Origin of the sequence: Streptomyces sp. NPDC006339 (genome assembly GCF_040612775.1) — a bacterium.
Classification (GTDB): domain Bacteria; phylum Actinomycetota; class Actinomycetes; order Streptomycetales; family Streptomycetaceae; genus Streptomyces.
On sequence record NZ_JBEXQW010000029.1, the window covers coordinates 1 to 55536 of the forward strand.

Genomic DNA, 55536 nt, shown 5'->3' on the forward strand with positions numbered 1-55536 from the left:
ACGATGTTCAGTCCGGCGTTGAGCGTGCGGGTGTAGCGGCCGAAGCGTTCCACGATGGCGGCGCTGGCCTGCGGGATATGCCCCGGCAAGCCGGGGCATAGAGCGCGCAGCGCGCAAGCGCACTGCGAATTCCCCGCGCAAGCGCGGGGAATTGAATTCCGCAAGCGGAATTCGAAAAGCGATTCAATTCGCGCAAGCGCGAATTGAGAGCACCCGCGCAAGCGCGGGTGCCGAGGCTGGCAGCAAGGGAAGCGCATCACCCTCACGCCTGTGTAGGGCTTGGGAATCCCAGGCACCAACCCAGCAACAAAGCTGACGGCCCATCGGCCTGACGGGGTGGCGGCCTCACCAAAGAGACGGGGTCCGCTGTGCTCCCACCCGAACCTCTGTGTGACTGTAGAAACCGGCCCCGCCATGTTCCCTGACATCTCGCCAGTGTGCAGAATGCCCAACGTCAGAAGGCGAAATTAGGAAGGGCGCGATACGGAAGAGAGACCGTATGGATCGGTTGATGCATCACGACACTTGGTTGTGTAGAGCTTGGGTCGGTCCGCCACCCCCTGATCGTATCGTGCGGGCGGGGAAGGTTCGTTACCCTTCCCCGCCCGCCTTTTCTCTTAGGCGCCCGGGAAGAAGATTCGGGCGGCCTCAGCGTGCTGCGGAATCCCGTTCAGGTATTCGACCTGGAAGGCATCCCGGGCCGCAATATCGGCGGGCATAAGCGTGCTCACCCCCTTCTTGGTCTTGACGATCACTCCGTCGATGATGCTGATTCCGGCGCCGCCGAGGTCAGAGAACAGATTGACCCGAAGGTGCAGGTACACCTTCCCGGCCTGCTCCGCGATCGTGACCGCGTACGCGAGGTCGGCGAGCGGGTAGACGTGGGTGTCGCGGGCCCGGTCCTTCCCCCGGCCCTGTGTCAGCGCTTCCGGCCGCAGGGCGCGCAGGTAGTGCGCGAGGACGGCGCGGGTCTGCGAGCGCAGGGGAACGCTGATGTCGTCGGCGTCGAACTCGCGGACCCTGGGTCGCTGCCAGTGACCGGTGGTGCCGGTGGTGGCGACGCGAACGATCTCGTCGTATGTCCGGCGCAGCTTGCGGTGGACGTACGTGATGTCGTCGTACAGGCCGGGGTGGGTGAGGCTGGCCCAGCCGTCGGGAAGTTCGAACTGGGCGGTCACGGTGGCCGTGGGGCTCGACAGGGCCGGGACGGGGGCGAGTACGCGCAGGGCGTCCGGGTCTACGACGTCGGCGCTGATGAGGGAGCCGAGAACGGATGCCTCTTCCACGATCCGGCGGGCGCGGATCGCGGAGAGCTGTCCGGCGGGAACTGCCTTCGCGGCGACCGTTGCTCGCTCGGCCAGGGTGCGGCCGACGAGGTGGGCGTGGAACCGCTTCTCGCCCTGGATGGATTCGCGGTCGAGGGTGGCGGGGTCGTAGCTCCACGACACCACGGGGGTGAGGTCGTAGGGGCGGCAGTGCGCGGCGAACGCGTCGGCCATGATGCCCAGTCCTCGGACGAAGGCGGCGGAGTGGTCGTGCAGGCCGGGTCGCTGCGAGTTTCCGCCGGAGATGACCATGAGTTCGTACAGGGCGTGGGGACTGCGCTTGTTGGTGAGGGCGTACGCCTCGTCGGGGGAGAGGGTGATGCGGCCGAACACCTTGGTGCGGTCGTAGAGCTGGCCGATGCTGCGCAGGCGGCCGGTGCCGCCGGTGTAGCCGGGGTAGCCCTTGGCGGGCAGGGAGTCCAGGACGGGGACGGCCGCGCGGGCGTCCTCGATGTGCTGGGGCAGGAGAGTGTGAGCCACGAGGGGCTTCCTTTCGCTGATCTGACAGTGAGTCGGTGGGGTGTGCCGCCCCTTCCGACAGTCATAACTATACTGCAATCCATGCCGAGAGTCGATGGAAAAGCCCAGATCAGAAGGGATTTCCGCAGCCCTCGCCCTCACGCCGGAAGCGCAGCGCCCGGCGCCGACGCGCAGCGGCGGTCACCCGTGGAGCGCAGCGGAACGGGCGCGCAGCGCACGCGGCCGCGCAGCGGCCGGGCCTCCCTGCCGGGCGCGCAGCGCCGCGGACACCCGCTGCGCGGGGGGGAGGAGGGGAACAGCGGCCCCGCAGGGTGCGCGCCCTGGCTGCGCGGCGCAGCGGGCCCGTGCAGCCAGGGCGGGCGCTGCTGAGCCCTGGCGCGCCGTCAGGTGCGGGCCGGGGCCGCACGTCGTCAGACGTGCGTCGGGTCGTCAGGCCCGACTTCGAGGCGTCAGGCTCCCGCCCCTGAGATGCCTTGAGGTGCGCCCTGCTGCTCCCGCTCGCCGGGGACGGCGGGGAGGACGGGTGCGTGGGGGTGGGGGCGGTGGAGCGCGGGCAGGGGTGCGGGCGCGGCCCTGGGACGGCGGGGCCGGCGCCCGCGCTGCGCCGGTCCCACCCCCACGCACCCGTCCGGCGAGGCTGCCCGCTGCGGCCCCGCCGTGCGCCGCGCCCTGGCCCCGCTCCCGGAAGCGCCGGCCCGGCGCTCCGCTGCGCCCTGGCTCGCCCGTTGTGCGGCACGAAGCCGGTAACGGTGTACCAGGCTGGGCGGCGTGTTCGGGGAAGGTGATGAATTCGGCTCCGGGGAAACTGTCTGATGGCCGCTCCGTTACGTTGATAATGGCTTCTGTTAATGATCGGCGTGGCGGGCGCATCGGAGGGGTGATCAGTGAAGAGGGTTGCGTTCTTTGGCCCTCCCGCGAGCGGGAAAACGACGATCGCGGGAAAGCTTGCCGCACACATGGGAGTTACGCACACAAATCTTGACGAGATCCTTTTCACCGGCGCTGGGGCGCTCCCCCTGGACGAGTTCCGTGCGGCGGCGGACCGGATCACGCGCGGGGATTCATGGGTGGTCGAGGGGAACTTTTCGAAACTCGCGGATGTGGTGTGGTACCGGGCAGATGTTCTGGTGTGGCTCGACCTGCCTTTGCGGCTGGTCGTGTGGCGGATCACGGTCCGGAGCCTGCGGCAGATCTCCGGGCTCGACACGAGCGCGCAGGCCCGGCGGCTGACCTGGAAGCGCGCCTTCTTCGGCCGGCGTTCTCTGCTGCGCACTGCCGTACGCAAGTACCGGCACAACCGGCCCCGCTACGCCCGGCAGGTCGCCGAGACAGCCGCCCTGGGCGTGCGGGTCGTCCGCCTCCGCAGCGGTCGGGAGGCAGATGCGTGGCTGGCGGAGCAGCTCGGCCGGCGGTGAGCCGGTGGTACTCCCCTCCAAGTCAGCACAGGGTGTTGTAATGTTGAGTGCGTCTTCGCCGGGGCCCGGATACGCGCGAAGCCGGCGGAGGGCCGCCCGAGGGCGACCCGGCACACCGCCGGCTTCTCACTGCCAGAGCCGAAAGACCCTGCCGGGTCACCCTACCCGCACTCTCCCAGGAGACGATCGTGATCCCGCAGGGACGACCCGCCGTCAGCGAGTCCGACATCGCCCGGCTCGCCGGCGTATCGCTCACCACCTGGCGCCGCCAGCACGCCGAGGCCTTCCGCGCACACGTCCCCGACCTGCTCCCCGACAGCCGGAGCCGGCTCTATGACCGGGCACAGGTCGAGGCCTACCTGGCGGGCCGCCCGATCCCCGCCCTGCCCCAGGACGAGCACCCCGAAGACCTCCTGTCCGCCCGCGAGGTCGCCGACCTGCTCGGGATCAGCACCGGCACCATCCGTGCCTACGCCGCCACCGGCCACATCTCGCCCGGCACCACCGTCCACGGCTCTCGACTGTGGTCCCGACGGGAGGTCCTGGACCGCCGGGACAACGCCCCCGGGCGCGGCGTGGGCGGCGGCCGCCGCGCCGGCGAGCCCCAGGGCCCCCGCAAGAGCCACGCCTACGAGGGAGACCCCCGCCTCGACGTCGCGCGAGAAGCGCTGGCCACGGCCGGCGGTGCTCCCAAGGGACGGGTGGCCGCCGAGCTCGCCGCCGTCCACGGCTCCACCCCCCGCACCTGGGAGCGCCTCCTCACCACGGCCGCAGCGCTACAAGACAACGACCCCGACGGCGGTTGAGGGCCCGTCGGCCCGCCGCGCCGTCCGTCGTCGTCTCCGGGTCCGGACGGGACCCGGAGACGACGACGGGCACCCGGCCAAGCACCACCAGTGTCCTCCGACAGGTGATCTTGACCGATTGGCAAGATCTTGATCGCCTCCGGCCCCGGGAGACAGCCGGATCTTCCTGCTGGCTGGGGTCCAGGTGAGGGACGGGTGAGTTGTCTGCCATGGGCGTGAGCGCCATGATCGTCAGATGGCTGAGGAGACGGTTGTCGAGAAGACCTGGCGGCTGATGCTGGCGGGCGATCCCAACGTGCGGCGGGGCGATCCGGCGGTGATGGAGGCCGCCTACGCTGAACCACGCCTGCGGGTCCTGTTCCCGTTCCCGAGTCACGGATGCCTCACCTTCCACCGGAACTCGCAGTACCCGTGGAGCAACGATCTACCGTTCATCGCAGGCAGCGCCCCGTGCACGGTGTACGGGCCGCTGTACTCGTCGGTCCTAGGTGAGGGGCTCACGCCGCAGGAGGCGGCCGCGTTGGTCGTGGCCAACCTGCCCGCCGACTGTGGGCCGGCCTTCGACGGACCATGGCCCCCGCCGGGCAGCCACACCGACTGAGCCAATAGGCCATCCCGCAGCGGAGCCGATCAAAGTCACTTGGCAATCGGTCAAGATCACCTGTCAGAGGGCAACCAGGGCCACGGGAGGGCGCCCCGGTGGTGAGTCCCTCACAGTCACACAGCACGCTCGCCCCCAGGGAAAACACCCTGTGAGCCTCACATATGCGGCTCACCACCGGGACGCACCGGTCCCCACTCACCACGGTGCGCAGCGCCACACGGACCGTGCCCGGTCCGGGCCGGGCACGCGGGCTGTCTCGCGTGGGGCCCACACCGCCAGGGGCGCGGCTGCCGCGGCAGGCCCCGGCGCGGAGGGGCCCGGGATGGCCTGGAGCCGGTGCCTCCACGCCCTCCACGTCATCACCCGCTCTGCGGCGGCATTGCGGACGTGTCGCGGGGAGTCAGAACTCGCGGGCCAGAGGCGGGCCGCCCCTCGTGCGTGGGCATGAGGTCGGTCCAGCGGCCGCCGATACGGCACAGCTCGACCTCGTGCGCCCTGCCTGGACGACGTCTTCGAGACGGTCCTCGACGTCCTCACGAGCGCCCGCCGGCCCGGGGGCACGGACGCCCCGCAGGCTGAGACCGACGGACCTGAGGCGCATCGGTCACGGCGCCCGGCGGATCGGCCGCGTCGGTCACGGTGGTGACCGATCGGTCGTCCGGATCGGTCACCGCGTACGGGGGATCGGTCACGGCTTGCTGTGACCGGCCAGCGTGACGGCCAGAGGGGGCATTCTGCCCCCGCGGCATGCTCCAGGGCAGCGGGTCGGCGCGCGGGGCAGGTCGGTCACGGCGCCCCGGCGGATCGGTCAGATGCTCGGTCAGATGCCTGGTCACAGCGCCTGGTGAGTGCGGTGGTGAGTGCCGGGCGAGGCGTGGTGAGTGGGACTGCAGGACGGCTCACCACGTCCCTCACGAGGCGGTGCGCCCGTGCTCGCAGGGCGCGGCGCTGTGGGCGTCTCCGGGGCCCACGTGCGGCGCCCCGCCCAAAGGGGAGACCGGGGCGGGGAGATAGGAGCTCAGAGCGCCGCTCAGGGCGGCCCAGGCGGTGCTACGGGGTCGGGGCGGCCGGGTCGGTGCCGAGAGTGCGGGGCTCTCTTCGGGCCGGTGCCGGGTGCGGGTCGAGAACTCCGCGGGCGCGAAGCTCGGCGACGTCGGGCAGGTCGAGGCCGGGGAGGCCCGCGAGGAGGTCGGCCTGGGCAGCCTGGATCGGAGCGGTCTGGGGGCCGGGGCCGAGGCCGAGGGTGCGGCGGGTGGTCACGGCGGACATCGTACGGGGGCCGGCCGTTGTGTCGTTCCGCTGCCATCGGTGGGACAAGTCGCAGACCCGGCCTCACGGACCGTAACTCGAGGGTACGCCCCACCACTGAACCGCCGTCGAGGCCAGACGGGCGGGTCGGCCTGCCTTCGTGCCTTCGGCAACCGCTTCCAGGTGGTAGCAAATCCATGCCCCAGCTTCAGTCGCTTCAGTCGCTTGGGTCGCTGTGCGGCGGCTGGGTTCAGAGAGGAAGACTTATGCCGAGCTCGCGCATGGCGTTGGACGGAGGGCCACCTTCGCTGCGCTCGGTTTTGCGCCCTTTGACGGTGGGCTGGAGGGTGTCGGGGTCGACTGCTTCGGCCGGGGCGGAGCTGGCGTAGAGGCCTTCGGGCTCTGTGTCGCGGTCGTGTGGGAGCAGCCAGAAGACACGGCGTCGGAACGTTCCGGAAGCTCGGGACGCCTTGGCGCTGGTCGCGAGAACGGCATAGCCGACCATTCGCCCGTCGCGGTGGTAGGCGGGCTTGCCCCCTCGGGTGGGGAGGCGGTCGAGGCTCTGGCGGACGTAGTCGAGGCGGGAGATGTCCTCGAGCCAAACGAGGTCGGTCTCGTGCTGGAGATCGTTCTCGCTGATCAGGGAACTCATGCCGTCTCCTCCTGGGCGAGCAGTCCGATGCCAGGGTAGTACTTCCTCGAATTCGACAAGATCATCTCTTTCGGGGAGGCCAGGCCGAGAAGTTCGCGGGCGCGGGCGGCGAAGGTGCGGTTGCTCATGGGGATGCAGCCTTCGCTCAGGCACCAGCCGCGGTAGGCGTCGTAGAGGGTCTTCTGTTCGGTGCGGCAGTCGGGGTGGATGAGGCAGGCCTCGTCGAAGAAGCGGCCGGTGTGGTCCTCGGTCTCGGCGTAGGCGTTGGTGGCGATGCGGACCTTGTCGGGGCCGGTGAGGTCTTTCTCGCCGGCGAGGTAGCGGCGGGCGCCGTCGATGAGCCAGTTGAGGATGCCGGGGCCTTCCTCTGCGACGAGGATGTCGGCGAGGTTGTCGATGCGGCGGTCGTCGGCGACGGTGCGCTCGAAGGGGATCAGGCGCATGCGGCGCCAGAAGGCGAAGCCTCCGGTTCCGACTTCGGGGCGGTGGTTGCCCAGGAGCCAGAGCTTGTGGGTGGGGTTGAAGGAGAAGAAGTCCTGGCGCATGCGGCGGGCCTTGATGCGGTCGCCGCCGGTGAGGTGCTTGACGCGGGCTTCGTCGAACTTGTCGCCGGGCTTGACCTCGGAGCAGACGACGACGCGTCGGCCGTGGAGTTCGGCGAGGTCGGTGGGGTGGCCTTCGTAGAGGCGGGCCATGAGGAAGCCGGGCGGTGCGGCGTCGGCGTAGTCGCCGAGGAGTTTCATGGAGACGTCGAGGAGGACGGACTTGCCGTTCTTGCCGGCGCCGAAGAGGAAGGGCATGACCTGGCCGCCGACGTCGCCGGTGATGGAGTAGCCAAGGAGCAACTGCAGGAAGCTGATCATCTCGGTGCCTTCGGCGTCGTCGCCGAAGGTGTCGGTGAGGAAGCGCTGGAACCTGGGGATGGGCATCGCGGCGGGGCCGACGGTGGTCGAGCGGGAGTGGAAGTCCTTGTTGGGGTCGGGGGTGCGTACGAGGCCGCTGCGGAGGTCGACGATGCCGGCCGGGGTGCACAGGGCGTAGGGGTCGGCGTCGAGGTACTCGGCCTTGAGCACCATGCCGGGCGCTGATTTGGCCTGGGCGAGCATCGCGTTGATGCCGGCCGTGCTGAGAGCTCGGCGGCGGTGCTTCTTCAGGGCGTCGGCGGAGTGCTCGCCGGTGGGGTCGGTGGTGGCGAGGTGTTCGCCGATCTCACCAGCGGCCCACAGGACGGAGTCGTCTTCATCGACCTGCCAGCGGGTGGTGTCCCACCGGTACCAGCCAAGGCCTGGAACGTGGCGGAAGTCGGCCTGGTAGAGCTTGACGAAGAGCTTGGCGTTGCCGCGGTCGGTGAGGGAGTCGGGCCTCAGGCCGTGGGCGGTCGCGCCGGAGGCGGCCTGGGCGGCCTGCGGCGTCTCAACGGGGTGTGAGGCGTGCTGAGGCGGCAGGACAGGGCCGGCCTTGGCCATGATCTGTTCTGCCAGGGCCTGGGGGTCGAAGTCGAAGAGCATGTTCGTCTCGCCGCCGGCGGGGCTGGTCACGGGCGGCTCCCGGGGTGGAGGGGACGGCGTGCTCCGGCGGTCATGCCGCTGCGGATGATCGCTTTGGCACGTGATTCCTGCCCGGGGCGGGCGAGGAGGGCAGTTTCCATGAGGGCGTCCTCCGCATCCTGGGCAGTGAGGTGCCCTGCGGCTACGAGGCCGCCGACGGTGTACGCGGCGCGGTTGAGCTTCTCGGAGAACCCGGTGCCTTCGGGGGCGTGGGCGCAGTCGGCGACCTCGGCGAGCACAGTGGTGAGTGCGGCGACGGTGGGGTGGGTGGCGCCGCGGGCGGCGAGGACGGCCTGGCGGGCGCGGCTAGGGACGGGGCGCGGGGCCGGAACGTGGGCAGCGGGCAGGTGGTGGGTGCGCTGGAGTTCTTGCGCCAGCCAGTCTGGGAGCGGTGCAGGAGTTCGTGCCGTGCCGACCGGCGTGTAGGTGCCGGCCTCGGTGGTGGTTCCGGGCGCGACGATGTAGCCGCCGTCGGCACGGACATCGACCTGCCAGGCCAGGGCGCGGGTCGTGCTGGAGCCGGAGGAGCACTGCCAGCGGCGGGAGTCCGCCTGCCGGTACCAGACGTGCAGGCCACCGGACGGGGTGCGGACCCTCAGGGTGGTGGCGTCGTCGGCCGGGCTGGTCTGACCGCGGAGGGCGGCAAGGACGGCGAGCGTGTGGAAGCCTGTGGTCATCGCGGATACGTCGATGTCCTCGGCGATATCGATGCCGGGCAGCAGCCGGTTGCGTGCCGGTGGCGGCGCTGGGTGCGCGTCGATGTCGATGACCACGAGGTTGGCCGGGCCGCAGGCCACTGCCACGCCCATCTGCGGGCGAGCGCCCCACCACTCCTGGATGCGGGTGCTGTCCAGGGTTGCGGCGTGGAAACCGTGGCACCAGCGCCCCGCTGCCCGGCAGGGGCAGGTTCGGCGGTCGTGTCCGGGCGCGCGGCAGTCCGGGCAGTTTCCGGCAGGGGTCTTCCTGCCAGGGGCAAGGGGATGGACCGGCCAGCCGTGGCTTGCGCACCAGCGAGCGAGCGCCAGCGGGGCTGGCGGAGCGACGGCGCTTCTTGAGTCGCTGGAGGAAACCCGCAGGTCAGCAGGCATTCGATCTCCCAACAGCGACTGAAGCGACTCAACGACGGAGACAGCCTAGCGAAGACGTCTGTTCGGGTGGACCACCCTCACCCCCGGGCGTGCCGCTCACCTGCTGCGGCAGCGACCGAGCGACTGACGCGAGCGACTCAACTGGCTGGTCAGCAGTTTCGGTCGCTTCTGTAAAGCTGCAGGTCAGACAGCGTCTGCAACACCAATCAGCGACTGAAGCGACTCAAGACGCCTATATATGACACGCACACGCGCGATCTGCATAGCTGATATGTATAACTTCGGTCGCTTCAGTCGCTGCGGACTTCCTTGTTGGGCGTCTGACCTGCACGTTTCTTCCAGCGACTGAAGCTTCGCACGGTCGCTGAGCTTCAGTCGCTGATCACCCACCGAGTGCCGCCGAAGCGACCCAAGCGACCGAAGCTTCGCTGCCGCTCCTGGATCGAGTTCGTCATGTGGCGGATGGGCGAGCTGGCTCAAGTACGAACGGTGACGTTGCTCATCACGTCCCGGGCCCGGGTGAGCGCCGAGCTCAGGAGCCACGACGCGGCGGCAGCATCTTGGATAGCGGCGCGCAGCTCGTTCCGGATGGTCTTGACCGTGGCACCGTTCGGCCCGGCGACGAGCTCTCCGTCGCTGGCGAGGTCGACGATGTAGGTGGGGAGGTCCTCGATTGCCTTCGGCACCGAGAGAGCAAGGTCGGAGAGGTGACCGAGGACATCGCCGATGCTGCCGATGTCGTGGCTCTCAGGTGCACCTGGCAGTGCTCGTACGGCATCGGCAGCGTGGCGGGCGAGGTCGGCTGCGGGCGTCAGTTCAGTCGCCATCAGGTTCTCCTTGTCGGTTCAGGCGAGGTCGTTGCGGGCGTTGCACACCGATGGGTGGTGTGGGCGTTCGCGAGTAGGAGGTCGATGCATCACAGTGGGCGGAGATCAGCCCTGTGGTGGATGGGGCAGCCGAACGAGAAGCGTGCCGGGTTCTCGAACTTGTCGGCGTTGAGCTGGTACACGTGCTCCCAGCCGTGTTCGTCGTACTCGCTCACATGGAACGGCTGCTCTGAGGCCATGCCCTTCTCGTCCGCCGTGATGTAGGGGAAGCGGTGCCGGGCGGCGGCGACCCGTGGATCTGTCGTTCGGGGCAGGAACGCGACGGCCGGGTTGATCCAGAGCCTGGCGACGCCGTCGACCTGGCCGTCCAGAGCGAGGTAGCGGCGATCGACCAGCCACTGGATCAACTCTCGCAGGGTGCTCTCCTCGATTTCGAGGTTCTCCGCTTCAGCCGCGAAGTCCAGGACGACCGGAGCGTCACCCTGCAGCTTCGTCGCCAGGATGATCAGCAGCCGCAACACGCTCGCTTCTCCCGGCGAGCGACGCCGTCGCCGCCGAGGCGGCCCTGGCCGCTGAGCTGCGTTCTGTTCGAGTACGTACTGGTGGTCGGCGGCCAGGAGCGCCGGCCCGTGGCAGACCGTCTCATCGCATGTGCAAGGGTCCATGGCGTGAGAACGAGCAGCACGTCAAGACCGCCTCCGGGAGTGTCCGTTAGGGGGAAGCCTTCGTCACCGCGCTGGAGGCCCGCAGGACCGGTTTGTTCATCAGGTGACCGTCAGGCGGTCACAGCACGGTTCCGTGGAGGGCGCGACGGTCGTAGGTGAGGGCGTAGCGGTGGGCAGCGAGGCCGTGCTCGAGGGGGCTCGGCGATCTGCTCGAACAGCAGCCCCAGGACGTCGGCGGCCTCGGCGTCGGAGAGGTAGGCCGGCGCGACTTCCAGCCTCAGCTCCCCGATCGTGTGGCTGCTGGCGAAGAGGTCGGCGACGTCGCGACGCAGCGCGGCGACGGCCGGGTCCGCCGACGGATCGGCGGGCGGCACCGGCGGGACGGTGCGGACGTCGTAGACGGCGGACCACGACGCCCACCGTGGCCTTATCGAGGGCCTGGAGGCCGCTGTGGACAGCGTGGAGAGGATGCGGGTGATCAGAGCTCCGCGAAGTCGTTCGTACGGCCGGAGACCGCGATCAGGGGGCGCTGGGACAGGCCGAAATCGAGCGCGGCCGCGGCGGCCGGGCCGGTGTCTTGCGTGCGAGACGTCTCGGTGCCCGCCGCGACTGCGCCGTGGATCTCGGAAAGGACGTGGGCGACGGTCATGCGCCGGTACGCCTGCGCGCGGCTGACGCCGAACCCCGCGGCGCAGTACGCCCCCGAGGAAGACGATGCGCGCCAAGGGATCGCCGTTGAGCTCCGCGACATGCTGGCCGGTCTCGTCGTGCCTCATAGTCGCTTCGATGCTGAACGTGGCGAGCAGGATGCGGTGGAGCGTGCGCTTCCCGTACTTGGCGAGCAGGGCTGCCAGTGGGCGCTCGTGAGCGCCGCCCGCCAGGATTCCCAGGGCGCCGTCGTTGTTCTGGACGCCCCCTCCAGGGCGGCCAGAGCCCAGCTCACCCCGCCTACCTGCGGAAACGGACTGCGAAGCTCATAGCCGACGCGTCGCCGGGGAGGTCGGTGCGGGGAGCTCGAGGGCCGGGGATCAGGGGGCGTGGGCCGCCGGGCATCAGTCCGCGGTTGCGCAAGACGTGGGCCCGCTCGCGGCATCGGGCGGTGCAGAACTTCCGGGGGTGGCGGGTGGTCTCGGGCAGGGGCTGGAGGCAGACCGGGCAGCAGCCGGGAGCAGCGACGGGGGCCAGGCGCTCCAGGAGCTGGCGAACGTGGTCGACCTCTTCCTGGGTGGTGAAGTAGGGGGCGTCGGCGTGGCCGTGACAGCCGGTGAGGAGTTCACGGAAGACGGCGCGCAGCTCGGTGAGGTCGCGGCGGCAGGTGCCGAGCAGGTCGAGGAAGTCTTCGACGGGCCAGGTGGCGAGGACGCCGGTGCGGGTGAGGTAGAGGCCGACGGTGTCGATCCGGTAGACGTCGGCGGTGTCGAGGAGGAGGTAGCCGGCGAGCTGCCAGGCGGTGCGCTGGGACATCTCCTTGAGCGGGTGGCGGGTGCTCTTGAAGTCGAGCAGCAGGCCCTCGACGGCGAGGTCGGCATCCGCCGTGATGCGGGCGCCGGCGAACGTCGGGCCGCCGTGGCAATCCTCGGGCCGGGTCCGGGCGAGCACGTCCTGAAGGGGGCTGTGGGCGGCTTTGTGGAGCTGGTTGATGACGTCGCTGACCATGTCGGGGTGTGGGAGCTGAAGCAGGCGCGTGAGGGTGAAGCCTCCGGGGTCTTCCAAGGCGGCTCCGGCGAGCGGGGTGAAGGCGAAGCCGATGGAGGTGCGGGCTAGGACCTGGTACCAGGCCGCGACGATGAGCATGCGGGCCAGGTCTTCTTCTTCGTCCTGGGCGCGGTCGAGGGGCAGGTGGCGGTTGTCGAGGTCGAGGTCCTGGACGGTCTTGGTCAGGCGTGCGGCGAGCTCGTTGCCGACCGCGCGCATCCGCAGTCCCTGGCCGTGGCTGCCGAACCGGCCGGTGCGCTCGATGCCGATGAGGGCGGCGTCGTCGACTGGCGCGGCGGAGGTGAAGGCAAGGCGCAGCCGCTGGTCGATCGCCGTGCCGACGGTGCCGGCCTCGGTGCCGACGCCGGGCGGCGGGAGCAGGACGTGGTCGGTGCGGTGCTGGGCGCGGTAGTTCTGCCGCAGCGGGCCCGGGCCGGCGGACAGCTCGCGGTCCAGGAACCGGCGCAGGGGGGAGTGGGGGCTACGCAGCCCGTCGACCAGGGACATGGAGGGATCACCACCGTTCATCGAGCGCCGCCAGGGCGCGCAGGGGGAACGGTTCGGACGGTAGGGAGCGGCACTGACGCGGTGTCACCTGCAAGAAGTAGGAACGGGGAGCTGTGGGCGCGGGATTCACCCGGGAGAGTGGCGGCGTGACGTCTCCGGGCGGGGGCGTCCGGGCCAGCCAGGGCGGGCACTGCCCGTGTCACGCAGTCCGTCACAGCCTCATAGCTCACAGCTCACCGCGTCTATCTGGGGAAACGGGGTGTGAGGCTCACAGGATGTTCGTCGGGACGGTGGTGAACTGCGTGGTGTGGTGAGTGTGCAGCGCCGTGGCACCACCAAAAGAGTGAAGTCGATTGTGTAGCCACTTGTGGAATCACTCCACAAGTGGCTACAGTCTTTCTTGTCGGACCTAACCCGACACCACCGCCGGACCTAACCCGGCACCCCGACATCCAAGGGAGCAACCCCCATGGCCAGCACCAAGATCGAGATGCAGCGCGCCGAGTCCATGATCGAGGAGCTGCGCAGCGACAAGCGTCGCTACGCGGCCTGGAACGACATGGACCGGTACACCTGGGCCTGCCAGGAGCTCGGGTGGTGGGAGCGCCACCTCAAGAGGCTGAAGGCCAGCTAGGCCACCCGGCCCGCCCCTGCCGGGGCGGGCCTTTCCCTCCCGCAGTCTCTTGTCTCAACCCGCCCTCCAGGGCGATCTCGCCCACGAAGGAGCCGAACCAATGAGCACCGACGCCACCAGCAAGCAATCGACCTCCGCCACGACAAGGAGCGCCGCCGAGAAGTTCCGTCAGGGAGTGATCGCCCTGCTCGCCGAGTTCGAGCATGAGCGCCAGGAGGCCGGCGAGGGAGGAACCGACCCGTTCTATGAGGTCAAGGCGATCGCCGCCGGGTTCGAGCAGTCCCAGGACGATGAGCAGGCCAGGCAGTCCTTCCTCACCGCACTGGCCGAGAAGCTCACCCTCGACAACGTCCGAACCTTGCGTCTCGCCGGAGAGGCGGCCGTCGCCGCGACCCCCCAGGTGATCAAAGCCGAAGCCAGCCACAAGAAGCCCAAGCGGATCGCCGACGAGGTCGGCCTCAGCCTGTCGCGGATCTACCAGATCCTCCGCAGCGAGTGACACCCCACACGAAACGGGCCCGCACCGGCGACCTAACCGCCGTACGGGCCCTCACCGCGGCAGGAGCAACCCCTGTCGCGGCTGGGCCCACCCTACCGGGCCCTGGCATGCACCTGTGTCCGCAGGTTTCGCCAGCCAGCCGTGCGACCACGAGACGTCGAGCAGGCCCCCCGGGTGGCAGTTGGACAAGAGCCTGCGGGCGCCGGTGCCTACGGCCGATACTCGCGGCCATGACGATGAGCGTGGGCCTGCATCCCGAGACGCAGAAGTTGGCGCTGGAAGGCGTGATGCCGTGGTTGGTGCCGACCGGTGTGGCAGCGGAGGCGGTATCGATGCTGGACCGACCGCTGCTGGCCTGGATGATGGATCCCGAGTTCCACATGTTTGACTCGGCGGCGCACTACGCCGAGTACGAGGGCGAGCCGGGCGGCCTGTCCAAGCTGGAGCGGAAGATCGCAAAGCTGCCGCCGCGCCCGGAATGGGCCATGGAACGGGTCTGGACACCGGACGAAGAGACCGATGAGAAGTACGACGCCGCGTATGAGAAGGGGTGCGTGACGATCGCGGGCCGCCGGCTGCATCCCCGCGATCTCGATGCCTACACCACCATCGCTTACGAAATGGCCGACCTCGCTGACCAAGACGACGAGTTCGACCCCGACGACGTGGAGAGCCCGGACGATCTCGTCCGCGGTGACCTGGAGGCGGGACTCGCGTGGGCGGCTGCTGGGGTCTGCGTCTTGCAGCAGTCGCTGCCTTACCCCTTCAGGGATGTGCTGCCCTACGGGGAGACGGACAACCGGCCCGCCCACCGCGTCGTGTACGCCTACGCGAGCCTGCTGCAGCTCAAGCACCCACGCAAGGCGGCCGCCTGGTTCACGGCGATGGTCTACCTCAACCCCATGGACAACATGGGCGCCCGATTCCAAGCCCCTGGAGGCCCCTCCACCCACCTGCCGTTCGGCCTCTGAACCCTGTGAGCCGTGGGGTCGCCGGGGTTCGCGTACGCGGCGGTGAAGTGCGGGCTGCGGCGCAGCCCGCCGGGGATACGGACGTTGTCGTAGTCCGCGCGGATCAGGTGGTCCTTGTCCCGGTCGATGCCGGAGACGTCGACGGCGTCGAGGCTGGTGTCGGTCACAGTGTTCCCCGCTTTCCTGTGGGCTGTTCGGGGATTTCCTGTTTGAGCCGAAGCGCGATAGTTGTCACCATCGGCTTCCACTGACCTGCGGCTTCAACCAGGCAAAGCACGATGTTTGTCACCAGGGCGGCGCGCTATCTGTCACCAGCAGCGCCCGGAACGACGAAGCAGGCTGGCGGCGGGCACCGGGTACTTACTGATCATTTCAGAATGAGTTCGGCTCAGGCGCTTGGCAGTTGGGGTCGCAGGCCGGCAGTGTGCCGTCTACGCGGGATCTTGTGTCTGACGACCTGTGGGAGCGGAGCGGGTAGCTCCGTTGTTGCCGCCGCTTCTGCTGAGGCGCCGCCGCTTCCCTGACCGGCTTGCTATGGATGCCCCGGGCGGTGCTTCGCGGGAACGTGAGCCGGCGGAACCTATCCGCGGAGCGGACAAGCTGCAGTGGCGTGACCGCGCCGCGGCGGCTGCGAGCCTGGCCGCCATCCCCTGTAGTGGCTGGACGGGTGACCGGCGCTCTCTGGGCTGGCTGCTGCAAGCATCGGCGCCGCACGGACTCTTCGCCCCCGTGCCTGGAGGTAATTTCCCCCCGGCTATTCAAGAAAAAGGGCAGGACTGCGGGTCATTACACTGTGCACCGAATCGCTGAACTGTGCCCGTAGGGGCGCTATCCAGGTATTCCACGTCTCTTCGCGCTCATCGCTGGTTACGCCCAGGCCGGGCATTCTTGTGACGCTTGAGCAGCGGCGGACGATATCACGGGCCAGCCCTCCAGCTTCGGACGGTCCGATTCCTCTGACCTCGTGAGCGATGCTGTGCATGTCGTAGATGATGGCGTCCACCTCCGCCGCCCCCACGCCACGCAAGAGGGCCGTTCGGAAGCGGCCAAGGCACTCCTGGAAGCGATCGTAGGAGGCTCTGCGAGCGTCGAGCAGCCACCGTTCGTGGTCGGCGCGGGCTTGGGCGGCTTGGAGTTCGAGGGCAGCGCGGTGATTGGCCTCGGCCTGTGCCATCGCACTGCGGTGTGCGGCTTCGGCCTGCTCGAGAGCCAGTCGGTGACTGGCCTGTGCTTGCTCCAAGGCATTCCGGTGAGCGGCCTGGGCTTGTTCGAGAGCGGCTTCCCTGACGGCTCGATGGTCGGCTTCGGCCTGCTCGAGAGCCAGTCGGTGACTGGCCTGTGCTTGCTCCAAGGCATTCCGGTGAGCGGCCTGGGCTTGTTCGAGAGCGGCTTCCCTGACGGCTCGATGGTCGGCTTCGGCCTGGGCGAGGGCTGCGCGGTGGTTGGCTTCGGCGGCGTCGAGGGCTGCCTGGTTCAGTGCATGAGTCTGTTGCAGAGCTGTGCGTTTCTGCCAGTGCGCGACCAGCACGCTTACCGGAATGCCTGCGAGGGCTGCGAGGGCTGCTATGCCTGCGAGGTCCATGACAGACATGATGCCCAGTCAGGCACGGTTCCGAGGCTCCAGGGTGGGCTGAGGCAGCCGGAGCGCGGGCAGCAGGGCGTCTATTGTGCGTCAGGTGCGCAACGAGCCCGCCCCCTAGAGGCCGATGCGCGGACGGACAAGACGCTGGCGCGGGCTGCAGCGCCTGACTGCTCGGGCTAGGCCCGTCTCATTCTGTGTCGCCAGAGACCGATCGCTGCTGCCGCACGGGCGCAGGTAGTGTCCTTGGAGGGAACGACCGACGGTTGCCCGGGCCCAGCGCGTGTACCGCTTTCTCAATCTTGACCAGCTTGTCTTCCAGATGCTTGGTGGGCCGGTCTTCGAGCATGACCCACTTCACCGCGTCGAGGTCGGCGGTGTACTGGGCCGTCTCCACCTTCCCTTCAGGACCGTTTGCGTCCACCGTGAAGGTGTAGACGCGGGGCAGGTGAGCGTTCTGGGACCGCTCCTGGTTGTCCAAGAGGAAGGTCAGGCGGCGGCGCGGCGGCAGGATGGGGATGGGCCGGGCCAGAATCTCCTGCATGACCTGGGTGAGATCCGGCTCTCCTGGTCTGGGCTCCCACCCTGACTCGAGGGGCGGGTTGCAGGAGATGCGGACGTTGCGGGCTACGGTCGGACCGGTGTTCTCGATGACCAACAGAAGCGACCCGTGGTTGGCATCGGGTTGGATGTCGACGATGACGTACGGCTCGTTCTGCTCCCGGTGAATGCGTTTTGACAGGGCCAGTTGCTCTCTGGCGGCCATGCGGGCGATAGAAGCCTGCCAGGCGGCGATGAGGGCGGCGACGACGGCAACGATGATCGTCCACTGGTCGGTGGTTAGGGCTCTGAGGTGATCCATGACCTGACGCTACCGACAGGGTCCGACAGGCACGGCCGGCAGGCCCCTGCAAGAACCAAAGACCACGCCCTGTCCTGCAGCCCTTGTGGCGATACGTCTGCCTTTGTGTCAACTATCGTGCTTCGGCTCACTGTTCAACGAATTTCAGGCCGGGAAGTTTTGTAACTAATACTCGATATCAAGGTAGTCGATATCTGAAAGTGATACGTCGGAAAGTCCCATGGCGCGGGCTCCGTTGTCCTGGAAATAGACTTCCTTGAATCCTTCGGCGACGATTTCGCGCATCTTCTGGTCGCTGGCGCCCTCATCGCGGGCGTCGAACAGACGCTGGGCGTAGGTGGCCGGGAGGTGGACGGTGAGGCGGCGGAAGCGGCCGTCGTCGGTGGAGCCGACGGCGGCGGTGTAGCCGAAGCGGGCGCGGGTCTCCACCGTGATCCCGGTAGCGGCGGCCTGCTTACGCCGGCGCTTTCGCACGCCCGGCTGCCAGCGGGCCTTCACGGCCGCCTCGATCTTCGCGGCGATGTCCTTGGGCGGGTTCTTGCGAGCACCGCGGCGGTAGCGGTTGACGGAGTCGGCGGTGACGCCGATCTCCTCGGCGACCGCCTTCGACGTGCCCATCTGCCTGAGCAGGTAGTTGATCCGGGCCTGGAGGCCCTTGGGCGGCTCCTTGGTGAAGTGCTCCTGGTCGGCGCGCTCCAAGGCGTCGTCGATCTCTCCTGCCATGGGTCAGCTCCCTTCGGGGATGGGGTGCGGGTGGGTGCCGGCCGGCGGGCCTACTCGCCGCCGTCGAGGACGGCGTCGTGGCCGTCGCCCTTGATGTAGCTGGCCGGGTTGTAGCCCTGCTCCATCAGGTCGACCGCCCAGGCCATCGGCTGGACACCTTCGAGCTTGGCGAGCCCGGGGGTGGGGCCGAGGCGGAAGGCGCCGGGGATCGGCTTGCCGGAGGCGGCATACGGGAGGAAGTCGACCGGGCTGGCGCTCGGCGTGGGGTAGACGACGCAGTCGGACAGCACCGCGAGCGGGTACATGCCCGTCATCTTCGCCATGTTGAGCATCTTGCGGTGCATGTTCACTCGCGCCTTGGAGATGACCGCGTTGCGGATCCACGGCGCCCACGTCGGGCGCTTCATCGCCGGCCACGGTTCGCCGTCCTTGTAGCTCTTGCCCTGCGGGCCCTCGAACAGCTTGCCGATGCCGCCCTTGACCGTTCCCTTGATCGCCGAGAGGACGGCCGCCATCGCCGGGTCGGACTGCTTGTGGACCTCCATCGCCGCGAGGAACTCGGCGTCGGTGAGGTCCTTGGTGACGCCGAGGTCGGCGAGGGTGTCGACGTAGGCGGTCTTGAGCCGGTCGTGCCACGGATCCAGGTACGCGCCGGTCTCACGCCGCAGGTACGCCTCCAGGATCTCGACGTTGTAGCCGAGCTCCTGGGCGTAGGCGACAGTGTGGGTCTGGTACCAGGCCGGCCCGGTCGGACGGCTTCCGTCCGGCGTGAACGGCGAGGGCAGGCGCGGGTCGAGCTCGACGTGGCTCAGGTCGACCAGCCAGCAGCCGGGGACCTTCGGGTAGAACTTCGGGGCCACGAAGTGCTCTGGCTCGGACAGGCCGACCGTGAGCCGGGCCGAGGCGGCGAGGAAGGCCGTGTTCAGGTCGAGGCCGACCGCGAACGGCAGCGCCGCCTCCTCGCCCGTGAGGAGGTCGACATCGCGGGTCCACCGGTACGCCTCCTCGTTGAGAAAGCCGCCCGTCCAGCCGGAGCTGACGACGACGGGATGCTCAGGCCGGGCCTCAGGAGGCGCCGGGGGGAGGGGCTCGGTCCCGAGCGAGCCGGGGTTGTGGCCGGACACCCAGTTCCCGGTTGCCTCGTCGCGGACCGCCTTCGTCGGCGGGCGCAGCGCGGTCATCAGCTCCAAGCCGTTGACAGCCGTGCCGCCGCGCGGGGTGATCACCCGCTGGGCGTAGGTCCCGAGAACGCGGGCGATGTCGGCCGGATCCATCTCCGTGACGCCGGGCCAGGACCGGGGGTCGAGGGCGTCCCAGGGCAGGATCGCGAGCTGCACGCACTGCCGCTCGCGACCCTGGGCCTTGCGGTAGACGCGCGGCCACGGGCCGAAACCGCGCTGGGTGAGCTCCCACTTCGCCTTGAGGATCTGCTTGACGACCGGGTGATCCTCCGGGAGGCGCAGCCCGCGCCGATCCTCCAGGCGCTCGGGAAGCCCGAACTTCGCGGCCGCAGACGCGGTGAGGACGATCAGCGGGTCCTGGTCCTTACCGTTGCGGTGCAGCTTCGGCGCGCCGAGACCGGACTCCTTCAACGTCCACTCCACCAGCTCCACGATCGTGGTCGCCGGGCAGTCCAGCACGATGCCGCCGACCCCGTAGGCGGAGCCGTCGCCGTCCAACACGGCGAGCGGGCCGTGCGGGAAGCGCGGGTCCAGCGCGGGCGCGGCGGCCGTCCTCGCCGCCGGGCGCCGCGGCGTCGAAACGGGACGCGAGGCCGGCCGGGCGGGACGCGCGGGCGCGGCCTTCTCCGTCTGCGCTTCGGGGGCCGCCGGGCTGGTGATCTTCTCAGGCGCCGCCGGTTGCGGGGTGGCCGCCGGGGACGGAGGCGTCGGGATGGCGGCGGGGGTGCCGGGCGCGGGGTACTTCGCCGCCCAGCCTTTCAGCAGCCGCTGATACGCCTCCAGGCGCGGCGACTTCGGCTCGGAGCGGCCGTTCTCGTAGTTCTTCACCGTCTGCACGGTCGACTTCAGGGCCTGTGCGAGGCGGGCCTGGGTGATGCCGGCGGCCTCGCGCAGTCGGGCGCGCTCCGCCGGGGGCGGGAGCTGCGGCTCCTCCGCCAGCAGGGCCTCGATGTTCGCGAACAGCTCTTCCTCGGATGCCATGCGTCTACCTCCACCCTGAATGCTAGCACAATTTAGCCCCGCATTTAACTCAAACATTAACCATATCCCGCGTCTGGTAGCGTGACGTCAGAAGATCGGTGTCGGGACGAACATCCCGGCAGCGCAGGCGAGTTGGGCCCCACCCCGACAGTGGCAGCACTGGGCGACGCAGAGCGCCCGCTCGCTGACAGGCGGCTGCCGGGGCGGCGCACTGACCGGAAGGGGAAGTGCAGTGACGGACGCGGACGTGGTCCCGGTCGTGCTGTCCGAGCGCGAGCACGACGAGATCCTGGCCTCGCAGATCCTGCCCGCCTGGACCAGCGACGCCGTACCCCAGGACCAGCCCGTGACCGTGTTGGTCGCAGGGCCTCCCGGCAGCGGAAAGTCCACCGCCTGCCAGGTACTCAAGAGCGCCCTGGACCGTCGGGGCGGTTCGGTGCTGATTGGCCGCGACCTCTACAAGACCGCACACCCCGCCTACCAACGGCTCCTGCAGAGCGATGACCGCACGGCCGGCGTTCGGGTGCGGCCGGACGTTCTGCGCTGGCAGACCGAGGTCGAACAGTTCGCGCTGACCGGCCGATTCGACGCCTTGGTCGAGAGCCCGGTCGTCGACCCCGAGCAGGTGAGGGCCCACCGAGCCGCGGGGCGCCGGGTCGAGGTGGTAGTCGTCGTCGAGTCGGAGGCCGTCACCCAACTGAGCGTGCTGCAGCGCTACCTGGCCCAGGACCGGTATGTGTCCTGGGAGAACCACGACCAGTGCACGCTCCGGCTGCTGGAGTCGCTGGAGGTCATCGAGCGCGAGGGGCTCGCCGACCGGGTGATGCTGGTGCGACGCGACTTCGAGGTCCTCTACGACAACCAACCGGCCGGCCCGTCCCCGACCGCGGGCGCGCATCGGGCACTGCAGGCGGCCCGGAGGAGGCCGTGGACGGCGCCGGAGACGTGGCGGTTCCGCCGCCAGGTCCAGCGCGTGGAGCAGCAGCTCCACCCCTCGGTGTGCACCGAGGAGCGGCGGCTGCTGGTGGCTGGCGGTCTGGAGCGGGCCGTGGCGCTGGCCGAGCCGGTGCGCCGGATCGCCCAGCCGCTCACGGTGCCGCCGGGCGTCAACTACCACCGGCTGTCCGCCGACGAGCACGCCTTCATCTTCGACGAGCTGATCGTCCCGATGTATCTGAGCGACATCACGCCGCACGAGCAGCCGGTGACGCTGTACGTGATGGGGCCGCAGGGCGCCGGAAAGTCGCACACGGCCCGCACGCTGCGCCGCGTGCTGCGCGCCCGCCGGCCTGTCCGGATTGAGGGCGGGCTGTTCAAGTCGATGCACCCCGACTACCGCCGCTTGCTGGAGGAGGATCCGCGGACGGCGTCGGCCCGGATCCGGCCGGACTACCGGGCCTGGCAGCACAAGGCGGAGCAGCGGGTGCGTGACCAGCGCGGCGACCTGCTGATCGAGATCGCCCCGGACGACGTCGACCACTTCCTTGCCTCCGCGCGCCGGGACCGTGCGGCGGGGCGACGGGTGGAGCTGATCGTGCTGGGGGTGCGGGCCGCCGACAGCCGGCTGGGGATCGCGGCCCGGTGCGCGGGCGTGGCCCGCATCGGCGGCACGCCCCGCTTCACCCAGGCCGCCGCGCACACCCGTACGGTCGCCGTGCTCCCGGACGTCGTGCGCGCGGCCGAGCAGGTCCCGGACCTGGTCGACTCCGTCGCCGTCATCCGTCGGGACCTGACCGCGGTCTACCGCAACGCGCGCCTCGCGGACGGGACCTGGGCGCGGCCGGTGAGGGGCGGGGACGTGGTGGAGGCGGAGCAGCACCGCCCCTACACCCCCGCAGAGGCGGCGGCGTTCTGGGCGGCGCTGCGGCAGGTGCAGGGCGAGCTGCCGCAGTACCGGCGCGAGCTGGTCGCCATCGCCGCGCTGGCCTGGCCGCTGATGCCCACCGCCCTGCAGCCCCGCGCACTGGCGTTCACCGTCCCCACCGCGGCGCTGCCCGTCCCCCACCGCGAGGGCTACTCCTCGCGCAGTTCCTTCACCCGGGCCGCGTAGCGGGCCGCGATCTCGGCGACCTCTTCCTCGGAGGCGTCCTGGAGGGCCTGGCGGTCGGCGGCACACGCCGCCAGGCTCTCCTTCAAGACCTTGAGCCGCTCGGGGTCGAGTGTGCCGGCGCGCCGTGCGGCGAGGATCCGCTCGGTGTAGAAGGCGCTGACCTCGTCGATCAGATGCTCGATGGCTTCGGGAGTGACGGGTTCGGACAAGACAGGGTCCTCCAGGGGTATCGATCCGGTGATGAGGCGTCATTGTCCCTGGTCATGACCATGTGATCGTGGACGCGGAAGGAGCGCGGGCGTGGGAGGCCGGGCCGTGGCGGGCCTGTGGGTCTGCCGCCCGGGGCGTGCCCGGGCATAGGCTTTGTCCGACTGGTGATCTTTCGGCGGGGGACCTAAGTGACCGACTTGCGTGCGCTGTTCAGCTCCAACGACCCCATCGACGCGAGCGAGGCGTTCACCAACCGCGAGCGCCAGTGGGAGCTCGTCGCCACCGCGGTCGCCGAACACCTGCGGCGCACCACCGCATCCGGCTTCGACCCCGCCGACCTCGAGGCGCCCCGCACCAATGTGATCGTCTTCCACGGTGTCGGCGGCGTGGGCAAGACCACGCTTCAGCGCCAGCTCGAGGCTGCGCTCGGCGGCACCCGGCCGGCGCAGTGGGGCGAGCAGATTTGGGCCGGACCGAAGATCCTGCCCGTCCGGATCGACTTGTCCCGCTCGGCCGGCACCACCTTCGAGGACGTCGTCCTGACCATCCGGGCCGCGCTCGCCACGGCCGTCGCCCGGCCGCTGCCGGCCTTCGACCTCGCGTTGCGCCGCTACTGGGAGGCCCAGCACCCCGGCGATCCGCTCGACGCCTATCTCGAACGCGGCGGCCTCGCCTCGCGATTCGGCAAGGCCCTGCCGCAGCAGACGCAGGCCGCCCTCAGTGACGTCGCCCAGGCCCTGCTGCTGCCCGGCGCCGTCGGCTCGGCCGTCGGGCAGGTCACCGGCGCCCTGGTCGGCGCTCTCCGCGAGCGGCGCCAGACCGTACGGGCGCTGGCCGCCTGCGCACGCCTCGCACCCCTGCTGGAGACCGAACCCAGCCTGGAGGCGCTGTCCTTCTACCCGCACCTGCTCGCCTTCGAGCTTCACCGGCTTCCCGAGGAGAAGAAGGTCACGCCGGTGATCCTGCTGGACACCTTCGAGGACACCGCCGACCGCCACCGTGACCTCGAACGCCTCCTGCAGCGCCTGGTGTGGCTGATGCCGAACGCCTTCTTCGTCATCAGCGGCCGCTCCCGCCTGCAGTGGGCCGACCCCGCCCTGTACGGACAGCTCGACCACACCGGCCCCACCGCTTGGCCGGGCCTGGCCACCACGACCGGCCCGGTGCCGGCGCCCCGCCACGGGACGCCAGGCGGGCGGCAGCACTTGATCGGCGACCTCTCCCCCGAGGACTGCGACGACCATCTCGCCCGCCGACTGGTCAAGGACGGCCGCCCCCTCATCAGCCCCGCGATCCGGGCCGTGATCACCGCCCGCTCCCACGGTCTGCCCCTCCACCTCGACCTGGCCGCCTCCAGTTTCCTGGAGATCCGCCGCACCCGCGAGCCGCAGCCCGCCGACTTCGACCACACCTTCCCCGCGCTCCTGGCCCGCGCCCTGTCCGACCTCACCCCCGACGAGAAGAACGTCCTGCGCTCGGTGGCCGTCCTGGACGCCTTCGACCTCGATCTCGCCACCCGCGCAGCCGGTCTCACCCACCAGGCACCCGCCCGGCGCCTGACCGAGCGTCCCCTCGTCACCGAGAACCCCTACGCCCTGTGGCCCTACCACCTGCACGGCGCGATCCGCACCGCGCTCACCGAGGCCGACGAGCACACCGACGACCGCTGGACACCCGCCGACTGGCACCAGGCCGCCACCCGCGCCCTGGCCGCCCTCGGCGACCAGTGGACCGCGAACGCATCCCTCACCCCCAGCCGGCTACTCCTCGTGGCCTGCCTGCGCCAGGGCCTGCGTCTGGCCCGCGATCACCGTCTGACCGGCCTGGGCTGGCTCGTCGACGCCGCCTTCGTCTACACCGACGACTCTGTGTGGGAACCCCTCACCCCACCATCCAGCACCTCGGAACAGGGACTGGACACCCCGGCCGACGCCCTGGCCGAGCTCCTCACCGCGATCGCCCGCCGCCAGCACGAACACCGCCAGCACACCGCCGACCGCCTAACCGCCGTCCTGGACAGCGGCCTGCTGCCCGGCGAGCTGACCGAGATGGCCCTGTACTACCGGGCCAAGGCCCACAAGGACCTCAGCCAGAACGACGCCGCCCGCGCCGGGATGCAGCAGGTCGCCGACATCGGCGGCCGCCTCGCCACCAAGGCCCGGCGCGGACTGGCCAACCTGGCCCGCCTCGCCGGCGACTTCCCCACCGCCCTGGCCGCCGTCCCCACTCTGGGCTGGAAGGGCCGCCACCACCGCGTTCTCGGTGACATCCACTGGTCTCAAGCCGACACCGCTCAGGCCGTCGCCGCCTTCGAAGCCGGCCGTGCCGAGGCCGAACAGCACGCCGCCGCCGGCGAGCGCGCCATGATGCAGGTCCGCCTCGCCCTCGCCGTGTCCTTCGCCGATCCCGTCCGCGCCGACGACGAACTCGCCCTTGCCCACCAGCTCCTCGACGGCCTTGATCAACGCTCCAACGCCCTCCTCGCCCAGGTCGCCGCCCTGATCAAGGACGCCGGAACCGACGGCGTCACCGACCGCGCCCAGGCCCTGCACACCGACATCGACGCCGCCGGGCTGCCCTTCCTCCACCGCTTCGTGGAGCTCGCCCTCGCCTTCCACCACGCCGTCCGCGGCGAGGAGCAGGACCTGGCCGCCATCATCCGCCGACTGCGCCAGCTCACCGCGACCGGCGACTTCGCCTACTTCACCGACATCGCCCACTTCATGGCCGACCTGCCCCTGCCCGGCCCGTCAGCCACCCGCTGGACCACGAACGAGAACGTCGTCCGCACCCGCTGGTGCGCCCTGGTCCAGGCCCGTCAGGAACACCTTCGCACCGCCATCTGACCCCAACGCTGCCGGGCCCTGCAGACGGCGGTCTACGGCCCCGCCTGCAGCTCCGCGGCCGAGCGAGGGTGCGCGATCATCGGCATGATGGCTGGCTGGTCATGTCGCCGCATCCTGCCGGGTGCACAAGTGGCCGGTCGGACACGCTTCGCAGCCCTTGTGATCAACAAATCCTGAGGCCCAGGCCGCATCCCACAAGCGCCGGGCCTCATCGACGGAAACGTCTTGGTGGTGCTCGACAAAGTCGGCGAAGGCAGGTTGCTCCAGCCGGGCGAGGCACCCTCGCAGGTAGGCGACTGCCGCGGCCACGTCGGGATCCAGCTCGAACCAGATGGCGTTCGGAAGGCACGTGGTGGCCGCGGCTGTGTCGTTGTCACCGACGAACGCCCACGGTTCGCCCGGCTTCCCCGGCCGCTTCAGCACGAACCGCACGAAGGGGATGTCGTGCTCCTCGTCGACATCGACGAGCAGGGCGCCCGTCGCGTGCAGCCGGTGCGTGGACTGCCTGATGCCGTCCATGCCCTCCTCGATACGGCCCACCAGCCCCTCGAAGTCGACAAGCCTGGGCTCCTCGCCGTCAAGCACGGCGATCTTGCCCGAGTCCAGACACATGTCCAGATGCAGCGCCGCCATCGGCACCTCATTGCCGTAAAGAGGGCCGAGGCGCTGGATGCGGTCAAGGAAGTCGGTGCACTGCGCGTCGAGCTCGCCGGGGAGTGATCCCACGTTCTGCGCAGGGATGAACCACTCCTCGTACGCGGCGCCCGGCGGGTCCAACTCCCTCAGGGAGTACTCCTTCCGGTCCCTTCCCGGACGGCGCTGCTTCCCGGGCTTCCGTCGCCCCATCGGTCTTCCTCGTCTCCTCAATCGACCCTTGACACTCCCGATATCGGCCGCCCGCCGCCTTGTGGAGAGCCCCAGCCGGGGGCGCACAGGCGCACACCCCGGGCGCCCGCCGTGTCCGCCACATCAGCCGACTGCGCGAGCTGGGAGCGTACGGTCGCGGCACCAACGAGAAGGCGAGGACCATGTCGACCGAGAACTGCGGCCCCGGCCCGTACCGGGCGTACGACGATCTGCCCGTCCTGCGGGCGAGCGAGGCGCTCCTGCCGAAGATCCACCCCTATGCAGATGTCCGGCTCGGCCAGCACATCACCCCGGGCGGAGGGCGGCTGACCCTCGAACAGAGGGCCACCCACTTCACAATCACGCTCGACCACTTCGGATGCCCAGCCCAGTCCACCCTGGACAAGGACGCAGCCTTCAAGACTCTCGCCCTGGCCGCCGAAGGACTGTGCCACGCGGCCGGCTGCCGGCACCGTGCCGCCTACCGCGGGGGCGTCCTGCGGAAGTTCGAGATCCTCAAGGGCACCGCCCTTGAAATCCCCGCCTTTGTCCGCGCCCTACTTGCCATCGAACTTGGCGACATGCGGCCCGCGACCGTTCTGGCGCGCCGCACGCAGGACATCGCCGGACCACCGAAGCGTCCCGCCGGCACGGGAAACCAGCGAAGCGCGAGCCTCTGAGCGGGGGCGCCGCTGCGCTCCGGCAAGAGCGGATCATGCCAGTGCGGTGTCGGCATCCATGTGGTCGGAAATCGTCTCGTCCTCGTCCGGCTCGGCCTGCTCGTTGGCCTTGTGGAGGTAGAACGGGCCGCCAAGTTCCGACAGGAACGTCGTCCTGGGGGCGAGGCGGAGCACCTCCTGCCGGTAGCGGACACCGGTTCCGAACCGCCGGTGGTCGATGCCGCAGGGGTTGGTGTCCCAGTCGGCCACGTGCTGGAGGATGTCCTCAAGGAGATCGGCATCCGCAGGGTCGTTGCCCGCGGCCCGCAGCGTTCGCAGGATCGTGATGCTCGTGGGAAGGGCGATCCAGGTATTGGGCTTGTCCTCCTGGACGCTGGTGGCCAGGCGGACGAGTGTGGCGTCCAGCGGGTCCTGCTTCCATGCCTCGGACTGCTGTGTGCCGCTGTCGGTCAGCCACGTGAGCAGGGCGCCGCACTCGGGCGCGTTCAGACCGACCGCGCTCGCGTTTAGCAGGTGGTGGAAGAACCGGAGCAGCACGTCCCTCCGGCGGGGTGCGTGGCGGCGGTCGAAGAGACAGTGCCGGCACAGCCAGCCCATCGCGACGAACTCCCGGGCCAGCGGTGGTTTCGGCGGGCGGAAGCGGCCCATGTCGTCGCCGGCCTTGATCGGGTCGTTGCACAGCCCGCACACGTCGGCCGTCAGCGCCGTTTTGACGCACCGGGGCCCGATCAGGCGCCCGACGCCCTTGGGCCTGCTGTAGCGGGAGCGCTGGGCAGGCTCCGGTGCCTGGTCTGGGTTGCGGAGCCAGCCAACGAGGACTCGGACGGCCTCCCGCAGATCGTGTTCGTCTGCCTTCTGCAGGTGGGGCAGCCCGACCGCGCGGGCGATCCTGGGCTCGGGCGCGGGCCTTTTGCGGACCCTGAGGCGCGCGCGGATTCCGGAATCCAGGAGCTGGCGGAGCCGGCCCCGGCTCAGCAGCGTGAGGTCCACTTCCTCCAGGAGGCGGAGGTACTGCTCTGGGCTGAGGCTGTCCAGATCGGCCCCGCTGAGAAGGTCGATGCCCAGGTCGAGGGTGCCCTGCCCGTCGTCGTCCACATGCGTCTCCTGCCGTTCACCGGTTCCGGGAACACGATGCAGCTCTCGTAGGTGGTCAGCAGGTGCGGTTCACTCTCCAAGGTGGACGCTGTCGCCCGATCGTGGCCGGCCCCGGGGTCGTGTGCTGACAGCGCAGGTCAGGCGGCGTCCTGATACACGTGCGAGCTGGGGCCCCGGACCAGAAGCAGGACCGGGGCCTCGATCTACGGGCGTGCCGGCTCACCCGCGCTTGCCGAGACGGAGCCGCTGCGGAAGGGGGCTGCACCGAGATAGCACGCTCACGCCGCCCTGACCTGCGATGGTGAGCGCAGACGTGAGCGTCGCTCCGCCCGCCTGGCGGCACGAGAATGCCGCCCCGGGAGACCCGGGGCGGCATCAGGAGATGGTCGAGGAGATCCTCCTCAGCCCGATACGAAGGTTCCCTGCGGGACCTGCCGCTCGGCGTCCTCAGCCGCCCTGGCCGCCTCGGCGGCGATCCGGCAGCGCCCGCACAGGCCGTCGGTCTGTACCGGCCGACCGCACGAGCCTTCATGGCCCCGGCACACGTCCGTCTCGTCCTCCGTCTCGCAGGCGATGCACCGCATCCCGGCCATGACGACGCCCCGGCCGCAACCGTTCGCGCACAACGGGCGCTCACCGCCGAGACAGACCGCGCACAGGTCCTCTCCGGGCAGCGCGAGGCGCGGGCACATGCCCTCGTCTCCGGCGCACGGACGGTGCCGCCCGGCGCCCGCGACCTCGGCCTCGAGCTGCGCGTGCCTCTTGGCCCAGGTCGCCGGCACCGGCGTCTCGCCCCGGTCCCCTCGCATGTCGGACCCCTGGACCAGGTCCTGCTGTGCCGGGATCGGCGGGACGGCGGAGGCCGGACCGACAGCGAGCAGATCCCGCAGGCGCCGGGCGACGATCGCACCGACCGTGGAGAGCAGCGGCTGTGGCAGCGGCCGGGCGAGCAGGGCGTGGCGGATCTCCTGCGCGGTGAACCCGCTCGCCAGCATGCCGGTCACGGCCAGGCCCTGGTCCCGCAGCGTCTCGGCGTGGGTGATCGTCCACGCCGGCGCCTCGGCCGCGATCGCCCGCAACACCCGCACACCAGGGGTCAGGTCCACCGGCCGCACGCCGAACACCGGGCCGGGAGTACCACCGTCCCCGCGGGCGCTGTTGTCCGGCGTCGCGCTCCCCTCCGGCTCCCCAGCCGGCGTGGGCATCTCCTCCTGCTGCACCGCTGCGGCGTCGCCTCCGTCTGTCCTTCCGTCCCTCCCGCGCGCGTCCTCTACCGGTACAGAGGGACGGACGGACGGTGCAGCGGGTTCTCGATCAGGGTTCTCGACCTCAGGGATATAGACATGAGCGTCATCGGTGACGCCACCCCTAGCTTCACCGGTGACGCCAGGGGTGGCGTCATGGGTGAAGCCACCCCTCTTCGGCACGGTGGCTTCACCGGTGACGCCACCCCCGTCCTCAACGGGGGCGGTGCGCCGGCGCCCGCCCTTCGGCAGGATCCCGGCCGCCTTCTTCTCCGCCCGCCGCTTCGCGAGCCTCGCCTTCGCCACCTCGGCCGCCGACTCCCCGGGCGCCAGCGGGTCCACCCACTCGCCCCGCCAGAACAGGGCGTCGTGCAGGTGATAGATGTTCGCGTCGTGGATCTTCGCCCCGGTCGGTGCAGGGTGGGTCACCTCCTCGACGTGCCACAGCCCCGCGCACTCCCCTTCGAACAACGTCCGGTCGAGCGTGGACAGCGAACACCCGAGCTGCGCCGCCAGCTCCGAGCGCCACGGTTTGCCGCGGCTCGTGTCACGGGCGCCGACATCGGCGTAGGTCACCAGCACCCCGTACAGCGTGCGGGCGTTCGTCGAGTACCGCGGATCACACATCCACTGTGAGACGAACTGACCGAACGGCAGACCTCCGCCGCGGCGGACCTGCGGCCCGTAGCGCTGCGGGTCGTATCCGCCGCTCATCGGCTGGCCCCCGAACAGACTGCGCGCGGTGAGAGGGACTTCGTGGACATCGGCACCCCAGGGACAGAGTTCGTGATCAACTACCTCCCTGAGCTTTCGACCACGTCCTAACCAAGCCCCTCACCAGCAGGAGCAGCCGGCCTCACAAGGCCATAACGCCGCCTGGTGAGTGGGCGGGGCGGTCACGCCCCCTACCTGCGACGACCCCAATTCGGAAATCGCACGCTTGTGGGTTAGAGCGGCTGAGATCATGGATGACCACGGCACAGCAGCGGAGGCGGCGATGGACGAGACGAACACGGTGCGCGCGGTCGCGATCGACTACAAGGCGGTTCTGCGCTCGCCGGGACGCCCCCACGACGGGATCGCCGACTTCCTGCAGTGGCTCGACGAACACGACATCTCCTTCGTGCTGCTCACGACCGACTCCCTCGACGCCGAAGCCGCCATGAGGGCCGCTGGTCTGCCCGCGCCCGCCCTCCACCTGTGCCGTGATGACATACCTGGCCAGCCGGCCCGCGGCGGCGCAGCCTGGCTGCTGACGGTCGCCGAACGCCTCAAGCTGCGCCCTAATCAGCTCGTCATCGTGGGCACCTCGGAGCTGGACTGGCGCACCGGCATCAACGCCGGCGTCGTCCACGTCTTCGCCCGCTGGGCCAACCACGTGCGGAACGCGAAGGGCATGATCACCCTGTCGGCGGACCAGCCGGCCGATGTGGGTGAGCTTCTGGACCACTTTCTCCTGGACGAGCCTCGCTGGGCCTTCAGCCACGACGATGACGCCCGCTCCTTCAAGATCCGCTCGCTGCTGCCTCCCAACGTGCGCTTCCCGCAGGCCCCGGGCCGGACCTTCGAGCTTCAGGACGTCTTCACCCGCGGCCGCACGATCACTGTCGGCACCCAGGATGCCCGCGACATCCTGATGCTGCGGCTGCTCTCTTCCGCCTACCTCGACGGCACCCTGCCCCACCGCAGCCTCTTCTGCGTCTACCCCAGCAGCTCCCCGGGCCAGGTCAGCCAGCAGCTCGCCGGCTTCCTCACCAAGGCCAAGGTCATGGTCGGCTCCTACTACCGCGAGGACCTCCTCGAGCGTACCGGCCAGGCCCCCGACACCAGCCTGGAACGATGGAGGAGGAGCCAGGGCAAGGAGAGCACGGCAGACATCTCGATCGGCGCCCAGGCCCGCACCGTCCGGATCAACCCCAAGTACAAGGGCAAGCTCAAAGGCAAGAGCGTGATCGTCTTCGACGACTTCACCACCGAAGGCAAGTCCATCGAATGGGCCCGCACCCTCCTGACCAGCGCCAAGGCCGAGCAGGTCATCGCCCTGACCATCGGCAAGTACGGCGCCTCCCGCCACACCGCCTACCATCTGCGCCCCGGCACGACGATCGACCCCTTCCAGGTCAGTTACCACTTGGCCGCCACGAACTTCGTGACGACGCCCGTCACCGGAGCGGCAAGCCCGGGCCCCGACGACGCTCTGAGAGCCACGATGTCCCACTTCATCGCCGCCGCGCAGAGCACCGAATGATCTTGCCCGCCGTTCGGCCTCCGGAGCCGGCGCGGCCCGGGCGCCCGGCACCGAGGATCGAGTCGACCGTGCCCTTGCCTCCCGTACGCGGACCACGTACGCCATGATGGAAGTGGCCCGAGTACCTCGCTTCATCCTTCGAACATCCCGGGGCCACGAGTAGAAGGACACCCTGATGGACCTCGATATCACCGCTGAGCAGCACGATCTGCTGACCCTGTGCGCGCTGCGCGCCGGCGACGCCACCCTCGACTGGAGCCTGCTCGCCCGCGGCGCCCACAGCCCCGAGGGCCTGGCCGCGCTCATGGACGGACAGGTGCACGAGGACTCGCGTGCCGCGACCAAGAACCGGCCCCTGCTGCAGCAGGCCCTGATCGACGGCCTGGACGACGCGCGCGCCCGCGTCGACGACGAGCTGGCCGCGGCCGGAAAGATCGGCGCACGCCTGGTCACGGTCCTCGACAAGGACTACCCGGCCAACCTGCGCGTGATCGGCAACCTGCCGCCGTTCCTCTTCTACCGCGGCGAGCTCGATCAGCGTGACGCCCGCTCCATCGCGATCGTCGGCACCCGACAGGCCTCCGAGGCCGGGCTGCGTCGGGCGGCCCGGATGGCCCGCGAGCTCGTCGAGCACGACGTTGTGATCGCCAGCGGTCTCGCGAAGGGCGTCGACGCCGCCGCCCACCAGGCCACGCTCGCGGCCGAAGGCCGCACGTTCGCGGTCATGGGCACGGGCATCGCCGCCCCGATCTACCCGGCCGAGAACCGTCCGCTCGCAAAGGCGATCCTCGCCTCTGGCGGAGCGCTGCTGAGCCAGTTCTGGCCCACCCAACCACCAGCTCGGCACACCTTCCCGCGCCGCAACGTCGTCACATCGGGTACCACCCTGGGCAGCGTCGTCATCGAGGCCTCAAGCACGTCGGGCGCCAAGATGCAGGCCCGCCTGGCCGCCGAGCACGGCAAGCTCGTCTTCCTGATCCGCTCCCTCGCCGACACCCAGCCCTGGGCCAAGAAAATGCTGGACGAGAACCGGGCGATCCTGGTCACCGCTTCCAGCGACATCACCGACCGGCTCGGCCAGGCCGTGGACATCCACGCCGCCGGCCAGCAGCGCCAGCAGCTCGCCCTGGCCGGCCTGTGACGGCAGGTCTCCCGAATCCAGCAGGCTTCCCCGACTGCCCGGTGTGCGCATACCGCATCACCGGCACCGCACGCCTGTGCTCCGACTGCGCCGGCCACACCCTCCAGCCCGTCGCCGAGCCCCACTGCCCAGTCTGCTCCCAGACCGTCACGCCCGGCAGACCGTGCGGCAACCGGGTGTGCGCGCTGCCGGAAGCCGAGCGGGGCTTCTCCCGCGTCGATGCTGTGGCCATGTACTCCGGCGCCCTGCGCCACAAGATCCATAAACTGAAGTACGACGGCGCGTACGGCTGGGCGCTCATATTCGGCCGGCTCCTCGTCGGCTGGATGGAAAGCCACCCCGAGCAGATGCAGGGCGTCGACTTCGTCGTGGGCAACCCCTCCCACGCCGGCCGCCAGCCTCTCCAGCACATCGAGTCGATCATGGATGCCGCCTACACGGAGGACGTGACCCGGTCCTTCCCGCTCAGCCCGCCAGGTGCTCACCGGCTGGTGAAGCAGGTCGAGACAGCCCGGTCCGCGAACCGCACGCTGGATGAGAAGCGCCTGGCCGCGACCGCGCATGCTGACGCTCTGACCTGGACCGGAGACACCAGCGACATCAAGGGAGCCACCATCCTCCTCGTCGACGACGTGTTCACCAGCGGGTCGCAGCTCCAGCACGTCGCGCTCAGGCTCCGGGCGACCGGGGCCGCTGACGTCCGGGGGCTCGTTCTTGCCCGAGTCCCCTGGAACGGGTGAACTTGCCCCGGAGAAAGTGCCAGCTCGCACATTCTCCGAGCAGGTGACGAGCGCGCCGCGCTGGCGCGGTCCGACAACGGCGGCCGCCAAGTGGGCGGAGGCTGAACTGGGGGCCTAGCCTCAGCCGTTCTGCTGGCCCTTAGACAGCATCCACGCCAACAACTGCACCAGTGCGCCGCAGCCTCCCTCCAGTTATGGCAGGCTGGCCGCATCGAAGGCCCGTGCCCACATCCGCCAGCTCTTGGCGTAGGAGTCGACGGTGCTGAACGGGGTGACCGCATCGGCCAGATCCTCGGCCTCGGCCAGCCGATGGGCGGCGTCGAAACCCCCGCTCGGCACCGCTCAGTGAAGTCGTTCGGTTCAACTACGCCGAGGACGAGAGGTACCGGCGCCGTTTCGCAGCACCGTGCGGCGGCCCGCACGGTGCTCTGCGACTGATCGTTTCCCCGGTGAATCTGTTCCTCCAGAAGACTGACTCACCGCCGGATCGCCCAGGCCTGCGGCTCGACGACCGCTACCCCTGCGGTCGTGATCAAGAACATGCTGCGCGGCCTTGCCGCGCTCTCCGTTGCCCTGACCCCGCTCGCCCTTCCCCAGGCCGCGCTCGCAGCCCAGGGGCCGACTGCCGCGGAGGTGTTGACCCTCGCGGCCGCGGTCAAGCAGATCCCGATTGCCGACGAATCCAGGGAGGGCTATACCCGCGACCAGTTCCGCCACTGGAACACCGGCCTGGACCCGGCAGACGGCTGCAACACCAGGGCCGAGGTGCTTCTCGACGAGGCCGTCGAATCGCCGACGGTCAGCGCCGGATGCAAGCTCGCCGACGGCCGGTGGATCTCGTACTACGACGGCCAGGAGGTCACCGACCCGGGCAAGCTCGACATCGACCACATGGTGCCGCTCGCTGAGGCCTGGGACTCCGGGGCGTCGACCTGGGACGCGGAGCGGCGCGAGGCGTACGCCAACGACCAGGGCGTCGCGACGTCGCTCGTCGCGGTGTCGGCCCGGTCGAACCGGCAGAAGGCCGACCAGGACCCGCGGGAATGGATGCCGCCGGCTCCGGAGGCGACGTGTCGCTACGTCTCGGAGTGGGTCGCCACCAAGCTGCGCTGGGGCCTGTCCGCTGACCTGGGCGAGGCCGACGCTCTGGTGCTGTACGCCGAAGGCCCGTGCGAGGACGAGATCGTCCACTACACGCTCGCTCCCTAGTTCGCCCCCCACTCCCCCGGTATCAAAGGAACCGAACGTGATCCTTCGTAGGGACCTCGTCGCTGCCCTCTCCGCCACAGCGCTCGCCGCCGGGCTCACCTTGACCGCAGCCAGCCCGGCCAGCGCGGCATCCTGCCCCTCCTCCGCCTCCCCCGTCATCCCCGGCGCCAAGGCCCACTGGAGGCTGAGCTGCTCCGGCAACACCCTCAAGGTCTACGGCTGGGTCGAAGACACCCGCGCCGACGGGGACTGCGCCTTCGTCTTCGCGCACGCAGGCAACGGAGGTCACGACAGCGCCGATGCATGCGGCTGGGGAGCACGCACCAACTTCGACATGGTCTTCACCCGCACCAAGACCGCTGAGGTACGCCTCCAACTCGAAAACTGAGATCACCAAGAAGGCGGCGCTCAAACTCGATTCGCCCAGCTCCAAGAGCTGGGCGACCTGGCAGGGCCGCGTCGGGCACGGGAAGCGCTCATGCTTTGCCTAGCGGATCAAGAGAGGCCTCAGTGGAGGCGTCTGCGATCCCGTACCCGTCCCGCAGCAGTGTGAGGGCCCCTTGGCGCAGCTCGCTGGCGTTCGTTTGGCCAATGCCAAGACGTTCCATGATCACGGCAAGCGGAACGGCCTCCGCGCGGATCTCAGAAGGGGGAACGTCGGGGCACGCGGCCAGCAGCAGGCGCGCTACGCGGCGCGCGGATCGTTGGCGAGGCGTGAGCTCGGCGTAGTCCTCTGCAGCCTGAGCTGCTGCCTCAGCACGGGCAGTACGCGCTCGCAACTCGGCGGTGACAAGGTCCAGGCGCACGGTAGTGAGGTCTGCTGGCACAGAGAGACGGGCGTAGACGTGCGCGACTTCGGCGAGTGCTTCCGCCGTATCGCGGGCCCCGTAGGCGAGCACTGTCAGGGCCTGTTGGGCCAAGTCGCGCGCCTTGGCGGCGTGATCGGAGTCGGGGCTCACAGGGCTAGGGGTCGTGGCGGGGTGCGCGTTCATGCCGCTCGCCGCCTGAGCTGGAATCGAGCCTGCTTCGGACGCCTCGGAAGAGTTCACATCGTGCTCAACGACTCAGAGGAACCGGCGTACTGCTCTCGGCAGCACGGACCGCTCAGCGTCGTTTCCGGCACCAGGCGCTCCTTCTCCTGCCCGGGCGCCCCGGGGCCAAGACCTGGCTGACCAGCCGTCACGAACGGCAGATGGTCCTCACGAACCCATGGCCGATCCGCGAGAAAACTCGGTCACCGTCGCCCTCGTTCCGGCCCACGTTCCGCACGCAGCGCCCGGCGGACTACGGCGGCAGTTTCTGCTCCCTCCCCGACGGACCCGGTCGACGGCGGCCGTGCGGCGATTCTTGCTCAGCAGCCGGTCACGGACCTGTACAAGTTCGCGAAGCGGCCAGCGGGGCGGGACTGCGGTTGGGCAGGATGGGAGTTCTCCCCTTGCTGGAGGTCAATGGTGACCGAGCACGCCGTAGGCCGGTCCGTCCGTTCCATACCCCGAAGTGGATCTTTAGAGCCCGTGACGCGAACCACCCGCAGCATCATTCCCCGGCAGGCACCGGCGCCTGCCGCTGAACCATCAGCTCCACTGGCTTTCCAGAGCGTCTTCCGCGTTCCAGCCGGCGCCGGCATCATCCCGGAAGTCTGCAGGATCACGGCCCAATGGCTCAGCGACAAGTTCCGACAGCCCGCCCCGTTGGAGACCGGCACCCACTTCCTGCGTGATCATGTCGTACTGACCACGCAGGCGGCGTACCACGCTGACGGTGCCGAGCACGGGCTGCGGATCCAGCTTCGTGAGGACAACCCGGAAGCGACGTGGCGCGTTACGGTCACCGCTGTCACCCCGGCTGCTGGCGAGCAGGCGGTGTGCGTGACGCTGGAGTGCTTCGACAACGGCCTCGCGGCGCTGCGGCCGGCGAGGCCTGCGCTGGTTGAGAAGCTCGTGGGAGCGTTACGGCCCCGTGATGGACTCGCTCATCTCACGCTGCACGCCCAGGTCGTGAACACTGGCGGAGTCGACACGCTCGTCGACATCCTGTGCGACCCCGATCGACGCCTCCCGGTCGTCGTCGCCGCCTGCCCGCTCCAGCCCGGATCCCTGTGGTCACAGCGGCTGCAGAAGATGATGCCGAAGTGCGCCGGTGACGCCTCCCTCTACCTCCTGGACGACATCGAGGCGGTCGACGCCTTCCGGCGGGTGATCGGAGAGCATCACCGGGTCGCTCCCGGCGCGGTGCGCACCTTCCTGCCCGATGTTGATCCGGCCTGGCCGCCCGACGGTCCCCGGCACCGCCTGCTCACCGGTGCGCGGATCAGTGATCCGAAGGATCTCGCTTTCCTGTTCGTCGCCCGGCAGGTCCAGCGGCACGCGCGGGAGGCGGAGCTCCCGGGGGCGCTGCTGACGGTGTCTTTCCCGGATGAGCAGCAGCGCAAGCAGGAAGAGCGTCGTGCCGTGCAGGATGCGGCCCGCGCACACGCCCAGGCGGTCCCGGCCCATGCTCTGGAGAAGGAGGTCACGGTGCTCCGGGAGGAGAACGGGATCTTGGCGCAGCTTCTGTCCGAGGGTGACCGGGATCTGTCCGAGGCCCGCCGCCGGGAAACGCTCGCCGAGCGGACGGTGCAGCACCTTCGCCAGCAGCTCCAGCAGTTGACCGAGAGCTACCACCGGGAGCTCGAGGACCATCTGCTGACGCTGGAGGACGTCGAGCGTGCGCAGAACGAGGCTCGGGTGCTGCGCCAGCGGTTGCACGCGCAGGGCCGGCACGCGGACACGGTCGTCCTGGAGCAGGCCGCGGCTCAGCCGGCGACGTTCGAAGAGCTGACGCAGCGCCTGGACGAGCTGGAGCACGTGCTGTTCACAGCCGACACGGCAATCGTCGTGTCGCTTGACGACCACGAGCTGGCGCGGACGTGGGCGGCGAAGGCGTGGCAGGGCCTGCGGTCGCTCGACTCCTACGCGCAGGCGCAGAAGGAGGGACTCGTGAACGGCGGATACTTCGAGTTCTGCAAGACCGTCCCCGTACCGGGCGCCCGCATATTCCCTGTAAAGCAGATCGCTATGGGCGAGACGGAGGCCACCAGGACTGCCTGGGGCGGCGAGCGGATCTTCCCCGCCCCGACGGAACTGGAACCGAGCGGACGGATGCCGATGTTCGCGCATCTGAAGCTCGGCTCGAAAGGAACCATTTCCCCGCGGATCTACTTCTACGACGACAGCCGCGGGGTCACCGGCAAGGTCGTGATCGGGTACCTGGGTCCCCACCTCACCAACCGCAAGACCAGTTGACCCGAGCCCTGTCCGCGACAAGCCCGGACCCCCTCGTCCTCGCCGAGGTCCAGGCTTGCCCACCAGCCGGGGAGCAAAGTGACGCGGGGAAGGGTCGCCCCGGGCTCACTGGCCGTAGGTGCTGCGGCAGAGGTCGGGGACGCCGTACGGGACCCCGATGCGGACAGCCTCCCGGCACAGCGCACGCATGTCGGCGGGGCGGCCGGCGGGGACCGGCTGCGGCACCCTGCTCTTGGACGGCTTGCTGCGCTTCTTCCTCGGTGCCTTCGCGGCCGGCGCCTTGGCCTTCTCTCGCAGTGGAGCCGCGCGAGGACGCTCGGGGGCGGCCGGCGGGGGCGCAGGCGGCGAGCTCGGGCGGGCCTTGGCATCTCGGGTCCGGCGCGGCGCTGCCGGGGTGGTGTCTTCGAGCGCTTCACGGGGTGCGGCCTGGGTGGGCGAAGACCACTCGCTGGGCAGCGGCGCGGGCGGCCGGTCGTCGGCGGGCGCGAGGCCCGCGGGTGGCCGTACGGGGTGGGTCGGCGGTGCTGCGGGGACCGCTACGCAGCCGGTGAGCGCGAGAAGGACACCGAGGAAGAGCGGGGCGGTGTGGCGGGGGTGCATGGGCCCACGATCGCGGAGCGGCACTCCGGCGGGGGTGAGACCTGCGGGTGATCCATCACGACGGGTGACATGGTCGGGGTCACCGGGCCTGCTGCTCGTCCCCCCGTGGGGGCCAGCGTTTCACCAGACGCTCGGTGCCGTCGGGCGTCTGCTCGACGAGCGAGACCAGCGCGCCGGGCGCACTGCCGTACAGGCCCACCCAGGACGTCCACCGGCGCTCCGCCGGCTCCTGCTCGTCCCAGGTGCCGGTCACCCGCGGGCCCCCCTCGCGGAACTGGATCACGGCAACGTACGGCATCGGGCTTCCTGGTCGGGCGGTGCGGGCGGCGGCCTGGCCGTGGTGAACGCCGACGAGCACCACGACCAGGCCCCCGCAAGTGTCTCCCGCGCCGCCGGGAAAAGCGCCGTACGGTCAGTCGAGTTGCATGCAGACGTGCTTCTTCACGTACTTCTTGGCCACCCAGCCGGTGGCGCCCTCCCGGATGCCCGAGGCGGAGCGCTCGTCCAGGCGCACCTTGTACCAGGTGCCGCGCTCGCTGAGGAGCGCGACGTCGTCGCCCTCGCGCAGGTGCCCGAGCGAGCGGTAGTTGGTGCCGGGTCCGCTGCGCAGGTTCACCGAGCCGCCGCCGGTGATGTGGAAGCCGCACGGGTTGGTCGGCAGGGCCCTCGTGGAGGCGGGCGCGGTGTGCGGCTGGGCGGCGGCCGGAGCCGCGGGCGCGAGGAGCGCGGCGGCCACCGCCGCGTAGATGAGTGTGGATCGCATGATCGTCCAACCGGTGCCGGCCGGTCGCGCGTCACGGCCCGCCGCGCGGCGCCACCCCCACGAGGGACGCCCCCCCCCCGCCCTCGACGGGCTCGCCGGTACGCCGCCCACCGCCCCTCGTTGGGCAGTGCATGGTCTGGGACATGGGATGGGACACGCGGGGGACGGGGCGGCACCGACGGCCGGACGGCGAGCCGCGACCGCCCCGACCCTGCACGTGCGGTCGCTGCGAAGAGCAGGCGTACTGCGCCCCGCGCACCGGACCCGCCCGGCACGCCAAGCCCGACGGCACGACGTGGCCCGCGACGAAGCCGCCGGCCCCGCTCGAAGACGAGGACCAGGAGCACACCGACACCGGCGCAGCGAACAGCGGGGGCGGCGCGGTCGTGCTGCCCTTCCGGCAGACACGACCCCGCCGACGACGGCGAGGCTGACCGCGTGCCCGGTTGCCCGGTACGACGCACCTCGTTGGCCCGGCATGAACAACACCCTCCAGGAGATGCCACGCCGTGAATAACCTCTCCGCCGTACGCGCGCAGGAGTACGCCAAGGTGTACGACGAACTCCTCCAAGCTGCTGCCCGCCTCGACATGCTGCGGCGCCTGGAGGGCGGCGACCACGACCCCCGTGCCAGCGCCGCCATGTACGGGCTCCAGTTCGCCGCCGTCATGCTGTGGCCCGCGGTCCCCGGGAGCCCGCCGCCCGGCTACCGCCACGACAGCGAGAAGCTGCTCCACCTCGCCGTCGACTGGCGCGAGGTCGCGCTCGGCCTCGGCAGGTTCCAGCCGGAGCGCCCCTCCTTGCGGCTGGTGGCACGCCCCGCTCCTCAGCCGCGGCCAGGGCATGGCCAGGGCTGACTCCTTGGCTTCCGCTCACTCGCTGGCCGGGGCGGGAAGACCAAGTTGCGCAGGCGGTGAGCCGAAGGGCTGACCTGAGGGGCGTGCCAGCGTGCCACACGAAACGCTTCACCGGCCTCGATGCAGGCTTCTTACAGTTACCGGACGAAAGGGCGTCTCGTGAAATTCGCAAGCAAGCTCGCAGCCGTCGGCGCGGCAACGGCATCGCTGGTTCTCCTGGGCGCCGGAGGTGCCCACGCCCAGGACAACGACGGGCCACTGTCCTCGCTCCTCAGCGCCCCCGGCCGCATCCTGGGCTGCCTCATCCCGTCGGGTTGCGACAACGACACGGGCGGAGGCGTCACGGGTGCCCAGGCGGTCAGCAACACGGAGGAACTCGCTCCGGGGGAGTACACCGTCGTCGTGGCGCACTGTCCTCAGGGACAAGTCGCCACCGGTGGTGGCTTCCACGCCGGAAGCGGTATCGACCTCGAATCGTCGGGTCCCAACCTGGCGCTGAGCGAGACGCAGCCCAATGGCTGGACTGCCAGCGGCAGAAACATCGGCCAGGGGCCTGCTCTCCTTGGGGCGACGGCCGTCTGCGTGGACGCAGCCCAGTAGGCTTCGCATCCGGCCGCGGGGATCAATGGAACCGTGGTTGGCACTGAGATTGATCATGGTCCGGGGCCAACTAGCGGCGAAAACCGCCGGTCGACGTCGTCCATGTAGAAGAACCGCTCCATCTCCGGGCGCGTCGGCTCCTCAACGAACCGTCCGTACGCCCCGGCCTGCTCATCCGTCAGAAACTCCATCGGCACGCGGCGGACGGTATCCGCCGGCCGACTGCCTCATACGATCTTCGGCCGAAGTCGAGCAGACCGGGCGATCACTGTGCTAGCAAGCAAGATCCTTCCTTACCGCTAACCACGTCCTGATTGATCCCCGAGGCCGGTCCTGCACCGCGACCGCCTCGCCCTGCGCATCCACGACGGCCGGGCCGGCGGCGCGGCGCGCGCCGCCGGCCCGAGCAGCCGGGCGCCAAGAATCGTTCGGCTTGCCGGTCCGGCTACACCGAGGTCATCGCGTCTGACCCGCCCGGCGGGGGCCTCTCGGGATGTGCACAGGGCGTCGATCAGCCGGTGGCGTCGTCGTCGATCGCTCCGCTGACCTGGGCGATGAGCCGGATGACCTGCTCTGCGTCGAAGGACCAGGTCCGCGACTCCTCGTCGTACCGGCGCGGGCGCGGGTAGTCGTCGGCGCCGGCCAGGGTCTTCCAGTCCGGCCAGGCCGCGGCCGTCTCGTCGTCCGGGTCCTGCTCCTCCTGCTGGTCGCGGTCGTCCCGGTAGCGGGCGGCGACCAGCCGCACGTCGATGCGCTCCGGCTTCAGACCCGCGCTGACGTCGGTGAAAACGGTGGTGCAGCCACCGCGGGCCAGGTGCCAGGCCGCCTCGTGATCGAGGGTGGCGAACCAGCCCCGCGCCGCACACCCGTCGTACAACTGGTCCAGGACCTGCTGGGGCATGCCCTTGCCGCGCAGCAGCACCACGAGGGGGAGCCGGGGGCGGGGCAGGCCCTCGGGGGCCGGGGTGCCGAGGTAGCGGGTGATCTGCTCGCGGGACCGGCGGCCGAGCGCAGCGGCGATCTTGTTGGCGGACATGCCGCCGATGTGGTGGGCGTCGCGGACGGTCTGCTCGTAGTGGGCCTGCTCCTCGTCGCGGCGGGCGCGTGCGTCACGGACGCGCTGTGGCCAGTCGGGGACGGGGACGGTCATGGTGAACTCCGATCGGAGAGGGGAGGGCGGCCCGCTCGGGCGGGCCGCCGTGAGGGCCGGTGTGGTCAGGCGTCGTACAGGTCGGCCTCGGCCGCGCCGCGCTCGCGGTCGACGAGTCGGCGCACCTGCTGCTCACGCTCGTAGGCGGCACCGGCCGCCGCCTCCAGCGCGGTGCACGCCTCACTCGCGCCGGACCGGGTGACGGCGGCCCTGGCCATGTCGAGCGCGGTGGCCACCAGCAGCTCGTGCGCCTGCCGGGCCGCCTCCACCTGCTCCGCCGCCACCCCGGCCGGCCGGACGAAGTTCCGGCGCTCGTGCTCGCCGGTCTCCTCGATCGCCTCGTCCAGCTCGTAGCCCTGGACCGCGACCAGATCGGCGACCACACCCGCGATACGGAGCATCGTGTAGGAGCTGACAACTCCGGTGTACAGCCGGTCCATCGGCGACGGCGCGAACTCCATGGACAACCACATCCCTTCTCGGGGGCAGACCCCAACACCTGCACGACCACCATGCAACTTGCACGGTCACCGTACAGCTTGCACGGTAACCGTGCAAGGCGTTCCGGTTGAACCGGAAATCGAACAAGTGTTTTGATTGGAGGGTGGAGCACCAGCCCTTCCCCCTCGACCTCGTCCGCACCCAGACCGCGTGGACGGCCACCTACACCGCGCTCGCCGCGCCCGGCCCCGGCGGCACGACGGCGCTGCGGCGGCGCCTGCTGCGCCTGTCCACCCGCCTGTACTGGCATCCCTACTGGGCGACGCCCGGCGCGGGAACGGCGGGGCGGGTCGAGCTGCGGGCACGGGTTCGTGAGGGACGCGGGGAGAGGGTGGCGCCGTGAGCGCGTCGGTGATCATGCACGTGCGGTGCCGGCCGGACACCGAGCCGGAGACCTACCGCGCGCTCCTCGCGCTCCTCCAGGACCTCAGCCCCCTCGTGCAGCCCCTCCCGCCCGCCGCCGCGCTCGTCCAGATCGGCGGGACGCTCCGCGTCCACCGCGCCGACCCCGGCACGCTCGCGCAGCGCACCCGCGTCCGCGCCCTCCTCCACGGCATCGACACCCACATCGGCGTCGCCAGCACCTGGGCGACCGCCGCGACCGCGTCCGCCCACACCGGGCCCTCCGGGGTGCTGTGGCTGCCCGACGAGCGCGCGGAGCAGCAGTTCCTCGCCCCGCTCGACATCTCCGCCCTCTACGGCGTCGGCGCCACGACCGCCGAGACGCTGCGCCGCTACGGCCTGCACACCATCGGCGCGCTCGCCGACCAGCCCGAGCACGTCGTCTGCCGCCTCGTCGGCAAGCAGGGAAGGGTCCTGCGCGAGCGCGCGCGGGGTGTCGACCGGCGCACCGTCACGCCCAGCCGCCTGCCGGCGGCCGCCACCGTCTCCCACGCCTTCGAGCGCGACATGCTGGACCCCGTCCTGCTCCGGGCCGCGCTCCTCGACCTCGTCGCGACCCTCGCCGAACGGCTCCGCGCCCGGGAGCAGATCGCCCGCGGCCTCACCCTCACCGTGCGGCTCGCCGACGGCGGCCGCATCGAGCGCACCCGCCGCCTGCCCGTCCCCTCGGCCCACACCGACGACCTGCGTACCGTGCTGTGGCAGATCTGGGACGCCATGGCCTACCAGCGCGCCCGCATCCGCCGCCTCGTCCTCACCGCCGAAGACCTCACCCCCGCCGAGGAGGGCCCCGGCACCCAGCTCTCCCTCGACCCCGCCCGCGAGGCCCGCCACCAGGTCGAACCGGTCCTCGACGCCATCAACGCCCGGTACGGCCGGACCCTGGTCCGGCCCGCCGGCGCCTACCGCAAAGCGGGCTGATGGCCTGTGCTCGACCTCCCGGACGACCTCGGGCGGCTGCGGATCCTGGAGCGGCTGGCAGAGATCATCCTGCGCGACATCCGCATCAAGATCACCGAGGCCGAGAAACGCGAGCGAGCGATGCGGCCCGTCCGCGAGCTGCGGAACGCCCGCTGGGTGCTGTCCCACCTGCGCCAGGGCGGACACCCCGTCGAGGACAGCGTCCACCTCAGCGACTGCACCATGGCCGCCGAGCACACCCGCCCGCTCACCCGCGAGCAGGCCGTCGAGCTCCTCACCGGCCACACCGAGCGGGCATGCCCGATCTGCCGACCCGACACCGACCTCGGCATCCTCGAATAAGCCGGCACCGTGACGTCATGCCCCCACGGGTCTACGTTGGAAGAGTCAGGGGTGGAGCGAGCGGCCCCGCTCCTGACCCTCCCCCAGGACAAGCCATGATCATCACACGCAGGGCCGCGACCGCAGGCATCGCGGCAGCACTCGCCTTCGGCGGCACAGCAGCACTGACCGCCACTCAGACCCTCAGCTCCCCGGACTCGTCCGGCGTCGTCCAGGCCGACCGGCAAAAGCCCCGGCCCACACAGCCGACATCCCCTCCCGGCCTGAGCCGTGCAATCCTCGAGGCAGATCTCGACCGCCCGGATGAAGCGAACACCCCGCGGCTCACAGCCTGACCCCGGACTGTCACTCCTGGTGTAGTGGGCTCAGTTGACGAGCTTGTCCAGGCAGTTGCGGTAGGCGTCGCGTGCGGGGCGCACCGCCTTGGCGGCCTTCGTCAGCTCGGTTCGTGGTGTCTGGACTGCCCACAAGATCACACCGACTCCGTGTTGCGACGAGCGCCCTCGGGGAGGTGCAGGCAAAGGCTTGGGGGCGGCCCCGAGCAGATAGAGCGTCCCCGGGCCTGGCCGGTCCGCGTCGTGTACCCGGACCGTCGCCGGGTTCCGGTCACCAGCAGCACCGGGCGGTGACCGGCGGCGGGCGGGGCCCGTTAGCCGGGCATGTCCCTTCACCACCTGCTTCCGCCCCCTGACGAGCCCGAGCCGCGCGAGCCGTGGCCCGGCGAGGAGGAAGCCCTCGCCCAAGCGGCCGCCGCCGGCCGGCGCGCAGCGGCCTGGATCCGCAAGCTGCCCCACCCGCCCGGCGACACCTGGATCACTGGCCGGCTCCCCGACGCGGTCGAGGACGCCCTGACCTCCCTCGACCCCGGCGACGAGACGGCGCTCGCCCCCGACGCCCGCGGCGGCCTGCCCGAGACGACCGAGCAGACACTGGCCGGCCTCATCTACGCCATGCCCGAAGCCTCCGCCTGCCTCACGCCCGAGCAGCAGATCGCGCTCCTGGCCATCGTCCACTGCGCCGCCGGCATCCCGCGCCTGCTCGCCAACGACCCCGGCACCGTCATCACCGACGGCGAACTGGCGGCGCTGTGCAAGGTGCTGGACTTCGCCACCCGAACCTGAGAGCCGCGGGGCCCCGCGCGCTCGCTGTGCCGCCGACCCCGGCGGCATCCTCACCGGTGCAACAGCCCCACGGTGATGGCCCAGGCAAACCCCACGGCGAGCACCAGCAGACAGCCGGTGAACATGATGCGCATGCCCCCAGTACACCGCCCCCGGCGCCCGCCCCGACTTAGGCGCAGTCAGGCGCGCCCGGCGTTCACCCGGAACAGCTCGGCGGACGGACGGGCCCGCACCACCATGGTGCGGGCGGCCTGGAACAAGGAGCCAACCGGAGTGGCAAGGGGCAACCCCTTCCGCGCTCCTGGCCGGCTCGGGATCGTGGTGGGCATGCAGATCACACACCTGGACGGGCCGGGCCCCGTCGCCGCTGTCATCCGCTCGATCGGCGTCCTCCACGACGGCGCCCACCAGCTCGTCACCGACGGCCTCTACCTCGACCTGCGCCACGCCCTGCGGAACCCCGCCGACGACCCCGCCCTCTGCGACCGCACCGGCCTGGACCCCGAGGTCTACGACCACGTCCTGCACACCCCCGGAGCGCGGGAGCTGATCGCCCGGACCTCCGTCCAGCTCCGCGCCTTGGCCGACGAGGTACCCGTGGGCCGTCTCGCCCGTCTCACGGTGGCCTGCCAGGGCGGCCGGCACCGGTCCGTGGCCGTCGCCGAAGCGATCGCCCGCGAGGTCTGGGCCGCCTGGGACGGCGAGGACGGCGTCGACGTCGAGCACCACCACATCGACCGCCCGCTCCTGCCCGCCTCCAACTGACGGCGCGGCACTCCCCCAGGACGCGTCTTGGTATCCGGTCTCGGCGAAGGTGGCGAACCGGTCGGGCGGTTCAGCGGTCCTTCTGGTGCGGCGGACACCGGTCTCCCCGGCGCTTTCCTGTGCCGCCGTCCGCGAAAGAGCGAAACGCCCCTGACGTGATCAGGGAAACCCCGCCGGCAATCCAGGCGTACCGCCTCCGCCCGGCACTTACGTGACCGCACCTCCCTCCATCCGATCGGAGAAAACAACGGACGGACTTGGCGGGCATCCGCTGACTGCTCATGCTCGTTGAGCAGCGTATGAGCAGCGCCTATGACCGTGCCGCGCTAGTCGGACCCGTCGTCCTAACCCTCGCTGAGAGTCTGGACCTGACCGTTGACGAGGCTGTGGCGCTGGCCAACGACCTCGCCCATCGCGAGCCGACGGGACCCACCCTTCGAGCCGTGCTTGGGGATCCGGATGAGCCCGACGCCAACGGGCTGCTGACCGACGAGCAGCTCCTCTCCGTCGTCCGCCGCATCGTGACCGTGCACATGCCAGATTCCTACCGCCAGATGCGCGCGCAGTTCCGTACTGGCGGACACCGCGCGGGAGAAGCGCGCCTGCGGTCCGCGTGGGCACGTGTCCTAGACGCGCCCAGCGCGTGAGGCACTGGTGGGCCGGCCTGCGGGCGGACCCCGACGACCAGGTGGAGCGGTTGGCCGAGTGACCCCGGCCGGGCGCCCTTCGTTGAGCCGGGCGTCCGCGTGCACCCAGGGCCCGGAGGCTGTCATGGCGACCGTTCTCCGGGTCTTGGCCGGACCGTTCGCTGGTCGCGCCCGGAGTCGCTCCCGGGTCTCCTCCCGGGGCACCCACCGGGTCGCATCCTGGGCGCACCGGCATTCTCTGGCGCGGGCCTTGGGCAGCGCTGTTACCAGCACATACGACGGGATTTCTCCGGCGCTGGCCGCCGACTCCTTGTCTGTGGCGCTCTCCACGGCTGGACAGTCGGGTCTGCCTGATGCTCCTCGTTGCGCTACGGTGCCTTCGGCTGGACGCGCACCGCCACCCGCCGCAGGCCGACGCCCACGCCGTCGTCCCGCGATCGGCCAAGGTCCTACGGGGCCCGCGGCCCCGACGCTGTTCCTCTTCGTCGACGGGCGGCGTGGGCATGCCCGTCGAGTCCGGAGAAGACCGATGCCGCGTCACCAGAGCACCGCTGCCCAGCGCGCCCGCCAGGCCCAGCGCGAGACCGGGGGCAAGTACACCGCCGAGCTCCGCAAGACCCAGGCCGGAAGCCGGCCCGGGCCGTTCACCCTGGGGAATCTGCTCACCGCCTGCGGGACCGCGCCGGACTGGACCGGCGAGAACCCGGTCGTCGCCCCCGAGTGGGCACCGGAGATGTTCGACTTCGCCCCGCTGGGCGGGCCGGTGCCGTACTCGGCCGTCCTGGTGCTCCTCGGTCTGCTGGCGCCCGCGAGCAGGTCCACCGAGCTGGAGTTGGAGTCCCGGAACGGCTTCCACTCGCTGATCGTGGCGTGCGGCGGCCGCCGCTTCGAGATGGTCCTCTCCCAGGACGACTACGTCACCGAGCGGTGCCGCGTCCCCGGCTGTGAACTTGGTCCGGTCTCGGCGCACTCGATCCCCTACTGTGCCCACCGGCACCTCGCCGAGCGGTCCGGGGACGAGCTCGTCGAGATGGCCGCGGCGTGGGGGAACGCCCAGCATGAGGAGTTCAGCGCCCAGAGCCCCGCCGCCGTGCCGCTGGGCGAGGAGGGCGACCATCTGATCGCGGCCGCCGTCGCCCAGTGCGCCCTCTTCCCGGTCCAGGCCGCGCTGATCACGTCGGCCTACGAGCAGCCGGACATGGTCGACGTCGTGTACTTCGGCGAGCAGGCGATGGCGGTGCAGCATGCGATGGACACCGAATACTTCCGGCTGATGCGGGTGTCCGAGGCAGCGCGCCTCCGCATCCAGAAGCTCGCCGGGGGGCGCTGTGCCTGCGGTGCGGCGCTCCAGATCGGGGCGGGGCCGAAGGTGCCGCCGCAGTTCTGTTCGGCTGCCTGTGCGGCCGCCGCAGGGCGGTAGCGGCTGCACGCCGCCCTGGTTGGCCCTGTCAGACCTAATGGGTCTGACAGGCGCTGGCCTCGGGCGAGGGGTCGCGCTGCGGGGGAAGTTCGATCAGGCGCATGTTCGCGATGGTCGCCACCGGGACCTTGTACCGGCCGAGCAGCGCGTGGACCCACCAGCGTGTCAGTACCTGGGTGAGCTGGTCGCCGAGCGTCGCCCGGTGGACCTCGGCGAGGAACGCATCGCGCTCCGCGCCTTTCAGGAGCTGCAGCACGGCGCCGATGGTGGGCTCGTTGTTGCCCAGGGCGCGGACGCAGGTGAAGTCGGCCTCGTCGACGTCGCCCCACTCGATCGCGGGGCCGCCCTCCTCGTCGGCCGCCGTGAGCTGTACCGGCAGGGCGACGACCAGCTCGTCCGGCACACAGTCCTGGAGCACGGTCACGGCGTCGGCCGTGATCGACTCCGTGAGGCGGCGTACGGCGTCCTGCGGTGTCTCGGCGCCCGTGCCGGTGAGCCCGAGGGCCGGGCAGTGAGCGGTGTAGAGACACGACGTGGCGCCTCTCTTCCCGCGGTTCCGGACGGTGGTGCGGGTGATGACGATGACGGCGTGCGTATGCTGCACCTGCGGTCCGCCCCTTCGTGGTTCGGCTGGAGAACGGGCCCGGCAGGTGAGGGCGGCGGACACGCGTCCGCCCCGGCCGGGCCGCAGGGTCTAACGGGTACGGGCGGGGCGGGGATGTGCCGCGTCAGGCCAGGCCGGCGGAGGCGTTGTGGTCCCAGCCGTCGTCTCGCTGCATGTAGCCAAGCATCGAGCGGGAGTGGCGGGCCCAGCCGCCCTGGTCGGCGATGGCGATGGCGTCGCGGCCGGCGCGGCGCGCGACGGAGGCCAGGCCGATGCGCAGCGAGTGCCCGGTCCAGGCGACCGGGACCCCGGCCCGGGTCGAGATCCGCTTGATGGCGGGGGTGACGGAGTCGGGCACCATGCCGCCGGTGACGCGGCCCCAGCGGTCGATACCAACGAAAGCCGGAGTAGAGGGGTCGGCCCACCGCTCGCCGTGCTCGGCGACCAGCCGGCTGCGGTACGCGGTGTGCGCGCGGACCGGGCAGATCTCGGGATCGTCGAGCGGATCTTGGCGTTGCGCACCGAGTGCTTGGTCTTGCCGGTGAGCACGGCGAAGACCAGGCCGCACGGGTGCAGGGTGACGTCGCCGGTCAGCAGCCGGCCGGATCCTGGGAGCGGCAGGCGTAGTGGAAGCCGGTGAGCACCAGGGTCTTGTCCCGGTCGCCGGTCAGGGTGTCGGGGCAGGTGCGGGCGATGGCCCGCAGCCCGTCGATGTCACCGCCGACCGCCTGTCCGCGGCCGCGCCGTTCCCCGGCCTGCAGCAGCTTGACCGCCAAGCCCTCCAGGGTGGCGCGGGCCTCGGCCTGGTCGTCGTCGGAGACCTTCACGCCCCGCTGGCGCAGTCCGACGACGGCGGCCGCCAGGTGGGTGGAGGCCGATGACGGGGCGTAGCCCGTGCCGTTCTGTCGGCCCTCGCGCAGCATCCACGCCACGAACGCCACCAGCGCGCCCCGGCTGCCCTCGTGCTCCGGCAGCCGGGCCAAGGCGCAGAACCGTTCCCACACCCGCCAGCTCTTGTCGTAGGTGTCGACGGTGTTGTCTGGGGTGATCTCGGCGGCGACCGCGTCGGCCAGGTCCTCGGCCTCGGCCAGGCGCCGGGCGGCGTCGACGCCGTGGCGTTCGGCCCACCGCTCGATGAGCGCCTGGCGCTCGGCGGCCTCCAGGTCCAGCGACACCGGCCGGACATCATGGGGGCCGGGGGGCGGTCGACTCAGATACGGCCGTCACCGCGCAGCTCCTCTCGGTCTGTTTCGGGGGTGATGGTGTAGCTGAGCCCGGGCAGGGTGCCTCCCCAGTTCTGGGTGGTCGCCCATTCCTGGGCCTGGATGTCGATGACGCCGTCCGGCACGAGTTCTGTGCCGTTCCAGTACCAGCGGGCCAGGCCGTTCGCGGGCCGGGCGAACTGCACGCCGTACGCGATCAACGGGATGCCGGACCCCTGGTAACCGCTCGTCTCCATCGCGCTGTGCACCAGCCGCACCACGAGGTCGAGCTCAGCTCGTGCCTCCTCGTAGCTCCGATAGCGGGGCGGCGGGGTCCAGCCCGGGGTACCGACGATGACGCCGACGACGAGGGGCGGCGCGGTGGACACCGTTCCGACATCGACCACGAGCCGGGGACGGATAGACAGCTCAGGCTCCTCCGCGGCCTCGAAGCACAGCCGCCACTCCCGCTCGTGCAGCCAGTCCACGCGCCCCGGCTCATAGGCCACGCAGCGGTTGTACGTCTTCGGAGACAGGCTGGCCTGCATCACGGCGCGCTCCTCGTAAGAAACGTGGAGGACGGGCCGGGCCCCGGCCTCCACGAGCTGTCGACGGTCGAGCACGAGGCCCCACGGGTCGTAGGGGCGGCGTGCGCCGGCGCCGTCGCGGAGCATGACGCGGCGTGCCTCCTCACTCGCTTCGCTGAAGCAGAGCACCGGGGCGTCGGCCCCGAAGACCGGGGCCCCGCGCAGGGCCCCGCCCTGCAGGATGCTCACCAGCCGGTCCTCGGCGCTTCCCTCCGCGAAGTCCGGCGGCAGATCCCGCGGCGACCGGGGGCGTCCGGTGAAGTGGACCAGGGTGTCGGGCAGGTCGGGGTGCGTGCTCACGTCGGGTGTCCTCCCCTTCGCCGACGCGCGTTCCGGCGGGTCCGGATGCCCGTTCTGTCGCGTCGGAGGTTATCCGACGCGACCTCGCCCGTCCGCGAATCGCGGACGGGTTCCCGGGAGCCTGGGCAGCTTGCCCGGCCGAATCGGGTGATACCGGGATCTCCCATCTATATAGGGAGGAAGCGTCGAACAGCCTCGGCGGGGCGGACCGGCGGGACAGACTGATCGCGGGTAGGCGCCCGAGCCGACCTCGCCCCCGTCAAGGGGGTTCATCTAGCGGGCGCTGAGACCGTCCCCGCAGAACGCGCCCCGGGGCCCGGGCGCAAGATCGTCCGTCGTCGCACCACACAGAGGAGCACGGCACGCCAGGGCCCGCGCTGTGGCGTGCCCGCTTTCCCGTGTACGACGTCCTTGCCTCTGCGCTGCCCGAGTTCCTCGGGAGCCTCTCCGCCGGCCTCGCCATCGCCACCATCACCTGGAGCGTCCGGCGCCTGCGCGCCCGGCGCACCCGGCGGAGCGAGTCCGCCCCCTCAGCCGCCGTGCACCCCGCGCGTGAAGACGGTCAAGCCTGCGGCCCCCGACCGCACGGGGAGGCGTGATGACGCAAACGAGTCGGCCTAAGGCGCACTACCGGACCGTGGATACGCACCGGCATAATCGTGTCACTTTCAGTGATCACCGGGGAGGGTGCGTGTTCAAGACGTGGCGCGAGGAGTACCGGGCCAACCAGGCCCTGAAGCGCCAGATCGAGCAGGACCAGTGGGAGCAGGAGAAGCGGTGGCGTGAGGAGGACCGGGCCGCGCGACAGAAGGCCCTTGCGGAGAACTCCACCGACATGGAGGAGCACAACGCCAACATCAGGGCGGCCACCGGCGTCTCGTACCTGACCCTGGTCTGCCACGAGGACACTTGGACCTTCATGGCCATCCGCGCTTTCGGCCAGTGGAAGCCGGCCTGGACCCAGAGCACCCGCCTCACGGGGGTTATGGACCAGCCGCACCACCCGGGCATCCTGGAGGAGAAGCGGTTCAGCGTCGACCCGAACCTGCCCGAGGGACGGATCAGGAAGCTCTCGGAGGGCCCCGCCCACAGGGGGATGCAGGAGATTCTCCTCTCCGGCCACAACCTCGCCCAGCTCTTGAAGGCGCTGCAGGAGGGGACCAAGGAGGACGACGTCGCGGCCTCCGCCCGCTGCAGCCGCCTCTACAACAAGCTCGTCGAGTTCGTGGACCTGATCGACCCCGGCGCCGAGGCCGGCCAGACCACCGGGGTCCGCTACCGCATCGACGACAGCCTCGATGCGGCGCACGTGAAGAAGAACTAGTCCGACTACGGAGTTCGAAGGACCAGAGCCGCCCCGGCCGGTGACGCGGGGCGGCTCTGTCCCGCAGGGCCGGGCCTCACGCTCCCCAGTCCGCACCCGCGCGCCGGGTACCCGACCCGGCCCGCGGCAGTTTCCTGACACCGATTCGCGTCCCTCTCCTGTCGTCCACCGCCCCTCTCCACAGAGGGGGTGAAGGGCAGCGCGCCCTTCACGGGGTGCTGCCTGGAGGCCGAGGGAGATGGCACGGCGGGCACCGAGGCAACGGCGACATCGGTGACGACGGTCGCGGACGACAGGACGGGCGAGCAGCTCGCGGAGGGCCTGCTGCAGGGCGTGGGCAACGAGTGGATGCGGGCCGCCACCCGGCTGGTGGGCAGGCACCGTGACGGGTTCTGGCTGCGGCGGTTCCTGACCGAGCAGGACCCTCAGCCGGAGCACCTGCAGTACGTCGACCGCAGCGGCACGCATCCGAGCGTGAACTGGATCGGCCTCGCCCACCGCCTGATGAACGAGTTCCCCCTCACCGACGCCCCGCGGATCCAGGCGGACGGCGCCGCGCCCGGGCCGACGCCCGGGCGGTGGGCCGAAAGCCGCCCAGAGGGTGAGGGCCGGACGGCATAGTGCGGGGGTGACCGTGACACCGGACCGACTGGCCCTGCCCTCCCGCCGGCGCCGCCACGCGCGGCTGATCGCCGCCCTCACCACGCTGATCGGTGCCTGCGCCGACGCAGCGGGCGCGGTGTACGAGCCGATCGCCGCCGCCCCGCCCCACCAGGAAGGGGTGGAGGTGGACCCGCTGCCGTGCATCCAGGTCAGCCTCTCCGCCGCTCTCCTGCTGGACCGGGCCCGTGCCGAGGACGATGCCCGTTGGCCCGCCGCCGCAGCGCGCGAGCGGGAGGAAGCCCGGCGGACCTACGCGGCGCGGTGCGCCGTGGCGGCCGCCGAGGAGCTTGCCGAGTCGGCCGATCCGCCCGGGGAGCACAGTGTGCCGCTGCCGACCCCGGAACAGGCCGCCGACATGGACCTGGTGAGCGCCGGTGCCGATGTCGCCGACCAGTGGCGGCAGGCGCCCGAGGAGGCGGCCGCTCTGGTGCGCGAGCTGGTCGCCGGCGGCGAGCTCACCGCGGACGAGGTCCTCGACTCAGCCGTCGACGCCGCGGTGGACGCCGCCCTGCTCGCGCTCCAGCAGGCGCGCACCGCGCCCGATCCGAGCACGGCGGCCGAGCTCTGCCTGAGCGCCGTCCCCCACATCACGCTCGCGATCTCCCTCGCCAGCGCCGACCTGGACTGACCGACACCGGCCCGGGCGCCGGGTCAGTCCTCGCTGCCCTGCGCGTCGCCGATGACGACGCGCAGGGCGTGCACGTTCTGCAGGACGTCGATGACCGCTTCCTCGACCCCGCCGAGGGCCTGCCGGGTGCCGGCGGCATCGCCGCGCTCGGCGTGCAACTGGGCCGCGAGCGCGAACGTCGCCGCCATCACGGCGGCGAAAGACGCCTCCCGCCCCGGCGCCGGCTCCTCTGAATCGGACTCCGAGACCTGCATCGCAGTGCGCTCCAACCGGTTCACCAGGACGCTGGTCGCGAGGTCGCTCTCGGGCCCCACCTGCTCGTTCCAGCCGACCACGGCGTCGAAGATGTCGACGATCTCCTCGTCCTCCGGACGCCGGGTCGAAGCGGTGATCTCCAGTTCCGTCTTCGCGAGCAGGCTCCCCAGCAGGTGCAGACGGTCCTCTTCGAGCGGTCCTTCCGGCCGAAGGTCCGGATCCGCCACCGGCGCCGCCCCCAGCGCAGCCAGCGCTGCATAGACCTGCTCGGCACTCACCGGCCGCTCGCTGCTGATGCTCATACACCCAGCTTCACCGCGCAGCCCCCGCCCCGCACCCACTCGTACGGCATCGGGCGCCGGCCGGCGCCGCCCGTACGGCAGGGTGGGCCGGTCATGCCGGCTCCCAGTCCCGCAGCGCCAGACCGGTGTCGAGCACCGCGTCCAGGTTCCCGGTGACCCAGTAGCGGCTCCCGGGCGTCACCTGGCCGCCGGCGGCCGCGAGGACTCGGGTCCCGACCGGCGCGAGGACCTGCCCCCGATGCCACCCCGACAGCGACACCAGGACAGTACGCGGTCCGGCGCGCACCACCGTCGCCACCGTTCTGTGACCCTCACCCACGACCACCGCCCCCTTCCGTGCACCTGGGGAGTGGGACGCGATCATCACCCACCAACCCCTGCCGTGACCAGGGGTGATGCACCCCCATATCGGCGGCCACCCCCGGCGCCGGCCCCAGGGGGCGCAGGCCGTACGCCACGACCTGACGGATTCCGTCACACAGCGCACTTGAACGGGAACTCACCGCTACTCTGGGGGGTGTACCGCCGACCCCATGCGGCAGTGCTGCTCCCTGAACCCCCGGCTCCCCCGTGCCGGGGGTTCAGCCGTATCCGGGGGCCGGCTGCCGTGCTCTACGCGGACTTCCGTCGGGACGTGGTCTTCTTCGCCGCCGTCTTCTTGGCCGGGGCCTTCTTCGCGGAGGTGGCCTTCTTCGCCGCGGTCTTCTTGGCGGCCGCGGTCTTCTTCTTCGGCTTCGGCATCTCGTGCACCGTGCCGGGTGCACCGCCCTCGCCGCGCGACTCCTTCGCCTTGGCGACGCTGGCCTCCAGCGCCGCCATCAGGTCGACGACCGGCGCGGTCGGCGCCTCCTCGCCCCCGACCGGCCGGGGCGCCCGGTGCTCCGTCTTCGCCTCGATCACCTCGTGCAGCGCCTCGGTGTAGTGGTCGGTCAGCCAGTCCCCGAGGTCGGCCAGGTGCTCCAGGCTCATCGTCTCCAGCAGCGCGAGCGCGCCCTCGATCTCCTGCTCGGTGATCTCGGCCTCGGGCGGGGCGACCGCGGCGGGCGAGCGGATCTCGTCCCCCCAGTGCAGCCCCTGGATCACGAGCGCCTCGCCGAGCGGCCGCATCAGCCCGAGCCGCTCGCGGCCGCGCAGCGCGTACTTCGCGACCGCCACCTTCTCCGTGCGGTCCAGGGCCTGCCGGAGCAGGGTGTACGGCTTCGCCGCGACAGGGCCGGAGGGGCGCGCGTAGTAGTCGCCGGCGCCGTAGCTGACGGGGTCGATGGAGTCGGCGCTGACGAACGCCACGATTTCGATGGCTTTCGCCGTCGGCAGCGGCATCCCGGCGAGGTCCTCGTCCGTGATCGGGACCAACGTCTCCTCGTCGACCTCGTACGCCCGGCCGATCTGGTCCTCGGTCACGACTTCGCCGTCGATGTCACACCGCTTCTGGTAGCGGATCCGGCCGCCGTCCTCCAAGTGGATCTGCCGGAACGAGACGTCATGGCTCTCGGTCGCCGGCTCCAAGCTGATCGGCACCGTGACCAGGCCGAACGAAATGGCTCCGGTCCACATCGGACGGGGCATCGACGCTCCTCCAGGACGCCCCCCTAGGTCTGACCTCAGGCTATGCACGTCGGCGCCGTGATCGCACGCCCTCCCTTGCGGGCGGTGTACAGGAGCGGCCGGGCCGGGAAGCCGGGGAGCGCCGGGCGCCTGGC

Annotated in this window: 60 protein-coding genes (1 of these 60 only partly in view); 29 read left to right on the forward strand and 31 right to left on the reverse strand. The window is 70.6% G+C overall.

The window, feature by feature from the left end:
• Positions 1 to 617 precede the first annotated feature (617 nt).
• Positions 618 to 1805: a hypothetical protein gene (locus ABZ135_RS23215; protein ID WP_356698142.1), complete on the reverse strand. Its 1188-nt coding sequence runs from the start codon at positions 1803 to 1805 to the stop codon at positions 618 to 620.
• 1100 nt (positions 1806 to 2905) lie between these two features.
• Here ABZ135_RS23215 and ABZ135_RS23220 point away from each other — a divergent pair.
• From ABZ135_RS23220 to ABZ135_RS23230, 3 genes are all read left to right on the forward strand, one after another.
• Positions 2906 to 3220, forward strand: coding sequence for a hypothetical protein (locus ABZ135_RS23220; protein ID WP_356698143.1), 315 nt, complete (start codon positions 2906 to 2908; stop codon positions 3218 to 3220).
• 188 nt (positions 3221 to 3408) lie between these two features.
• Complete coding sequence (locus ABZ135_RS23225) at positions 3409 to 4026, forward strand: helix-turn-helix domain-containing protein (protein WP_356698144.1); 618 nt, start codon at positions 3409 to 3411, stop codon at positions 4024 to 4026.
• Positions 4027 to 4261: 235 nt separating this feature from the next.
• Positions 4262 to 4627: a DUF6193 family natural product biosynthesis protein gene (locus tag ABZ135_RS23230; RefSeq protein ID WP_356698145.1), complete on the forward strand. Its 366-nt coding sequence runs from the start codon at positions 4262 to 4264 to the stop codon at positions 4625 to 4627.
• 1053 nt (positions 4628 to 5680) lie between these two features.
• Here the strand turns inward: ABZ135_RS23230 and ABZ135_RS23235 are convergent.
• The 8 genes from ABZ135_RS23235 to ABZ135_RS23270 form a co-directional block, all read right to left on the reverse strand.
• On the reverse strand, positions 5681 to 5890 hold the full coding sequence (locus ABZ135_RS23235; RefSeq protein ID WP_356698146.1) for a hypothetical protein: 210 nt from the start codon (positions 5888 to 5890) through the stop codon (positions 5681 to 5683).
• A gap of 238 nt (positions 5891 to 6128) precedes the next feature.
• Positions 6129 to 6530, reverse strand: a complete 402-nt coding sequence (locus ABZ135_RS23240; RefSeq protein ID WP_356698147.1) for a DUF6009 family protein — start codon at positions 6528 to 6530, stop codon at positions 6129 to 6131.
• The gene (locus tag ABZ135_RS23245; protein ID WP_356698243.1) at positions 6527 to 8038 is read right to left on the reverse strand and encodes a phage/plasmid primase, P4 family; all 1512 of its coding nucleotides are present in this window, start codon (positions 8036 to 8038) and stop codon (positions 6527 to 6529) included. The genes ABZ135_RS23240 and ABZ135_RS23245 overlap by 4 nt, the downstream gene beginning before the upstream one ends.
• Before the next feature lie 26 nt (positions 8039 to 8064).
• Positions 8065 to 9165, reverse strand: coding sequence for a bifunctional DNA primase/polymerase (locus ABZ135_RS23250; RefSeq protein WP_356698148.1), 1101 nt, complete (start codon positions 9163 to 9165; stop codon positions 8065 to 8067).
• Positions 9166 to 9641: 476 nt separating this feature from the next.
• Complete coding sequence (locus ABZ135_RS23255; protein ID WP_356698149.1) at positions 9642 to 9992, reverse strand: hypothetical protein; 351 nt, start codon at positions 9990 to 9992, stop codon at positions 9642 to 9644.
• Between the two features lie 89 nt (positions 9993 to 10081).
• Positions 10082 to 10513, reverse strand: a complete 432-nt coding sequence (locus ABZ135_RS23260) for a hypothetical protein (RefSeq protein ID WP_356698150.1) — start codon at positions 10511 to 10513, stop codon at positions 10082 to 10084.
• 622 nt (positions 10514 to 11135) lie between these two features.
• Positions 11136 to 11306 carry a hypothetical protein gene (locus tag ABZ135_RS23265; RefSeq protein ID WP_356698151.1) on the reverse strand — a complete coding sequence of 57 codons (171 nt, stop codon included), beginning with the start codon at positions 11304 to 11306 and terminating at the stop codon, positions 11136 to 11138.
• 299 nt (positions 11307 to 11605) lie between these two features.
• Positions 11606 to 12859: a hypothetical protein gene (locus ABZ135_RS23270; protein ID WP_356698152.1), complete on the reverse strand. Its 1254-nt coding sequence runs from the start codon at positions 12857 to 12859 to the stop codon at positions 11606 to 11608.
• 469 nt (positions 12860 to 13328) lie between these two features.
• On the opposite strand from ABZ135_RS23270, the gene ABZ135_RS23275 reads away from it, so the two are divergent.
• From ABZ135_RS23275 to ABZ135_RS23290, 4 genes are all read left to right on the forward strand, one after another.
• Complete coding sequence (locus tag ABZ135_RS23275) at positions 13329 to 13493, forward strand: hypothetical protein (protein ID WP_356698153.1); 165 nt, start codon at positions 13329 to 13331, stop codon at positions 13491 to 13493.
• Between the two features lie 100 nt (positions 13494 to 13593).
• Positions 13594 to 13992 carry a hypothetical protein gene (locus tag ABZ135_RS23280; protein ID WP_356698154.1) on the forward strand — a complete coding sequence of 133 codons (399 nt, stop codon included), beginning with the start codon at positions 13594 to 13596 and terminating at the stop codon, positions 13990 to 13992.
• 230 nt (positions 13993 to 14222) lie between these two features.
• A complete protein-coding gene (locus ABZ135_RS23285) occupies positions 14223 to 14963 on the forward strand; it encodes a hypothetical protein (RefSeq protein WP_356698155.1) in 741 nt (246 codons plus the stop codon).
• A 964-nt stretch (positions 14964 to 15927) separates the two neighbouring features.
• Complete coding sequence (locus ABZ135_RS23290) at positions 15928 to 16725, forward strand: hypothetical protein (RefSeq protein ID WP_356698156.1); 798 nt, start codon at positions 15928 to 15930, stop codon at positions 16723 to 16725.
• A gap of 7 nt (positions 16726 to 16732) precedes the next feature.
• Here ABZ135_RS23290 and ABZ135_RS23295 read toward each other — a convergent pair whose 3' ends face one another.
• The 3 genes from ABZ135_RS23295 to ABZ135_RS23305 all read right to left on the reverse strand — a co-directional run bounded on the left by ABZ135_RS23295 (position 16733) and on the right by ABZ135_RS23305 (position 20289).
• Entirely contained in the window at positions 16733 to 17404 is a 672-nt protein-coding gene (locus ABZ135_RS23295) for a hypothetical protein (RefSeq protein WP_356698157.1), read from the reverse strand.
• A 165-nt stretch (positions 17405 to 17569) separates the two neighbouring features.
• Complete coding sequence (locus ABZ135_RS23300) at positions 17570 to 18127, reverse strand: XRE family transcriptional regulator (RefSeq protein ID WP_356698158.1); 558 nt, start codon at positions 18125 to 18127, stop codon at positions 17570 to 17572.
• Positions 18128 to 18177: 50 nt separating this feature from the next.
• Positions 18178 to 20289, reverse strand: a complete 2112-nt coding sequence (locus tag ABZ135_RS23305) for a helix-turn-helix transcriptional regulator (RefSeq protein ID WP_356698159.1) — start codon at positions 20287 to 20289, stop codon at positions 18178 to 18180.
• 232 nt (positions 20290 to 20521) lie between these two features.
• On the opposite strand from ABZ135_RS23305, the gene ABZ135_RS23310 reads away from it, so the two are divergent.
• The gene (locus ABZ135_RS23310; RefSeq protein WP_356698160.1) at positions 20522 to 22339 is read left to right on the forward strand and encodes a zeta toxin family protein; all 1818 of its coding nucleotides are present in this window, start codon (positions 20522 to 20524) and stop codon (positions 22337 to 22339) included.
• Here the strand turns inward: ABZ135_RS23310 and ABZ135_RS23315 are convergent.
• A complete protein-coding gene (locus ABZ135_RS23315) occupies positions 22303 to 22548 on the reverse strand; it encodes a hypothetical protein (protein WP_356698161.1) in 246 nt (81 codons plus the stop codon). The two genes, ABZ135_RS23310 and ABZ135_RS23315, sit on opposite strands and share 37 nt — an antisense overlap.
• Positions 22549 to 22737: 189 nt before the next feature.
• On the opposite strand from ABZ135_RS23315, the gene ABZ135_RS23320 reads away from it, so the two are divergent.
• On the forward strand, positions 22738 to 25395 hold the full coding sequence (locus ABZ135_RS23320; RefSeq protein WP_356698162.1) for an ATP/GTP-binding protein: 2658 nt from the start codon (positions 22738 to 22740) through the stop codon (positions 25393 to 25395).
• Between the two features lie 99 nt (positions 25396 to 25494).
• Here ABZ135_RS23320 and ABZ135_RS23325 read toward each other — a convergent pair whose 3' ends face one another.
• Positions 25495 to 26172 (reverse strand): hypothetical protein, encoded by a 678-nt coding sequence (locus ABZ135_RS23325; protein ID WP_356698163.1) that lies wholly within the window; start codon positions 26170 to 26172, stop codon positions 25495 to 25497.
• A gap of 251 nt (positions 26173 to 26423) precedes the next feature.
• On the opposite strand from ABZ135_RS23325, the gene ABZ135_RS23330 reads away from it, so the two are divergent.
• The gene (locus ABZ135_RS23330; RefSeq protein WP_356698164.1) at positions 26424 to 26921 is read left to right on the forward strand and encodes a DUF6420 family protein; all 498 of its coding nucleotides are present in this window, start codon (positions 26424 to 26426) and stop codon (positions 26919 to 26921) included.
• A 33-nt stretch (positions 26922 to 26954) separates the two neighbouring features.
• Here the strand turns inward: ABZ135_RS23330 and ABZ135_RS23335 are convergent, their stop codons facing one another.
• Positions 26955 to 28016 carry a hypothetical protein gene (locus ABZ135_RS23335; protein WP_356698165.1) on the reverse strand — a complete coding sequence of 354 codons (1062 nt, stop codon included), beginning with the start codon at positions 28014 to 28016 and terminating at the stop codon, positions 26955 to 26957.
• A gap of 401 nt (positions 28017 to 28417) precedes the next feature.
• Entirely contained in the window at positions 28418 to 29974 is a 1557-nt protein-coding gene (locus ABZ135_RS23340; RefSeq protein WP_356698166.1) for a hypothetical protein, read from the reverse strand.
• A gap of 283 nt (positions 29975 to 30257) precedes the next feature.
• On the opposite strand from ABZ135_RS23340, the gene ABZ135_RS23345 reads away from it, so the two are divergent.
• The 5 genes from ABZ135_RS23345 (at position 30258) to ABZ135_RS23365 (ending at position 34986) form a co-directional block, all read left to right on the forward strand.
• A complete protein-coding gene (locus ABZ135_RS23345) occupies positions 30258 to 31508 on the forward strand; it encodes a hypothetical protein (protein WP_356698167.1) in 1251 nt (416 codons plus the stop codon).
• A 175-nt stretch (positions 31509 to 31683) separates the two neighbouring features.
• The gene (locus tag ABZ135_RS23350; protein WP_356698168.1) at positions 31684 to 32649 is read left to right on the forward strand and encodes a DNA-processing protein DprA; all 966 of its coding nucleotides are present in this window, start codon (positions 31684 to 31686) and stop codon (positions 32647 to 32649) included.
• Positions 32650 to 32690: 41 nt separating this feature from the next.
• Positions 32691 to 33389 (forward strand): ComF family protein, encoded by a 699-nt coding sequence (locus tag ABZ135_RS23355; protein WP_356698169.1) that lies wholly within the window; start codon positions 32691 to 32693, stop codon positions 33387 to 33389.
• A 528-nt stretch (positions 33390 to 33917) separates the two neighbouring features.
• Positions 33918 to 34598 (forward strand): HNH endonuclease family protein, encoded by a 681-nt coding sequence (locus ABZ135_RS23360; protein WP_356698170.1) that lies wholly within the window; start codon positions 33918 to 33920, stop codon positions 34596 to 34598.
• Between the two features lie 37 nt (positions 34599 to 34635).
• Positions 34636 to 34986, forward strand: a complete 351-nt coding sequence (locus tag ABZ135_RS23365; RefSeq protein WP_356698171.1) for a hypothetical protein — start codon at positions 34636 to 34638, stop codon at positions 34984 to 34986.
• 88 nt (positions 34987 to 35074) lie between these two features.
• Here ABZ135_RS23365 and ABZ135_RS23370 read toward each other — a convergent pair whose 3' ends face one another.
• Positions 35075 to 35557 (reverse strand): hypothetical protein, encoded by a 483-nt coding sequence (locus ABZ135_RS23370; protein ID WP_356698172.1) that lies wholly within the window; start codon positions 35555 to 35557, stop codon positions 35075 to 35077.
• Between the two features lie 555 nt (positions 35558 to 36112).
• On the opposite strand from ABZ135_RS23370, the gene ABZ135_RS23375 reads away from it, so the two are divergent.
• A complete protein-coding gene (locus ABZ135_RS23375; RefSeq protein WP_356698173.1) occupies positions 36113 to 37882 on the forward strand; it encodes a hypothetical protein in 1770 nt (589 codons plus the stop codon).
• Between the two features lie 105 nt (positions 37883 to 37987).
• Here ABZ135_RS23375 and ABZ135_RS23380 read toward each other — a convergent pair whose 3' ends face one another.
• From ABZ135_RS23380 to ABZ135_RS23390, 3 genes are all read right to left on the reverse strand, one after another.
• Complete coding sequence (locus tag ABZ135_RS23380) at positions 37988 to 38482, reverse strand: hypothetical protein (RefSeq protein WP_356698174.1); 495 nt, start codon at positions 38480 to 38482, stop codon at positions 37988 to 37990.
• Positions 38483 to 38561: 79 nt separating this feature from the next.
• Positions 38562 to 38780 carry a hypothetical protein gene (locus ABZ135_RS23385; protein WP_356698175.1) on the reverse strand — a complete coding sequence of 73 codons (219 nt, stop codon included), beginning with the start codon at positions 38778 to 38780 and terminating at the stop codon, positions 38562 to 38564.
• A 114-nt stretch (positions 38781 to 38894) separates the two neighbouring features.
• On the reverse strand, positions 38895 to 39245 hold the full coding sequence (locus tag ABZ135_RS23390; RefSeq protein WP_356698176.1) for an SH3 domain-containing protein: 351 nt from the start codon (positions 39243 to 39245) through the stop codon (positions 38895 to 38897).
• Between the two features lie 509 nt (positions 39246 to 39754).
• Here ABZ135_RS23390 and ABZ135_RS23395 point away from each other — a divergent pair.
• Positions 39755 to 40102, forward strand: coding sequence for a hypothetical protein (locus ABZ135_RS23395; RefSeq protein ID WP_356698177.1), 348 nt, complete (start codon positions 39755 to 39757; stop codon positions 40100 to 40102).
• 159 nt (positions 40103 to 40261) lie between these two features.
• Positions 40262 to 40702, forward strand: a complete 441-nt coding sequence (locus ABZ135_RS23400) for a hypothetical protein (RefSeq protein WP_356698178.1) — start codon at positions 40262 to 40264, stop codon at positions 40700 to 40702.
• A gap of 53 nt (positions 40703 to 40755) precedes the next feature.
• Here ABZ135_RS23400 and ABZ135_RS23405 read toward each other — a convergent pair whose 3' ends face one another.
• The 3 genes from ABZ135_RS23405 to ABZ135_RS23415 form a co-directional block, all read right to left on the reverse strand.
• On the reverse strand, positions 40756 to 40899 hold the full coding sequence (locus ABZ135_RS23405) for a hypothetical protein (RefSeq protein WP_356698179.1): 144 nt from the start codon (positions 40897 to 40899) through the stop codon (positions 40756 to 40758).
• Positions 40900 to 41213: 314 nt separating this feature from the next.
• On the reverse strand, positions 41214 to 41852 hold the full coding sequence (locus ABZ135_RS23410) for a hypothetical protein (RefSeq protein ID WP_356698180.1): 639 nt from the start codon (positions 41850 to 41852) through the stop codon (positions 41214 to 41216).
• Positions 41853 to 41917: 65 nt separating this feature from the next.
• The gene (locus ABZ135_RS23415; RefSeq protein WP_356698181.1) at positions 41918 to 42313 is read right to left on the reverse strand and encodes a hypothetical protein; all 396 of its coding nucleotides are present in this window, start codon (positions 42311 to 42313) and stop codon (positions 41918 to 41920) included.
• 143 nt (positions 42314 to 42456) lie between these two features.
• Between ABZ135_RS23415 and ABZ135_RS23420 the strand changes: the two genes are divergently transcribed.
• The 8 genes from ABZ135_RS23420 to ABZ135_RS23455 all read left to right on the forward strand — a co-directional run bounded on the left by ABZ135_RS23420 (position 42457) and on the right by ABZ135_RS23455 (position 47971).
• A complete protein-coding gene (locus ABZ135_RS23420) occupies positions 42457 to 42696 on the forward strand; it encodes a hypothetical protein (RefSeq protein ID WP_356698182.1) in 240 nt (79 codons plus the stop codon).
• A complete protein-coding gene (locus ABZ135_RS23425; protein WP_356698183.1) occupies positions 42693 to 43676 on the forward strand; it encodes a hypothetical protein in 984 nt (327 codons plus the stop codon). Before ABZ135_RS23420 ends, ABZ135_RS23425 begins: the two co-directional genes overlap by 4 nt.
• Before the next feature lie 6 nt (positions 43677 to 43682).
• Positions 43683 to 44018: a DUF6233 domain-containing protein gene (locus tag ABZ135_RS23430; protein WP_356698184.1), complete on the forward strand. Its 336-nt coding sequence runs from the start codon at positions 43683 to 43685 to the stop codon at positions 44016 to 44018.
• 95 nt (positions 44019 to 44113) lie between these two features.
• Positions 44114 to 44353 carry a hypothetical protein gene (locus ABZ135_RS23435; RefSeq protein ID WP_356698185.1) on the forward strand — a complete coding sequence of 80 codons (240 nt, stop codon included), beginning with the start codon at positions 44114 to 44116 and terminating at the stop codon, positions 44351 to 44353.
• 324 nt (positions 44354 to 44677) lie between these two features.
• Entirely contained in the window at positions 44678 to 45139 is a 462-nt protein-coding gene (locus ABZ135_RS23440; RefSeq protein ID WP_356698186.1) for a hypothetical protein, read from the forward strand.
• 327 nt (positions 45140 to 45466) lie between these two features.
• Positions 45467 to 45904: an RNase adapter RapZ gene (locus ABZ135_RS23445; protein WP_356698187.1), complete on the forward strand. Its 438-nt coding sequence runs from the start codon at positions 45467 to 45469 to the stop codon at positions 45902 to 45904.
• A 281-nt stretch (positions 45905 to 46185) separates the two neighbouring features.
• On the forward strand, positions 46186 to 46551 hold the full coding sequence (locus ABZ135_RS23450; protein WP_356698188.1) for a hypothetical protein: 366 nt from the start codon (positions 46186 to 46188) through the stop codon (positions 46549 to 46551).
• A gap of 529 nt (positions 46552 to 47080) precedes the next feature.
• Positions 47081 to 47971, forward strand: coding sequence for a hypothetical protein (locus ABZ135_RS23455; RefSeq protein ID WP_356698189.1), 891 nt, complete (start codon positions 47081 to 47083; stop codon positions 47969 to 47971).
• Between the two features lie 34 nt (positions 47972 to 48005).
• Here the strand turns inward: ABZ135_RS23455 and ABZ135_RS23460 are convergent, their stop codons facing one another.
• From ABZ135_RS23460 to ABZ135_RS23475, 4 genes are all read right to left on the reverse strand, one after another.
• A complete protein-coding gene (locus ABZ135_RS23460) occupies positions 48006 to 48575 on the reverse strand; it encodes a hypothetical protein (protein ID WP_356698190.1) in 570 nt (189 codons plus the stop codon).
• Positions 48576 to 48699: 124 nt separating this feature from the next.
• The gene (locus ABZ135_RS23465) at positions 48700 to 49143 is read right to left on the reverse strand and encodes a hypothetical protein (protein WP_356698191.1); all 444 of its coding nucleotides are present in this window, start codon (positions 49141 to 49143) and stop codon (positions 48700 to 48702) included.
• Positions 49144 to 49165: 22 nt separating this feature from the next.
• Positions 49166 to 49750 carry a hypothetical protein gene (locus tag ABZ135_RS23470; RefSeq protein ID WP_356698192.1) on the reverse strand — a complete coding sequence of 195 codons (585 nt, stop codon included), beginning with the start codon at positions 49748 to 49750 and terminating at the stop codon, positions 49166 to 49168.
• A gap of 35 nt (positions 49751 to 49785) precedes the next feature.
• Positions 49786 to 50664, reverse strand: a complete 879-nt coding sequence (locus tag ABZ135_RS23475) for a hypothetical protein (protein WP_356698193.1) — start codon at positions 50662 to 50664, stop codon at positions 49786 to 49788.
• Between the two features lie 691 nt (positions 50665 to 51355).
• Here ABZ135_RS23475 and ABZ135_RS23480 point away from each other — a divergent pair.
• From ABZ135_RS23480 to ABZ135_RS23490, 3 genes are all read left to right on the forward strand, one after another.
• Positions 51356 to 51988: a hypothetical protein gene (locus tag ABZ135_RS23480; protein ID WP_356698194.1), complete on the forward strand. Its 633-nt coding sequence runs from the start codon at positions 51356 to 51358 to the stop codon at positions 51986 to 51988.
• Positions 51989 to 52261: 273 nt separating this feature from the next.
• Complete coding sequence (locus tag ABZ135_RS23485; protein WP_356698195.1) at positions 52262 to 52609, forward strand: hypothetical protein; 348 nt, start codon at positions 52262 to 52264, stop codon at positions 52607 to 52609.
• 7 nt (positions 52610 to 52616) lie between these two features.
• The gene (locus ABZ135_RS23490; RefSeq protein ID WP_356698196.1) at positions 52617 to 53279 is read left to right on the forward strand and encodes a hypothetical protein; all 663 of its coding nucleotides are present in this window, start codon (positions 52617 to 52619) and stop codon (positions 53277 to 53279) included.
• 23 nt (positions 53280 to 53302) lie between these two features.
• Here the strand turns inward: ABZ135_RS23490 and ABZ135_RS23495 are convergent, their stop codons facing one another.
• From ABZ135_RS23495 to ABZ135_RS23510, 4 genes are all read right to left on the reverse strand, one after another.
• Positions 53303 to 53836, reverse strand: a complete 534-nt coding sequence (locus tag ABZ135_RS23495) for a hypothetical protein (protein ID WP_356698197.1) — start codon at positions 53834 to 53836, stop codon at positions 53303 to 53305.
• 91 nt (positions 53837 to 53927) lie between these two features.
• The gene (locus ABZ135_RS23500) at positions 53928 to 54155 is read right to left on the reverse strand and encodes a hypothetical protein (protein WP_356698198.1); all 228 of its coding nucleotides are present in this window, start codon (positions 54153 to 54155) and stop codon (positions 53928 to 53930) included.
• Positions 54156 to 54448: 293 nt separating this feature from the next.
• Complete coding sequence (locus tag ABZ135_RS23505) at positions 54449 to 55402, reverse strand: Ku protein (protein WP_356698199.1); 954 nt, start codon at positions 55400 to 55402, stop codon at positions 54449 to 54451.
• Positions 55403 to 55442: 40 nt separating this feature from the next.
• Positions 55443 to 55536, reverse strand: partial view of a DUF6300 family protein gene (locus tag ABZ135_RS23510; protein ID WP_356698200.1) — the end only. Its footprint extends 281 nt past the window's final position; only the last 94 of its 375 coding nucleotides appear in the window; its start codon lies beyond the right edge, outside the window — the gene reads right to left on this strand; it ends in the stop codon at positions 55443 to 55445.

Excerpts from the sequence above, each read along its gene's own strand:
- ABZ135_RS23230 (WP_356698145.1), top strand. The coding sequence starts at position 4,262 with ATGGCTGAGGAGACGGTTGTCGAGAAGACCTGGCGGCTGATGCTGGCG.
- ABZ135_RS23240 (WP_356698147.1), bottom strand. The coding sequence starts at position 6,530 with ATGAGTTCCCTGATCAGCGAGAACGATCTCCAGCACGAGACCGACCTC.
- ABZ135_RS23245 (WP_356698243.1), bottom strand. The coding sequence starts at position 8,038 with ATGCTCTTCGACTTCGACCCCCAGGCCCTGGCAGAACAGATCATGGCC.
- ABZ135_RS23250 (WP_356698148.1), bottom strand. The coding sequence starts at position 9,165 with ATGCCTGCTGACCTGCGGGTTTCCTCCAGCGACTCAAGAAGCGCCGTC.
- ABZ135_RS23255 (WP_356698149.1), bottom strand. The coding sequence starts at position 9,992 with ATGGCGACTGAACTGACGCCCGCAGCCGACCTCGCCCGCCACGCTGCC.
- ABZ135_RS23265 (WP_356698151.1), bottom strand. The coding sequence starts at position 11,306 with ATGACCGTCGCCCACGTCCTTTCCGAGATCCACGGCGCAGTCGCGGCG.
- ABZ135_RS23270 (WP_356698152.1), bottom strand. The coding sequence starts at position 12,859 with ATGTCCCTGGTCGACGGGCTGCGTAGCCCCCACTCCCCCCTGCGCCGG.
- ABZ135_RS23275 (WP_356698153.1), top strand. The coding sequence starts at position 13,329 with ATGGCCAGCACCAAGATCGAGATGCAGCGCGCCGAGTCCATGATCGAG.
- ABZ135_RS23280 (WP_356698154.1), top strand. The coding sequence starts at position 13,594 with ATGAGCACCGACGCCACCAGCAAGCAATCGACCTCCGCCACGACAAGG.
- ABZ135_RS23285 (WP_356698155.1), top strand. The coding sequence starts at position 14,223 with ATGACGATGAGCGTGGGCCTGCATCCCGAGACGCAGAAGTTGGCGCTG.
- ABZ135_RS23295 (WP_356698157.1), bottom strand. The coding sequence starts at position 17,404 with ATGGATCACCTCAGAGCCCTAACCACCGACCAGTGGACGATCATCGTT.
- ABZ135_RS23300 (WP_356698158.1), bottom strand. The coding sequence starts at position 18,127 with ATGGCAGGAGAGATCGACGACGCCTTGGAGCGCGCCGACCAGGAGCAC.
- ABZ135_RS23305 (WP_356698159.1), bottom strand. The coding sequence starts at position 20,289 with ATGGCATCCGAGGAAGAGCTGTTCGCGAACATCGAGGCCCTGCTGGCG.
- ABZ135_RS23330 (WP_356698164.1), top strand. The coding sequence starts at position 26,424 with ATGTCGACCGAGAACTGCGGCCCCGGCCCGTACCGGGCGTACGACGAT.
- ABZ135_RS23340 (WP_356698166.1), bottom strand. The coding sequence starts at position 29,974 with ATGAGCGGCGGATACGACCCGCAGCGCTACGGGCCGCAGGTCCGCCGC.
- ABZ135_RS23345 (WP_356698167.1), top strand. The coding sequence starts at position 30,258 with ATGGACGAGACGAACACGGTGCGCGCGGTCGCGATCGACTACAAGGCG.
- ABZ135_RS23350 (WP_356698168.1), top strand. The coding sequence starts at position 31,684 with ATGGACCTCGATATCACCGCTGAGCAGCACGATCTGCTGACCCTGTGC.
- ABZ135_RS23380 (WP_356698174.1), bottom strand. The coding sequence starts at position 38,482 with ATGCACCCCCGCCACACCGCCCCGCTCTTCCTCGGTGTCCTTCTCGCG.
- ABZ135_RS23385 (WP_356698175.1), bottom strand. The coding sequence starts at position 38,780 with ATGCCGTACGTTGCCGTGATCCAGTTCCGCGAGGGGGGCCCGCGGGTG.
- ABZ135_RS23390 (WP_356698176.1), bottom strand. The coding sequence starts at position 39,245 with ATGCGATCCACACTCATCTACGCGGCGGTGGCCGCCGCGCTCCTCGCG.
- ABZ135_RS23410 (WP_356698180.1), bottom strand. The coding sequence starts at position 41,852 with ATGACCGTCCCCGTCCCCGACTGGCCACAGCGCGTCCGTGACGCACGC.
- ABZ135_RS23415 (WP_356698181.1), bottom strand. The coding sequence starts at position 42,313 with ATGGAGTTCGCGCCGTCGCCGATGGACCGGCTGTACACCGGAGTTGTC.
- ABZ135_RS23435 (WP_356698185.1), top strand. The coding sequence starts at position 44,114 with ATGATCATCACACGCAGGGCCGCGACCGCAGGCATCGCGGCAGCACTC.
- ABZ135_RS23440 (WP_356698186.1), top strand. The coding sequence starts at position 44,678 with ATGTCCCTTCACCACCTGCTTCCGCCCCCTGACGAGCCCGAGCCGCGC.
- ABZ135_RS23445 (WP_356698187.1), top strand. The coding sequence starts at position 45,467 with ATGCAGATCACACACCTGGACGGGCCGGGCCCCGTCGCCGCTGTCATC.
- ABZ135_RS23450 (WP_356698188.1), top strand. The coding sequence starts at position 46,186 with ATGCTCGTTGAGCAGCGTATGAGCAGCGCCTATGACCGTGCCGCGCTA.
- ABZ135_RS23455 (WP_356698189.1), top strand. The coding sequence starts at position 47,081 with ATGCCGCGTCACCAGAGCACCGCTGCCCAGCGCGCCCGCCAGGCCCAG.
- ABZ135_RS23495 (WP_356698197.1), bottom strand. The coding sequence starts at position 53,836 with ATGAGCATCAGCAGCGAGCGGCCGGTGAGTGCCGAGCAGGTCTATGCA.
- ABZ135_RS23505 (WP_356698199.1), bottom strand. The coding sequence starts at position 55,402 with ATGCCCCGTCCGATGTGGACCGGAGCCATTTCGTTCGGCCTGGTCACG.